The organism is Streptomyces sp. NPDC001851, from assembly GCF_040297165.1.
Taxonomy (GTDB): Bacteria; Actinomycetota; Actinomycetes; order Streptomycetales; family Streptomycetaceae; genus Streptomyces.
This window is the reverse complement of the sequence record NZ_JBEOYR010000040.1, coordinates 1-57,671: the sequence shown is the minus strand read 5'-3', so window position 1 is coordinate 57,671 and position 57,671 is coordinate 1. Positions and strand designations below refer to the sequence as shown.

At 68.8% G+C, this 57,671-nt stretch carries 50 protein-coding genes (1 of these 50 running past the window's edge); 25 read left to right on the top strand and 25 right to left on the bottom strand.

Annotated features, from left to right (window positions below; translation table 11 throughout):
* The 3 genes from ABT171_RS38335 to ABT171_RS38325 all read right to left on the bottom strand — a co-directional run.
* On the bottom strand, positions 1–178 hold the beginning of the coding sequence (locus ABT171_RS38335) for a hypothetical protein (RefSeq protein ID WP_234379096.1). It extends 368 nt beyond the left edge of the window; the window shows 178 of its 546 coding nt (coding positions 1–178); its start codon is at positions 176–178; its stop codon lies beyond the left edge, outside the window.
* A gap of 96 nt (positions 179–274) precedes the next feature.
* Positions 275–529 carry a putative antibiotic biosynthesis monooxygenase gene (locus ABT171_RS38330; protein WP_351251093.1) on the bottom strand — a complete coding sequence of 85 codons (255 nt, stop codon included), beginning with the start codon at positions 527–529 and terminating at the stop codon, positions 275–277.
* Positions 530–543: 14 nt separating this feature from the next.
* On the bottom strand, positions 544–1,998 hold the full coding sequence (locus ABT171_RS38325) for a carboxylesterase/lipase family protein (RefSeq protein WP_351251104.1): 1,455 nt from the start codon (positions 1,996–1,998) through the stop codon (positions 544–546).
* Positions 1,999–2,133: 135 nt separating this feature from the next.
* Here ABT171_RS38325 and ABT171_RS38320 point away from each other — a divergent pair, with 135 nt between their 5' ends.
* Positions 2,134–3,090, top strand: a complete 957-nt coding sequence (locus ABT171_RS38320; RefSeq protein WP_351251091.1) for an Lrp/AsnC ligand binding domain-containing protein — start codon at positions 2,134–2,136, stop codon at positions 3,088–3,090.
* Between the two features lie 30 nt (positions 3,091–3,120).
* On the opposite strand, the gene ABT171_RS42050 is transcribed toward ABT171_RS38320, so the two are convergent.
* From ABT171_RS42050 to ABT171_RS38270, 11 genes are all read right to left on the bottom strand, one after another.
* On the bottom strand, positions 3,121–3,705 hold the full coding sequence (locus tag ABT171_RS42050; RefSeq protein ID WP_503078595.1) for a hypothetical protein: 585 nt from the start codon (positions 3,703–3,705) through the stop codon (positions 3,121–3,123).
* 517 nt (positions 3,706–4,222) lie between these two features.
* Positions 4,223–5,401, bottom strand: coding sequence for a Gfo/Idh/MocA family oxidoreductase (locus tag ABT171_RS38315; RefSeq protein ID WP_233273165.1), 1,179 nt, complete (start codon positions 5,399–5,401; stop codon positions 4,223–4,225).
* Positions 5,402–5,633: 232 nt separating this feature from the next.
* Entirely contained in the window at positions 5,634–6,851 is a 1,218-nt protein-coding gene (locus ABT171_RS38310; RefSeq protein WP_351251089.1) for a cytochrome P450, read from the bottom strand.
* 35 nt (positions 6,852–6,886) lie between these two features.
* The gene (locus ABT171_RS38305) at positions 6,887–8,269 is read right to left on the bottom strand and encodes an NAD(P)/FAD-dependent oxidoreductase (RefSeq protein ID WP_351251087.1); all 1,383 of its coding nucleotides are present in this window, start codon (positions 8,267–8,269) and stop codon (positions 6,887–6,889) included.
* On the bottom strand, positions 8,253–8,468 hold the full coding sequence (locus tag ABT171_RS38300; protein ID WP_228623667.1) for a ferredoxin: 216 nt from the start codon (positions 8,466–8,468) through the stop codon (positions 8,253–8,255). Before ABT171_RS38300 ends, ABT171_RS38305 begins: the two co-directional genes overlap by 17 nt.
* 477 nt (positions 8,469–8,945) lie before the next feature.
* Positions 8,946–9,686, bottom strand: a complete 741-nt coding sequence (locus ABT171_RS38295; RefSeq protein ID WP_351251085.1) for an SDR family NAD(P)-dependent oxidoreductase — start codon at positions 9,684–9,686, stop codon at positions 8,946–8,948.
* A gap of 180 nt (positions 9,687–9,866) precedes the next feature.
* A complete protein-coding gene (locus tag ABT171_RS38290; protein ID WP_351251083.1) occupies positions 9,867–11,180 on the bottom strand; it encodes a carboxylesterase family protein in 1,314 nt (437 codons plus the stop codon).
* Positions 11,181–11,556: 376 nt separating this feature from the next.
* A complete protein-coding gene (locus ABT171_RS38285; protein ID WP_351216302.1) occupies positions 11,557–13,191 on the bottom strand; it encodes a vanadium-dependent haloperoxidase in 1,635 nt (544 codons plus the stop codon).
* Between the two features lie 286 nt (positions 13,192–13,477).
* Positions 13,478–13,900 (bottom strand): ATP-binding protein, encoded by a 423-nt coding sequence (locus tag ABT171_RS38280; protein ID WP_228623664.1) that lies wholly within the window; start codon positions 13,898–13,900, stop codon positions 13,478–13,480.
* A gap of 1,381 nt (positions 13,901–15,281) precedes the next feature.
* A complete protein-coding gene (locus ABT171_RS38275) occupies positions 15,282–16,073 on the bottom strand; it encodes an anti-sigma factor (protein WP_351216299.1) in 792 nt (263 codons plus the stop codon).
* 25 nt (positions 16,074–16,098) lie between these two features.
* A complete protein-coding gene (locus tag ABT171_RS38270; RefSeq protein WP_351216297.1) occupies positions 16,099–16,701 on the bottom strand; it encodes a sigma-70 family RNA polymerase sigma factor in 603 nt (200 codons plus the stop codon).
* 1,005 nt (positions 16,702–17,706) lie between these two features.
* Here ABT171_RS38270 and ABT171_RS38265 point away from each other — a divergent pair.
* The 5 genes from ABT171_RS38265 to ABT171_RS38245 all read left to right on the top strand — a co-directional run bounded on the left by ABT171_RS38265 (position 17,707) and on the right by ABT171_RS38245 (position 20,921).
* A complete protein-coding gene (locus ABT171_RS38265; RefSeq protein ID WP_067051812.1) occupies positions 17,707–18,003 on the top strand; it encodes a plastocyanin/azurin family copper-binding protein in 297 nt (98 codons plus the stop codon).
* Positions 18,000–19,001, top strand: a complete 1,002-nt coding sequence (locus ABT171_RS38260) for a metallophosphoesterase family protein (protein ID WP_351216295.1) — start codon at positions 18,000–18,002, stop codon at positions 18,999–19,001. Before ABT171_RS38265 ends, ABT171_RS38260 begins: the two co-directional genes overlap by 4 nt.
* Positions 18,998–19,453, top strand: coding sequence for a hypothetical protein (locus ABT171_RS38255; RefSeq protein WP_351216293.1), 456 nt, complete (start codon positions 18,998–19,000; stop codon positions 19,451–19,453). The genes ABT171_RS38260 and ABT171_RS38255 overlap by 4 nt, the downstream gene beginning before the upstream one ends.
* Before the next feature lie 139 nt (positions 19,454–19,592).
* Positions 19,593–19,835: an MDR/zinc-dependent alcohol dehydrogenase-like family protein gene (locus tag ABT171_RS38250; RefSeq protein ID WP_351216291.1), complete on the top strand. Its 243-nt coding sequence runs from the start codon at positions 19,593–19,595 to the stop codon at positions 19,833–19,835.
* A gap of 156 nt (positions 19,836–19,991) precedes the next feature.
* Positions 19,992–20,921 (top strand): NAD(P)H-binding protein, encoded by a 930-nt coding sequence (locus ABT171_RS38245; protein ID WP_351216289.1) that lies wholly within the window; start codon positions 19,992–19,994, stop codon positions 20,919–20,921.
* Positions 20,922–21,283: 362 nt separating this feature from the next.
* On the opposite strand, the gene ABT171_RS38240 is transcribed toward ABT171_RS38245, so the two are convergent.
* Complete coding sequence (locus ABT171_RS38240; RefSeq protein ID WP_351251081.1) at positions 21,284–22,318, bottom strand: Lrp/AsnC family transcriptional regulator; 1,035 nt, start codon at positions 22,316–22,318, stop codon at positions 21,284–21,286.
* Positions 22,319–22,425: 107 nt separating this feature from the next.
* Between ABT171_RS38240 and ABT171_RS38235 the strand changes: the two genes are divergently transcribed.
* The 4 genes from ABT171_RS38235 to ABT171_RS38220 all read left to right on the top strand — a co-directional run bounded on the left by ABT171_RS38235 (position 22,426) and on the right by ABT171_RS38220 (position 29,334).
* Complete coding sequence (locus ABT171_RS38235) at positions 22,426–23,586, top strand: alpha-hydroxy-acid oxidizing protein (RefSeq protein ID WP_351216285.1); 1,161 nt, start codon at positions 22,426–22,428, stop codon at positions 23,584–23,586.
* A gap of 289 nt (positions 23,587–23,875) precedes the next feature.
* The gene (gene mdlC / locus ABT171_RS38230) at positions 23,876–25,486 is read left to right on the top strand and encodes a benzoylformate decarboxylase (protein ID WP_067051820.1); all 1,611 of its coding nucleotides are present in this window, start codon (positions 23,876–23,878) and stop codon (positions 25,484–25,486) included.
* A gap of 52 nt (positions 25,487–25,538) precedes the next feature.
* Positions 25,539–26,300 (top strand): SDR family oxidoreductase, encoded by a 762-nt coding sequence (locus tag ABT171_RS38225; RefSeq protein WP_067051822.1) that lies wholly within the window; start codon positions 25,539–25,541, stop codon positions 26,298–26,300.
* A gap of 208 nt (positions 26,301–26,508) precedes the next feature.
* Positions 26,509–29,334, top strand: coding sequence for a helix-turn-helix transcriptional regulator (locus tag ABT171_RS38220; RefSeq protein ID WP_067051824.1), 2,826 nt, complete (start codon positions 26,509–26,511; stop codon positions 29,332–29,334).
* 226 nt (positions 29,335–29,560) lie between these two features.
* On the opposite strand, the gene ABT171_RS38215 is transcribed toward ABT171_RS38220, so the two are convergent.
* Entirely contained in the window at positions 29,561–30,142 is a 582-nt protein-coding gene (locus ABT171_RS38215; protein ID WP_079133630.1) for a UbiX family flavin prenyltransferase, read from the bottom strand.
* Between the two features lie 298 nt (positions 30,143–30,440).
* On the opposite strand from ABT171_RS38215, the gene mdlC (ABT171_RS38210) reads away from it, so the two are divergent.
* Both mdlC (ABT171_RS38210) and ABT171_RS38205 read left to right on the top strand, forming a co-directional pair.
* Positions 30,441–32,054, top strand: coding sequence for a benzoylformate decarboxylase (gene mdlC, locus ABT171_RS38210; RefSeq protein ID WP_351251079.1), 1,614 nt, complete (start codon positions 30,441–30,443; stop codon positions 32,052–32,054).
* 372 nt (positions 32,055–32,426) lie between these two features.
* A complete protein-coding gene (locus tag ABT171_RS38205) occupies positions 32,427–32,819 on the top strand; it encodes a tautomerase family protein (protein ID WP_351251077.1) in 393 nt (130 codons plus the stop codon).
* Positions 32,820–33,308: 489 nt separating this feature from the next.
* On the opposite strand, the gene ABT171_RS38200 is transcribed toward ABT171_RS38205, so the two are convergent.
* Complete coding sequence (locus ABT171_RS38200; protein WP_067051826.1) at positions 33,309–33,758, bottom strand: MarR family winged helix-turn-helix transcriptional regulator; 450 nt, start codon at positions 33,756–33,758, stop codon at positions 33,309–33,311.
* 115 nt (positions 33,759–33,873) lie between these two features.
* On the opposite strand from ABT171_RS38200, the gene ABT171_RS38195 reads away from it, so the two are divergent.
* The 3 genes from ABT171_RS38195 to ABT171_RS38185 all read left to right on the top strand — a co-directional run bounded on the left by ABT171_RS38195 (position 33,874) and on the right by ABT171_RS38185 (position 36,915).
* Positions 33,874–34,473 (top strand): non-oxidative hydroxyarylic acid decarboxylases subunit B, encoded by a 600-nt coding sequence (locus tag ABT171_RS38195; protein WP_351251075.1) that lies wholly within the window; start codon positions 33,874–33,876, stop codon positions 34,471–34,473.
* Positions 34,473–35,975: a UbiD family decarboxylase gene (locus ABT171_RS38190; protein WP_351251073.1), complete on the top strand. Its 1,503-nt coding sequence runs from the start codon at positions 34,473–34,475 to the stop codon at positions 35,973–35,975. Before ABT171_RS38195 ends, ABT171_RS38190 begins: the two co-directional genes overlap by 1 nt.
* Positions 35,976–36,282: 307 nt before the next feature.
* Positions 36,283–36,915: a UbiX family flavin prenyltransferase gene (locus ABT171_RS38185; RefSeq protein ID WP_351224914.1), complete on the top strand. Its 633-nt coding sequence runs from the start codon at positions 36,283–36,285 to the stop codon at positions 36,913–36,915.
* A gap of 42 nt (positions 36,916–36,957) precedes the next feature.
* On the opposite strand, the gene ABT171_RS38180 is transcribed toward ABT171_RS38185, so the two are convergent.
* Entirely contained in the window at positions 36,958–37,347 is a 390-nt protein-coding gene (locus ABT171_RS38180; RefSeq protein WP_351251102.1) for a hypothetical protein, read from the bottom strand.
* Here ABT171_RS38180 and ABT171_RS38175 point away from each other — a divergent pair.
* Positions 37,273–37,734, top strand: a complete 462-nt coding sequence (locus ABT171_RS38175) for a helix-turn-helix domain-containing protein (RefSeq protein WP_351251071.1) — start codon at positions 37,273–37,275, stop codon at positions 37,732–37,734. The two genes, ABT171_RS38180 and ABT171_RS38175, sit on opposite strands and share 75 nt — an antisense overlap.
* A 28-nt stretch (positions 37,735–37,762) precedes the next feature.
* Positions 37,763–38,032, top strand: a complete 270-nt coding sequence (locus tag ABT171_RS38170) for an MmyB family transcriptional regulator (RefSeq protein WP_351251069.1) — start codon at positions 37,763–37,765, stop codon at positions 38,030–38,032.
* Between the two features lie 33 nt (positions 38,033–38,065).
* Here the strand turns inward: ABT171_RS38170 and ABT171_RS38165 are convergent, their stop codons facing one another.
* From ABT171_RS38165 to ABT171_RS38140, 6 genes are all read right to left on the bottom strand, one after another.
* Complete coding sequence (locus ABT171_RS38165; RefSeq protein ID WP_503078594.1) at positions 38,066–38,443, bottom strand: hypothetical protein; 378 nt, start codon at positions 38,441–38,443, stop codon at positions 38,066–38,068.
* A 122-nt stretch (positions 38,444–38,565) separates the two neighbouring features.
* The gene (locus tag ABT171_RS38160) at positions 38,566–38,778 is read right to left on the bottom strand and encodes a hypothetical protein (protein ID WP_351251065.1); all 213 of its coding nucleotides are present in this window, start codon (positions 38,776–38,778) and stop codon (positions 38,566–38,568) included.
* A 43-nt stretch (positions 38,779–38,821) separates the two neighbouring features.
* Complete coding sequence (locus tag ABT171_RS38155; RefSeq protein WP_351251063.1) at positions 38,822–39,589, bottom strand: hypothetical protein; 768 nt, start codon at positions 39,587–39,589, stop codon at positions 38,822–38,824.
* Positions 39,590–39,592: 3 nt separating this feature from the next.
* The gene (locus ABT171_RS38150) at positions 39,593–41,683 is read right to left on the bottom strand and encodes a hypothetical protein (protein ID WP_351251061.1); all 2,091 of its coding nucleotides are present in this window, start codon (positions 41,681–41,683) and stop codon (positions 39,593–39,595) included.
* Complete coding sequence (locus ABT171_RS38145) at positions 41,680–42,111, bottom strand: hypothetical protein (RefSeq protein WP_351251059.1); 432 nt, start codon at positions 42,109–42,111, stop codon at positions 41,680–41,682. The genes ABT171_RS38150 and ABT171_RS38145 overlap by 4 nt, the downstream gene beginning before the upstream one ends.
* 369 nt (positions 42,112–42,480) lie before the next feature.
* On the bottom strand, positions 42,481–42,981 hold the full coding sequence (locus ABT171_RS38140; protein ID WP_351251057.1) for a hypothetical protein: 501 nt from the start codon (positions 42,979–42,981) through the stop codon (positions 42,481–42,483).
* 654 nt (positions 42,982–43,635) lie between these two features.
* On the opposite strand from ABT171_RS38140, the gene ABT171_RS38135 reads away from it, so the two are divergent.
* The 4 genes from ABT171_RS38135 (at position 43,636) to ABT171_RS38120 (ending at position 50,432) form a co-directional block, all read left to right on the top strand.
* A complete protein-coding gene (locus ABT171_RS38135) occupies positions 43,636–44,526 on the top strand; it encodes a TnsA-like heteromeric transposase endonuclease subunit (protein WP_351251055.1) in 891 nt (296 codons plus the stop codon).
* Positions 44,523–46,862 (top strand): transposase, encoded by a 2,340-nt coding sequence (locus ABT171_RS38130; RefSeq protein WP_351251053.1) that lies wholly within the window; start codon positions 44,523–44,525, stop codon positions 46,860–46,862. Before ABT171_RS38135 ends, ABT171_RS38130 begins: the two co-directional genes overlap by 4 nt.
* The gene (locus ABT171_RS38125) at positions 46,859–48,112 is read left to right on the top strand and encodes an AAA family ATPase (protein ID WP_351251051.1); all 1,254 of its coding nucleotides are present in this window, start codon (positions 46,859–46,861) and stop codon (positions 48,110–48,112) included. Before ABT171_RS38130 ends, ABT171_RS38125 begins: the two co-directional genes overlap by 4 nt.
* A gap of 385 nt (positions 48,113–48,497) precedes the next feature.
* Positions 48,498–50,432, top strand: a complete 1,935-nt coding sequence (locus ABT171_RS38120; protein ID WP_351251049.1) for a TniQ family protein — start codon at positions 48,498–48,500, stop codon at positions 50,430–50,432.
* A 650-nt stretch (positions 50,433–51,082) separates the two neighbouring features.
* On the opposite strand, the gene ABT171_RS38115 is transcribed toward ABT171_RS38120, so the two are convergent.
* Complete coding sequence (locus ABT171_RS38115; RefSeq protein WP_351251047.1) at positions 51,083–51,652, bottom strand: hypothetical protein; 570 nt, start codon at positions 51,650–51,652, stop codon at positions 51,083–51,085.
* A gap of 628 nt (positions 51,653–52,280) precedes the next feature.
* On the opposite strand from ABT171_RS38115, the gene ABT171_RS38110 reads away from it, so the two are divergent.
* The 4 genes from ABT171_RS38110 (at position 52,281) to ABT171_RS38095 (ending at position 57,322) form a co-directional block, all read left to right on the top strand.
* Positions 52,281–52,544, top strand: coding sequence for a helix-turn-helix transcriptional regulator (locus tag ABT171_RS38110; RefSeq protein WP_340629890.1), 264 nt, complete (start codon positions 52,281–52,283; stop codon positions 52,542–52,544).
* Positions 52,545–52,724: 180 nt separating this feature from the next.
* On the top strand, positions 52,725–53,576 hold the full coding sequence (locus ABT171_RS38105) for a DUF6083 domain-containing protein (protein WP_351251045.1): 852 nt from the start codon (positions 52,725–52,727) through the stop codon (positions 53,574–53,576).
* Between the two features lie 106 nt (positions 53,577–53,682).
* Positions 53,683–55,146 (top strand): UvrD-helicase domain-containing protein, encoded by a 1,464-nt coding sequence (locus tag ABT171_RS38100; protein ID WP_351251043.1) that lies wholly within the window; start codon positions 53,683–53,685, stop codon positions 55,144–55,146.
* Positions 55,147–55,375: 229 nt separating this feature from the next.
* On the top strand, positions 55,376–57,322 hold the full coding sequence (locus ABT171_RS38095; protein ID WP_351251041.1) for a TniQ family protein: 1,947 nt from the start codon (positions 55,376–55,378) through the stop codon (positions 57,320–57,322).
* The last annotated feature ends 349 nt before the right edge of the window (positions 57,323–57,671 follow it).

Sequence of the window (57,671 nt, the reverse complement as noted above, 5' to 3'; positions counted from 1 at the left end):
GGGACGAGTGCGGCCGTGCGACGGCGACGGCGCCGACCAACACGAAGTACACGATGGTGCTGGCCTCCAGGATCAGCGCGTCGAGGTCGACCCCGTGACGGCGGTCCTGGAGCAGGAGCAGCAGCCCCGAGGCGAACCCGCTGACCGCGCCCCAACGCCAGTCGACGAAGCCCAACATGTGACGCCCGTCACACATAGCCGCCTGGGTTCTTACCGCTGTGAAGACGCGATGGCCGGCGTCCCACGGGTGCGGGACACCGGCCATCGGCCGCGTTCAGTGGGCGGCGGCCGTGTGCAGGGCCTTGGCGTACAGGGTCTTCCAGAGCCTTCCGGCGCCCGGCATCACGAAGAAGACGAGGAGCGCGATGGAGGCCAGGGTGAAGGGGAATGGGCGTACCCACTGGTTCCAGTTCGCGAAACGGTCGCCGATGGTCAGGGAGTACAGCCGGTCCGAGGAGTAGATGGTGACCAGCAAGGTGAGGAACTCGGCCCAGTGAGGCATGGTCGGCGTGCGGAAGATGTGCTTCATGACGGTCTCCTCTCTCAGCCGAAGTGGCGGATGCGGGCTGCGGTCGCGGGCGCGTAGGGCAGCCAGTCGCTGGTCGTTCCAGTGGTGACGAATTCGGCGACGGCGGTTGCGAATTCGAGGCTCAGGGTGCGCTGGGCGTCGCCGGCGCCGGCGAGGACGGGGCTGCCGGGGTAGGCGTCGAAGGTGTTGAAGAGGAAGGGCAGTTCGGCGCAGTGGGTGGCGCCCAGGGCGTACGGGTCCTCGGCGGGGGCGTAGTCGAACTGGTAGACGTAGGTGGTGTTGCCGCCGGCCGCGTGATGGTCGGCGATCTCCAGCGAGCCGTCGCGGAAGAGGCCGTCGGTCTGCACCGAGGTGAAGATCTGCGCCGGTGTCGCCTGCGGGAGGCGGGCGGCGTGCTGCTGGTAGACGTCCTGGGCGGCCTGTCGGCCGACCTGGGCGGTGAGGACGTCCAGGGCGGTTTCGGTGGTGAGGTTCTGGATGCGGGGGTCGAAGGCGAAGAAGGCCGTCGCTTCGTCGCGGGTGGTGCCGATCAGCAGGGTCTTGCCCTCCAAAGCGCCGTCATTGAGCGCCTGTTGCCGGGTGCGGGGCATGCCGGGGGCACCGAGGACCGGGTACATCGGCGGAGCCGCGCTACCCGGAGCCGCGAGCTGGACGGAGAGCCGGCCGTAGGCGTCCAGCAGCTGCTCGGCCGGCAGGGCACGCAGGGCCTTCGCGGCATCAGTGCCGACTGGGATGTCCAGCAGGCGCAGGTAGGCGTCGGCGTTCTCGGCGGCCTGGTGCGGATCCTGTGGGTTCAGGCCGAAGGGGCCGCTCTGCAGCAGCACCCGGGTGATGGACCCGTTCGTCTCGGGGTCGAGCGCGAGCGACAGGGCCGAGTACGCTCCGGCGGACTGCCCGCCGACGGTGACCGTGCGCGGGTCGCCGCCGAAGGAGGCGATGTTGTTCTGCACCCAGCGCAGCACGGCGGCCTGGTCCTGGGGGCCGAGGTTGGCTGCGCCGATCTGCGGCAGGTAGAGGTAACCCAGCGGTCCCACCCGGTAGTTGGCGGTGACGACCACGATGTCGCCCAGCGCGGCGAGGCGGCCGCCGTCGTACCAGTCCCAGCCGCCGGAGCCGCTGGTGAAGCCGCCGCCGTGCCACCAGAGCAGGACGGGTCGGGCCGCACCGTCCGCCAGCGCCCGGCGTGGAGTGAAGACGTTGACGGTCAGGCTGCCGTCCTCGTTCCAGTCCGGCACGCGCTGCCCCTGCACCTTCTCCAGCCGGGAGGCCGCCTGCGGAACGGAGGGGCCGGCCTTGGCCGCGTCCCGCACGTCCGTCCAGCCCGGGTGCGGCTGCGGCGGCGCGAACCGCAGCTCGCCGACCGGCGACGCGGCGTAAGGGATTCCCCGGAAGGAGACCGCCTCGCCCTCCGCGACTCCCCTGACCTTGCCCCGGTCGGTGTCCACCACCGTGTGCTCGATGCCGGTCATCGTGCTCACCTGCTCTCTCGTCTCGGTTGCTCTGAGACGTTTCTAAGCCGAGGCGAGAATCTGAGCCAGAAATGACCATCTGGATCGAGGAAAAAGGACATAGGATCTCGGTCTGTGGAGAGAGTGCGCCATCTGTTGAATGAAACGGACAGTCGGATCGCCGCCGCGATGCTGGCCGCACCACGCGCCTCGTGGCGCACGGTCGGCCGGGTCCTGGGCATCTCGGAGCGCACTGTCGTACGCCGGGCTGCACCACTGTTCGGCGACGGGACGCTGCGGGCCACGGCCGTACGCAACCCTGTGCACTTCCCCGAGCTGATTCCGCTGGCCCTGCGCATCCGCTGCCGGCCCAACCGGATCAGCGCCATCGCCGCCACCCTCGCCCGCCGGCCCGACACCATCTGGGTCGACGTCCTCGGCGGCGGCGACGAGATCTGCACCATCCTGTTCCTGGACGGACCGGACGCCCGCAACAACCTGCTGCTGCGCGACCTGCCCGCCACCCCCGCGGTCCAGTCCTGGACCTCGCACGTCCTGCTCCGGGTCTTCCCGGCCGCCTTCGACTGGAGCGGCGGCCTGCTGACACAGACCGAACTGACCAGCCTGCGGCCCGACCTGTCCGCGGCACCTACCCGCCCCGTCCTACAGCCCCTCGACCACCAGCTGATCACCGCACTGATCGAGGACGGCCGCGCCCCCTACACCGACCTCGCGCGCCGCGCCAACACCACCGCCCTGACCGCTCGCCGCCGGGTAGAGGCACTGGTCAACGGCCAGGTACTCAGACTCGCGACCGAAGTCGATCTGGCCCGGCTGGGCGTCCGGACCGAGGCACTCCTGTGGATCACCGTCGCACCTGGCGGACTGGAGGAAACGGGCCAGCAGCTCAGCCGCCACCCACAGGTCCGCTTCGCTTCCGCCACCACCGGCTCGGCCAACCTCCTTGTGGCCGTCGCGGCAACCGACCTCGACGCGCTCTACCACTTCCTGAGCGAGACCATCGGCGCCCTAGAACACATCACCACCCTTGAGGTCACCCCCATCCTGACCGGTGTGAAGAGAACCGGCCTGGTCCGCCCGGGCAGCCTCTGAGCCGATCACAGGTTCCGGGTAGGCAGGACCTCACGTCCGTTCGGCTGCGGACAACGGACAAGAACAACCCCTGTCAAGGACGAAGCCGATCACCCCGCCCTCACTGATCAGCACCTGATCCAGATCATGCGGTGGCCGGGATGCCGAGGTCGGCAAGGAGGACGCGCGATCGCCGCACAGGCTGCCGGGTCGGACCAGACGGGTGGTATCGGCGCGGCGGGCGAGGTCTGTGTAGAGGCTCGTCCGTCTTCGACCGGCGCGGCGATCAGCTGCTGGTCGAGGGGCAGGACAGTGGAGCGCGTGGGAGCGGTGGGTGTGTCCGGACGGAGGACAGACAGCTCGGTTTCCGAGAGCAGGCCGCCGCTCCTGTCGAAGGCGGCCGGGAAGACCCGGAGCAGGACGTGCGGTGGCGGCGATGACGCTGATCCGGTTGGGCCGGCAGCGGATGCGCAGGGCAAGCGGAATCAGCTCGGGGAAGTGCACGGGGTTGCGTACGGCCGTGGCCCGCAGCGTCCCGTCGCCGAACAACGGTTCAGCCCGGCGTACGACGGTGCGCTCCGAGACGGCCAGGACGCGGCCGACCGTGCGCCACGAGGCACGCGGAGCGGCCAGCATCGCGGCGGCGATCCGACTGTCCGTTTCATCGAGGCGATGGCGCACTCTCTCCATGTTTGGAGATTCCATGTCCTTCATTCGCGTTCAGAAATGCTCTTGATGGCTCAGATGGAGGCTTCCGGGTAGAAAAGATGCAGAGCAACGGAAACGAAAGGTGAGCGCCGTGAGGGGATCGCCGAGATAAGTCCATGAGGGGCGGCGGGGTGATCTTGAAGCCCTGAGCGCCCGGAGTCATCTCCAGCACTGGCGCGGGAGTCGGTGCCATGTGGGGAGAGGAAGTCGCCGACCCAGTTGATGCTGGTAAGCAAGGCGTCGAGATGGTCGGCCATCCATGAACCGGCGGCGTGGAGAAGGTCGGATTCCTCTGAGCCGGTGAGCGTGATGACCTGGATATTGCCCTGGTATGGCCAGCTCTCGACGGGGCCGTGGTACGTCTGGTAGCCGCGGGGAACACCGGAACCGTGGCATTCTCGCGAGGGCAAAACGGTCGAGCTCCCGACCCGACTCACTTCGGGGCCTACGAGCCTTGCTCTGTGAGTGTGACCTTCCGGCCCGCGCGCGCCGCCTCTCGGATCCGCTCCAGCATGCGGTGTCGCCGGACGGCGTGCCGGAAGTCGGGAACGCCCTCCTCATCTGGCGCAAGGTTCCCGGTGATCTGGTCGCGCAGAAGCGCGTACTCGTGGGCGACGTTGCAGGCGGGCTCGGTGGATCGCTCGGTCCATTGCGTCAGCGACCGCTGATAGCGGGCGGGAACCGCTAGCTCGGCCAACGTGCCGTCCTCTCCCCGGGCTCCGCTGAGCCGCAGCCCCCCGTACCACCACTGAGCCTGGTCGGCCTTGACGACGAGATCGCCGTCCGTGCCGTTGATCTCCCAGTGAAACGCGGTGGCGCGTGAGGTCCCACCGCGGATGTGCATTGCGGCTACGGCCCCCGACTCCAGCACCCCGGTGACGGCGATCTGGTCCTCTGCAGTCTTGGCCGCGACCGCCCCGCTCGTGACGTGGGTGACCTCCGGGCGCAGGTTTTCGATGAGAGCCGACACCTCACGGAACTCCCCGAGCACCATGGTCAGCGCGTCGACCGAGTGCCCGAAGGGGATCGACAGCAGCGTGGCGCCGCTGGTGACGTCCAGCACGTACGCATAGTTGTCGTCGTAGGTGGCGCCGCCGATCCAGCCCGACCCGAGCATGCTGGTCGACAGCACCCGCCCCACGTAGCCGTCGGCGACCAGGTCCCGCAGATACCGCAGTGGCGGAGCCGACCGGGCCTGCAGGCCGACGGCCGTGAGCACACTCCTGCGATGCGCGAGGCCGGCCAACTCCTCGGCCTGCGCGAGGTCGGCACCGAGCGGCCACTCGCTGAACACCATCTTTCCCGCTTCCAGCGCGGGACGGATGAGCTCCAGGTGATGCGGAACCTTCACCGTCACCACCACGAGATCGACTTCCTCACTGCGGGCCAGCTCCTCCGCGCTGCCGTAGGCCAGCGGCACCGCATACTTCTCGCCGGCCGCACGCGCGGATTCGGCGCTGCTGGCGCTCAGCGCCCGCAACTCGTATCCATCGAGCCCGGCCAGTGCCGGCACATGGGCAGCGGCCGCCCACCCGCCGCTCGCGCTCAGACCCACGACACCGACGCGGATCGGCTCCCGATGAGGGGAAGTGGACGTCATGTGCGCCCCGGCGTTCGCGGTCATCTGCTCTCTCATCTCAAAGCGGCCCATAGCCATGGAGGACACGGTCTGAGCAACACGGTCAGTTACACGTCGATCGGCTTGCCGTTCGTTACAGCGGAACCTCACTCGGCGAGCTCGCTCCGCCGCGCCCTGCCCAGCGGCACGTCGGTGCCTCCGAACCGGCCGAGGAACAACCGAACGAACGACCGGCGCTGCTCTACTTCGCGTCCTGGGGCGAGGCGATTCATCGCGTCTACGGCGACGGGGCCAGCTCGATGGGAAGGTGCCGGGGGCCCCGCAACACGGCGCTGTTCCGGTAGGGAGGAGGGTCTTCGACCAGAGTTGCGGTGGTGAGATGGGGAAGGAGTGCTCCCAGGGCGATCTGGGCTTCGACCCGGGCGAGGGGTGCGCCGTAGCAGATGTGGACGCCGCTGCCGAATCCGAGGTGCTGGTTGTCCCGGCGGGTGGGGTCGAACCGGTCGGGATCGCGGAATCGCTTGGGGTCACGGTTGCCCGAGGCCAACACGAGTAGCACGGGTACGCCCTTGGGGATGGTCGTGCCGGCGACGTCGACGTGGGTGAGGGGAATACGCTCCAGCAAGTGGACGGGGGGCTCGTAGCGCAGCAGTTCCTCCACTGCGCCAGGAAGCAGGTCGGGTTCACGGCGCAGGCGCGCCAGCTGGTCGGGGTGGCGCAGCAGGGTGAGGACGCCGTTGGTGATCAGATTGACCGTGGTCTCGTGTCCAGCGACGAGCAGCAGCACGGCGGTGGCCGCCAGTTCCTCGCGGGTGAGCCCTCCGCTCGGGTCCGGGTCGTTGACGAACGCGGACAGCATGTCGTCACCCGGGCGGCCGCGGCGCTGCTCGGCGAGGTCCACCAGGTAGCGGCCCATCTGCGCCCGGGCCTGGTTGCCGGCCCGTTGGCTCGTGCCGAGGTCCTCACCGGGCCGGATGTCGCCGGAGTCGATGATGGCGTTGGACCACTCGCGGAAGGTCGGCTCGTCTTCGCGCGGTACACCAAGGAGTCGGCAGATGACGGAGACGGGCAGGGGATAGGCGAAGTCGTCGACGACGTCGACTCGCGTACGGCCCTGGAGCGACTCGATCAGTTCGTCGGTGATCCGGGTGATCTCGTCTCGCATCGCGTCGATCCTGCCCGGACTGTGCGGGGGACCGAACGGCCGTGTGGCCAGACTGCGCAGCCTGCGGTGTTCGGGGTCATCGAGCCGGATGAAAGGGCGGGGCTCTTCCTCATCCGCAGGCAGGCCGCTGTACGTGCCGGCGCGGTTGCGGCGGTCCGAGCTGAGCCGTGGGTTGTGGAACAGGGCGACAATGTCGTAGTACCCGCCAACCAGGTAGCTGCCGTCCGTCTGCCGCGCCACGCCCGCCTCGCGGAGTTCCGCGTACAGCGGGTACGGGTCGGGGCGGTTGGCGTAGTCGGTGATCCGCTCCAGCAGGGTGTCGACAGCCATCGACGGGCTCCTCGTGACAGGGAAGAACGGAAGGGTCAGCCGGCGGCCCGGACCACGGTCAGCCGGCGGTCCGGCAGGTGACCGGTCAGCGCGACGGTGGGGCCGTGGGACAGCCCCCTTGGATCCGGCACGTCGGAGGGAAGCGCGAATTCGGTCACCAGCGGATGGCCGTCGGCCGCGCCGGGCGCGGGCGGGAACGGGGCGGCGGCCTCGATCAGGCCCTGGTAGTACTCCAGCCACTTGGCCATGTTGACGGTGACGGCGGCAGTGATGCGGCCCCGGTAACCGTAGACCGCCACCAGACGGCGTTCACTGAGCGAGCCCTGGGCGATGACCACCTGGTCGGAGTAGGTAGGGACACCCACGGACTTGATGTTGACCCCGAACTGACTCGACCAGAAGACCGGAACCGCGAGGTGGGGACGCCGCGGCGGCCCGGAACTGATCATGTTGTGGGCCGCCACCTCGGCCTGCGCGACCGCGTTGCCCCAGTGCTCCAAGGAGAGCATCTGGTAGTCGAAGAGCGGATGGGGGAAGCGGGAGACGTCACCCGCCACGAACACGTCGTCGGTGACGATCCCGTACATGTCGAAGGCGCGGCACCCCGCGTCACAGGCGACCCCGTGCGGGCCCGCCGCCAGCCCGGAATCCGCCAGCCACTCGACGTTGCGGACCGCACCCATGGCGATGACGCACACGTCCGCGTCGATGTGGCTGCCGTCGGAGAGATCGGCTCCGGTGAACCGCCCGCCGTCGTTCCCGCACAGCGCGGTGACCGTCACTCCGCAGCGCAGGTCCACGCCGTGGGCCCGCTGCAGGCCGGCCGCGAACCTCGCCAGCGTGCCGCCGAGGGCGCCCACCAGCGGTGCGGTACCACGTTCTGCAACCGTGACCTCGATGCCCCGCTCCCGGCAGGCCGAGGCGATCTCCGAACCGGTGAAGCCAGCGCCGATGACCAGCACCCGGCGCGGCCCGGCGGCCAGCCGCTCGGCCAGGCACCCGGCGTCGTCACGCGTTCGCAGGGTGAAGACTCCGTCCAGGGCAGCCTGCTCCGGTCGGGGCCAGGGGCGCGCCCGGGTTCCGGTGGCGATCAGCAGCCGGTCGTAGGGCAGGGACTCACCGTCGGCCAACAGGACCTGACGGCCGACGGGGTCGAGCCCCGTGGCACGCACTCCGAGCCGCCAGTCGGCGTCCGGGTCGCGGCGCATCGGCAGCCCGGTAGTGTCCGCCGCCGACATGCCGAGCAAAACCTGCTTGGACAGCGGCGGTCTGTCGTAGGGCGGGTGGGGCTCGTCCCCGACCACGGTCAGCGAGCCGGTGAAGCCCCTCTCGCGCAGTGCCTCAGCGGCCCGCAACCCGGCCAGCGACGCGCCGACGATGACGATGGGGCCCTCCCGAAGGTCACCGGGCCCGGGCACCGGCGGTCACCGCCTCACCCACGAGGATCGCCTGGACCGGGCACGCTGCAGCGGCCTGGCGCACGCGCTCCAGCTGCTCGTCCGGGACTTCCTGGCGGTACAGCAGCGCTTCCTCGCCATGCAGCTCGAACATCTCCGGTGCGAGAAACACGCACTGCGCATACGCCTGGCAGCGGGTGAGGTCCACGACGAGCCGCATCCCAAGCCTCTCCCTCCATCGCCTTGAGCTCCCTGTCTCTTTCTAGGCTCGGAATGCGCCAGGCGCCCGCCCGGCTACTCCGTCGGGACCAGATCCAGCGGCAAGGGCGTTCGAGAACGCGCAGGTGGGCCGGAATGAGGCTGCGATCGGGCACCAGGAACGGAGGCGCTGCGAAAGGGATGAGTGTGGGGATCACCGGCGCCGACCCGACCGCAGGTACACGATCGCACAGGAGCTCTACCATCACGTCAGCCTCGCCCAGACGGGCCCTGACCGCATGCCGAAGAATGCAGACCGACAGTGGCCGGCATGGCCACCGGATGCTTTGGGAAGCGGTCATCCTCTCGCCTGCTGCTGCCGTAACTACACCGCGTCAACCGCTCACGCCAGGATCAGAAACAGCTTCTTTGCGGGTCGAGGCAGACATCGTGGGCATGGGCGTCGGGTTTGGCATATCCATCGCGGCCCAGCCCAAAGTCATCCGATCGCGAGCTGTCCGCCGCGTGCCTCGAGAACCGCGCCGGTGATGTAGCTGGCGCGGGACGAAACAAGGAACAGAACCGCTTCCGCGATTTCTTCAGGGTCTGCGACCCGCCCCAGTACGGTGGTTCGCCCGATCACCTGGAGGGTTTCACCTCCCATCTCCTCCGTCCCGGGGGTATGGACAGGGCCCGGAGCCACGGCGTTCACGCGGACGCCCTGGGCGCCGAACTCGTCAGCCCATACTCGTGTGAGAAGTTCGAGTGCAGCTTTGGAGGCCCCGTAAGCGCCCGATTCCCGCACCGGCGTGGTAGCCGCCGCTGTACTCACATTCACGATGACGCCACGCCCCCGCTCAGCCATTCCCGGAGCGAGAGCACCGACCAGGAGCATCGGCGCGCGTGAGTTGACGGCCATCTGAGCGTCGAACATCTCGGCGGTGGTGTCCGGCGTACTGGCGAACCGATAGATACCGGCGTTGTTGATCAGAACGTCCACCTCGCCTGCTTCAGCGGCAAGACGCAGGACATCTTCAGAGCTACTCAGATCCGCAGCAACGAACCGAGCCTTCCCGCCTGCGGCAGCGATCTCTTCGACGGTCTCCGCACCCCGCTGCTCGTCCCGCCCGTGGACGATGACCGAGGCCCCCGACGCTGCCAGGCGCAGGGCCACGGCCCGGCCGATGCCGGCGGTAGCGCCGGTGACAAGAGCGGTGGATCCGTCCAGTTCTGCAGCCATGCAAAGCTCCTCCAAGCCGAGAGGAACGACATGCTGTCGGTTGTTCCTCGTGTAACTGATGATCCTGATGGTTCATGCCATGGCGACGACGGACCCACGCCGGACAGATCGTTGATCATGGTCCAGCCCGGGGCCGTGGCCCACGCGGTCTTGGGAGGCCGGCGAGCTCGCCTTCGCTGATCACGTCCGCGGGCGACTGGAACGCGCCGTACTGCCGCCGGGGGGGTGGAGGCGCCACCCCCACTGTCCGGCGTGCCAATGCCCCGGCCCTGACGGTGACGCAGACTTCCGGGTACCCGGCCGGCGAGCGTGACGGCCCCGCTCGGGCGCCTGGCGCGGCTGCTCGACGTCCCGCCGGAACTCGCCCATAGCAGTCCGGCATACGGCTCTCGCGCGACGGCCATGGGCCCGGGCGGCGTGTGTGCGCACCAGGCACTCGGTGCGGCTGTGAGCCTCGCTGCACGTCCGCAGACGTCGGCGGTGCATCGGGCATGTGTCCCGTGACCGTGGGGCTTCAGCTTGCCAGTGGTAAGTGGAGGAGGAGTGCGCTGTGTGCTGCGGCCAGGGGGTGTCGGTGGTGGGGGCGCCGGTGTGGATGAAGCCGAGCCAGGCGGTGCACACACGGCGGCCGAGGGACTCGATGTCCTGCGGGCGGGCGCCGGCGAGCATCGGGGCGTCGGCCCAGTCGGCGTCGGCGCCGAAGAGGAAGCGCAGTTCGATGCGGTGGGCGGCGCCGAAGACGGAGTCGGGGGCGGCGGCGTCGAACCGGTAGGCCCATACGCGGGCGCCCGCCTCACTGAGCTGGACGGCCGGCTGACGGGAGGGACGGGCGAAGGCGAACTCCCTCGCGGCGTGTTCCACGCCGTCGGCGGCGAGCGCGGAGCCCGGGACGGGGCCTCGCGCACCCGGCGCGGCACCGGGTTCACGGCGTTGAAGGCGGCCATCTCCCGTTCGGTGATGCTGATGGTGATGCCGATGGTGACGTCCAGGCCGGGTACCCGGCGGGTGAGAACGTCGGTCCAAGCCGCGCCGTCCGGGAGCGGGCCGACGCCCCCGACCGGCACGAACGGTGGACGGAGTTGAGCCCGAGCCTGCCGGCGGCCTCTCGGGCGAACGGCGCTCTGGGCGCCCAGGGTGTCCGACACCGGGGCACCGTGCGGATTCGTGCCGAGCCGGGAGAGGAAACGCTCGGCGGCGCGCTTGGCGTAGTCGGCCTCGCCGAGGCTCAGCCCTGCCGAGGTGCTGTTCACGATGGCACCGTGGAACAGGCCCTCGCTCCCGGGCATGCCCAACAGGCACTGCACGCTGTGGGCGCTCGCGGGCCGGCCGGCCAGGGTGACATGGCCGGTGTGCCCCGCCGAACGAGGCGATGCCGTCCCGCACCCACCGCAGCGCCGCCAACTGGTCGGAGACGCCGAGGTTGCCCTCGGGGATCCCCGGGGAGCGCAGACAGCCGAAAGCGCCGAGCCGGTAGTCGACCGAGACGACGATCACGGCGTCCGACCGACTGGTCGGGCGATCCGATCGGCGGTTCGAACCTCCTGCAGACCCACAGGTGTTGAGGTACCCACGGGGACTCGAGCGAGGCCCCCGACTGCGGGTCCGCCGACAGTGACATGGGCGAGCCCGCGCTCAGCGACCTGGGCGACCGGGTGGGCCCGACCGCGACAGTCATTCAGTCAGTGCGTCGCGGTGACAGGAAGCCAGGACTTCCTGCGGGCAGACATCCTGCCTGCCGGCCAGCAGCTGCGGGCCCTCGGCACGGAGGATGGCCGCCCTCTGAGCGTGGCCCGAGCCAGTGGTACCCGATGCGACGGGACCACTGGCTTCTCGGCCCTACCATGTGCATGGTTGTAGCGTGCCGGTGCGGTCAGAGCCGACCTGCCACGAAGTCGGCCACCTGGGTGCCGAGTTGCTGGCCCGCGTGGTTGTCAAGGGAGGTGTGCTGGCCGGACCAGATCCGGCTGAGCCACGCTTCGGTGGCGGCGTCCTGGAAGCCGGTGAAGGTTCGAGTGACGCCCTTCGAGGTCACCGCGAAATGATGCCGCGCCCCGTAGAGTCCGGCGAGCGTCGTTGCCGCGGCCTGGCTGAGAGCGCCGTGAGCGCCCGGATAGGACGGATCCGGTGCGGTCGGCAGCAGAGGGGTCCAGCTGGGATCCCCGACGATGCTCGGGTTGTAGTGCGTACCGCCGAGCCGGATGGCCGTCACGGGCCGCCAGACGTGGTAGACATACTTGGCGTCGTACATCGCGATCGCGGTGTCGGCGAGGGACAGGTCGAGCCGGGCGAAGACCTTCACCGCCTTCTCCAGGTTCGCGTTCTGGGAGGTGACGAGGTTCTGCGTGATCTGGTTCCAGACGTTCCATACGGGTGCCGCCGCCCAGAACTTCGCGGCTGCCGTCTGACCGGGAGTGCGGATGGTGCTGGTCTTGCTCCCCAGGCTCTTGACCTCGTTCAAGGCGGTGGCGTACGCGGCGCTGCTCACGGCCGGCGGCGGTGCCGGGCGGAACTGCCGTCCGTCGTCCAGTACGAACGGCTTGACCGAGCCCCAGTCGGTGAACACCGGTGTCTGGAAATTGGGAGGGGTGGGCCGGTAGTCCCCGGCCTTGTCGCCGGGGCGGAACTGCGGCGGCTTGGCTGAGGATCCGTCATTGGACCGCAGGGTGATCAGCCTGCGGGCGACCTCCGCTCCCACACCAATACCCGCCTGCTTGCCCGGGCCGCCGGATATCGCGGACAATTGGCTGCTCAGCCGCTGGTTCAAGCCTGCGCGCCTGGCCGGGTAAAGGGCGACCAGCACATCGTGGGCCGCCTGGTCCGCTGCGGCGTCCGCACGAGCGCCTCTTGGCGCCGTCACCGAGAACACGTAGGCGGGGCCGGCCCGGGTGATCGATATCACCGCGTCGTACTCGGCAGCCTGCAGAAGCGCGAAGCTGCGCGTGGGTTGGACGGTGGACGGCTGCGCCTTCGGATTGCTGAGGATGGTGACGAGCTCGCGGTTCCACTCCACGACCGACATCCCTGCCCCCGTCGCGGCGGTGCGCAGGGCCGGCAAGTGAGCGGTGGTGGACCCGAAGGCCGGGCCGGCGAGTCCGGCTGCCAGCGCGGCTCCGGCAAGTATGGCGAGTGTCTTCTGCTTTCCACCCATGTTCTGTGGCTCCTTGTCGCTGGTGGCGGGTTGTGACAACTGGCGGTCATGCGCGTGGCTCATCTGTGTCGGCCACGCGAGCGTGATGGTGTCGGGGTGGTGCGGGCCGGCAGCCAGGTCGAGATGCCGGCGGTCGTGGAGGACGAGTTGCTCGGCGGGTTCCGCGGCAGCTGCGACGGGGCCGGGGTCGTCCAGGGCCCTCCGGTCCATGAGGGCCTTCCGGCGTAGCAGCCAGGCGCGTTCGGCTCCGGGGGCCAGCACTTGGTGCATCTCGCGGCGCAGATCTGGCGCATGCGTATATGCCTCGTGCGGGGGCGGGGCGTCGATGCCCTTGCCGCTGTTCGGGGTGACGTCCACGCTCACACCTCCGCCGGTACGCAGGGGCCGGCGCCGCAGCGTTGACACAGCACCGTGTCGTCGTGGGGGCCGCCGCGATCGAGTGCCGATGGGCGGGCAGCGGACCGCATGGGCACCTGGGCCGGGCCCGGGCAGCCGTCGATGGGACACGGCTTGTGGGTCGCGAAGGACCACTCGGCGGGGGTGTCGGGTGGCCTTTCGCCGCGGCCGCCCCCGGTGGTCCGTCGCTGTGCTGCGGCGCCGGCCCCGGCAGGGGGTCGCAGCTCGTGCGGAGCGTCCGGCCCGGTCATGGCGAGCACCTCAGGCAGGCGCGGACTTCGCGGCCGCTGCGTGTCTGGCGAATCTCGGTCGACTGGGCGAGGAACTGGACGATGCCGGTGCCACGGCCGTGTTCGTCGGAGGCGATGCCGGGGCGATGACGCTCCACGGCCGCGCCGGAGTCGGTGACCACGATGTGCAGAGTTTCGTGATCGAGGGCGAGCAGCAGGGTCATGCGCTCATGGCCGTACTGGGCAGCGTTGGCGGCGAGTTCGTCGACGATGAGAATGGCGGAGTCCCGCTCACCCGCGGGCACACTCCAGGTCTCCAGCAAATCGGCTGCGAAGTGACGAGCGGCGGAGACGTGCGCCTCCTGCGCCGGCAGGGTGAGCAGTGCATGGCGACGGCAGGGCCGGCCGAGCAGTGAAGTCGGGCTGGGGGAATCGGTCACGAACATGGTCTTCTGGCTCTTCTGTCGATGTGCGGAGACCGGAACGGGGTGACCGCAAGCAATTCGGGGGTGGTCGGTAGGCCGGATCCTGATCCTGCGTGGGCGCGCTCAATCAGTTCCACGGACGACACATGTCGGATGGTTCGAGCTATTTGCCTTTTTTGTTCCGATTCCTGCGCGTCATGTCAATGTCGGCGCCTGTCTGGGCTCAGCTGCCTCTGTCCAGAGCTGGCTGTTGCGCGGCCGGACTGGGCACCGGCAGTTCGGCCCCCTCGCCGGTGGTCTTCCGGACGACCCCGTGGAAGCGTCGCACCGTAGACCTGGGACGGACGTCCGTGCCTACATTTCGGCCGGATCGCGGTCCGCCGCGTGCAGAGGTGATGGATCCTCTTCTCCGGGTTGTACGGACTTCGGGAAAAGAAGAGTCGTGCGCGCCCCGTCGGCCCGCTCATGCATGAAGTCAGCTGCGGACTGGGCTGGTTCGACGGAGCGGGGGCGAGAGTGACCAGGGCCCGGAAACCGTCGGCGCGTCGCGGGAAGGGCCAGGGTGCCGCTTTTCACCTCCTCCGGCGGAAGCGGAGATGTATGCCGCCGCCCCCTTTCGCACAGCCGTGCCCGCCCGTGTACGCGGCCGGCACCCGCGGGGCCCGGCGCGGGATGGCCGACCGGCCCCCTGGGGAGGTCGCGTGAGGGAAGCAGGTCAGAGCCCCACGACCGAGCTGCAGAACTGCCCGGGTACCGACACAGCCGCCCGAGACATGTCGTGCAGGGGAAGCAGCCGCCGCAGCTGACCGGCCCCGCGATGTGTGGCACCACCGCGGACAGATCGATCGGATGGCTGCTTCAACCCACCCCTCGACCCTCGACCTGCTGGTCGCGTACCCGGACGGGCTTCACCTTGATCAACCTGGCCGGGGTGATCCTTCCCGGCTGGCGGCGGCCGACTCGACCATCAGCCGCCTCCGCGCGCTGGCTGCCGCTCAGCCCCTCGGTCATACAGGTGCCGGTGGCGGCCTCCGAAGCCGCCACACTCATCGGCCGCGAGCCTTGTCGGACGGTCCCGCCGATCCCGGAGCCACGCGGCGCGGCGGGATCGAGGGGCTACGGTGATCACGAGCGTGCCCGTCCAGCCGGTGTCACGGGCAGAAACCTCTTCCATGGCCATCAGCTGGACGTCCTGTGCGCGCCCCTCCAGCTCGGTCCACCGGTCTTGAGGCGGCCCGGTGCTTGTCGAATGATCGGGGTCCCTCGCCGCGGAGCGCCCGGCCTTTCGAAGGCGACGTCGTCTTGGCCTCTTGTGCCACCAATCCTCACGCCCTGCTGCTGCCGTCATGCCACTGGGCGACCGGCCGCCCAGTGACATGACCGCCATGGTCTGGCCTCACGCTCGGATGGTGACCAGCTTCTGACCGTTGCCCGCGAGGATCTCGAAGTGCTCGATGGCTCCCGGAGCCATGGCGACCGCTCCTGGGATCGTGGTGCCGGGAGGGTACTCGCCTGCCCGCCAGGTAGCGCCGTCCGTCCTGGCCCCGCCGGGCCCGACCGCCTGCAGCCGACAGGTGATTCCGGCGGGTGCCCCTCCTGCGGAGATCTGCAGGACACTGCCCCAGGCAGAGGGCGAGACCTTCACCGAGGCGGAGACGCCGGTGGCGGGATCGCTCCCGGAGAAGGTGCGCCAGACGGTCGGCGCGGTCGGCCCGGGCGGCCTCGCCTGACTGCCCACGGATCCGATGGCCGCCAGCCATGTGCCACCGGCCGCTGCCGCGATGAACGTCAGCGAGACCGCAGCGCCGGCCAGTTGCAGACGCCAAGACCTGCGGCGCCTGGCCGCAGCCTGCTGGAGCAGCCTCTCCAGCACACCCCCCTCTGGGGTCTTCGACACCGCGGGCGCGGCGGGCCGTTCGGGCAGCGGGGAGCCCTGCGCGCTTTCGGCTGCCCGTACCATCAGTCGGTCGGTCAAATCCGTTTCGGCCGCCAGCACCGTCTGGCCCGAGGCTTCGGCTTCGGTCACCGTCGCCAGCAGCGCAGGCAATCCCGCCAGCTGGGCGTGTTCGGCCCGGCATTCGGTGCATGCCGCGAGGTGGATGCGCACCTGTTCCATTTCCGCCGAGGGCAGCGTGCCCAAGACGTAACCTCCCAGCGTCAGCCGGAGGGCGTCGTGCTCCGCACTCATGGTCGCCGCCTCCTGCCCGCCACGGTCATGGCTCGATCCCCCGTTCCTGCAGCGCCAGCCGCAGGGCGTGCAGGGCGTAGTACGTCCGCGACTTCACTGTGCCCAGCGGGACGCCCAGCACCTGTGCGGCCTCCGCCATGGTCCGGCCCCGATAGTAGGTCTCCAGCAGGACGGCGCGGTGGTCCGGGGACAGTGACCGGACGGCTTCGGCAACCGCCCAGCTCTGCAGTGCCTGCTCGATCTCGTCCTTGCCCGGCTTCTGCTCGGCGGCTCGCTCCAGCACATCGCCGCCGGCCTCGGCCGGCCTGGACTGCCGGGCCCGGTGGGCGTCGATGACCAGGTGTCGAGCGACCGTACACAGCCATGCCCGGGCCGGACCGCGTGCGGGGTCGAACGCGGCGGGATGCTGCCACGCTCGCAGCAGTGTCTCCTGTACCACGTCCTCTGCCCATTGCCAGTCTCCTGAGGTCAGTCGCAGCACGTAGTGGAACAGGGCTCCTGAGTGCTCCGTGTACAGCGTGCGCAGCAGTTCCTCATCCGCGGTCGAAAGGGTCCCTCTATCAGAGACACGGTGCGCGGAGCGATCCGGATCGGTCCTTGAACCACGTTTTCGGGAACTCCAGGGCATACCACGATCATCAGGCATATGCGCCGCTTTGTCCTGCACGAACAGCTCGGCACGGGTCACGCACTGTGAGTGCTGCAGGTGGTACGCCCTTGCGGCGTTACGACCTCGCCATGGTCAAGCATGCGCGGGTCCGGACCGGCTGAACTGCAGCGATCCCATGAAGTCCCACAAAAGGTGCGTATCAATCGAACCGCTGCAGCCATGCCGTCCGTGGAGGCGAACAAGAACCGGCTTACGCGCAACTCCTCATCGCTTCCCCTGCGGCAAGGGGTGGAACAGGGGTGACCGAAATGCACCACGCGACGCACGCGCTCTCGCCCGGCCCGGCTCCCCCGCCCCCGTGCATCGAAGCCGGTGCCACTCTGCAGCCCCGACCGATGTCCAGCACACACCACGCCGATGGCGCTACGCACAGTGATCGGCGGCTGAGCGGCGACCGGGGCAGAACTCCATCCGGGCCAGTGTGCCCATCACCCGTATGGGCGACGCCGACCTGCCCCGAGTCGCTCGCGGCTGCCTGCTCGGGCGAACTGCCGCGTGTCGCCTTCATCCTCGTGGCGCGGCAGGGCGGATGCGCAGCGCGGAGCACCTCGAGGCGGGCAGCCGGCACGGGGGGCACTCAGGCTCGCTCGCCGGGTCCGTGAGGGACGCGTGCCCGTGAACGCGGCATCCACCACATCCCTGCGGTTGCGTGCGCCCGAGCCGGCGCAGTTCCCGTCTCCGCCTGATCAGTGAGGAACGCACACCATGTACGTGAACCTTCGCCCACCAACTCGGCGATCCCGTGCTGCGGCCGGGCTGGCCGTCGCCACCATCGCCACCGCCGGTGCGCTGGGGCTCCTCAGCTCATGCGGCCCGTCGTCGCATCCCTCGTCCTCCGGAGCCGGCGTCATCACGCCCGGTCCGGGTCAGCACCAGACCCCCGGGATGCCCGGTGCCACGGGGTCGGGGAAAGCGGCGGGCTCCGCTCCCGGCGCCTCCCCGATGCCCAGCATGAGCATGCCCATGAGTACCTCGAGCACGGGCGCGGCGGCCGCGCCGGTGACCGGGAATGCCGTCGCGATCAAGAACTTCGCATTCTCTCCGGCCACGTTGCAGGTCAAAGCGGGCACGACGGTGACCTGGACCAACCAGGACACCGACGCCCACACCGTCACCAGCGCCGCATCGGGTGGCCCCCTGCGCTCGGCCGCCCTGGCCACCCACGCCACCTACAGCTACACGTTCACCAAGCCCGGCACCTACGCCTACATCTGCACCATCCATCCGTTCATGACCGCCACCGTGGAGGTGACCCAATGACCGACTACTACGACCGTCACGACGGAGCACCGGCCGACGACGCCGGCCAGCATGAAACCGAACACGGTATGACCCGGCGTCAACTCATGCGTCACGCCGGATGGTTCGGCGGCGCGGTGGTGCTGACCGTGGCCAGCGGAGAGGTGATCAGCCACATCGCGGACTCCCGGGACACCAACGCCGGGGCTGCCGCCGGGGCCGTCGCAGCGGGAAGCGGCGCGCTGCGGTTCGTGCAGGTCTCCGACAGCCATATCGGGTTCCAGGGCCCGGCGAACACGGACGTTGCCGGCTCATTCACCGAAGCGATCAACCAGGTCAACTCACTCGGATTCAGACCGGACTTCGTCATGCACAGCGGCGACCTGACCCACCTGTCCACGGCCGGGCAGTTCAACCAGGTCAAGCAGATGATGACCGGAATGAAGACAGACCGCGTCTTCACCGTACCGGGCGAACACGACTCCATCGGCGATGCAGGCCGCGCCTACCGGCGGACCTTCGGCATGGGCACGCTCGGCGACGGCTGGTACAGCTTCGACACCCACGGTGTGCACTTCATCGCCCTGGTCAACACCCTGAGCCTGGAGAAACTCGGGCACCTCGGCAACGCGCAGATCGACTTCGTACGCAAAGACCTGGCGGGACTGCCATCGGACACCCCCATCGTGGTCTTCAGCCACATCCCGCTGTTCGCCATGTACCCGAAGTGGGGCTGGAGCACCGACGACGCCCTCAAAGTCATCGCCCTCCTGCGCCGCTTCTCCTCTGTCACCTGTCTCAACGGGCACGTCCACCAACTGTTCACCAAGACAGAGGGCAACATCACCTTCCACTCCGCCACCACCACCGCCTACCCCCTGCCCAAACCGGGCCGCGCCCCCGCCCCCACGCCCCAGGTCGTCCCTGCCCGGCAGCTCAAGGACGCACTCGGCATCCGCAGCGTCGGCTACCGCCAAGGCGACCGCGAACTGGCCATCAAGGACCGGAGGCTGGCATGAACACCCAAAGATTCCTCGTCCCTACCCTGCGGGCGGCGACCGCCGCAACCCTCGCCGCCGGCGGATACATCCACGCCCAGCTCTACATTGACGGGTACCGCTTCATCCACATCATCGGCCCCCTGTTCCTGCTCCAGGCCAGCGCATCCTTCGCCCTCGCTGCCCTGCTGCTGATCGGGACACCACCCCCGCTGCTGAGGGTCTCCGAGGCAGGCGTCGCGCTCGGCGCCCTCGGCGGCTTCACCGCTTCGCGCACCGTTGGCGTGTTCGGATTCACCGAGCGCGGTCTGCAACCGGCACCACAAGCCGTCCTCAGCCTCCTCGCTGAAACCGGCACGCTGCTGCTCCTCGCCATCTGGCAAGTGAGCGCGACCAGACAACGCCGCGCTGCCCGACCGCCCGTCAGTACACCCATCCGGAACCGATCCATCACCCGTACACCACCCAACTGAACCACCACCACGACGGGTCACGTCGGGACAGTAAATCGTTCGGCGAACTCCACGGCCTCGGCCTCATCAACGTCGTCCGCAGCGACCGAGGCGCCGCCAAGCTACGCAAGCGGTTCCCGAACGTTCGGAGCCGATCTCGGTGCACGCGTCGAAGCTGCTGCACAAATCGCTGACGCTGCAGGGCAAGAACATCGGCCGGTGGCTGTCCGAGGTCTCCGCCGAGAGGCGGGCATCCGACGTCGCCACCGCGAAGCTGATCGCGCTGACGTTCAAGGACCAGTTCAAAGTGGCCGCCACGTACGGCCTCGGCGCACTGACCGACGCCGTCGAACACGCAGTAGGGCCCGGCAAGGTCGGCACCGTCCTCGTACGCCCTTGGTAGCTGTTTCGGATGGGACACCCCGGGCCCACGGCGCGCATCTGCCGAGCGGTGACCGGCTCGCGTCCGTGTCACGGGCTACGCGACCCACTGCCACCGGGCGTATCGGCTCATCGAGCTCCGGTTGCGCCCCGGCGACGTGCACCGCACGCTGCTCGTATGGACCGCCCCCCGGAAGGCAGTTTGCTGCCCATACTGGTGACGGGCGCGGCGGGTAGCGTCGGCGCCGTCGGCCGAACCGTGGTCGAAATTCTCCGGCAACGGGACCTGCCCGTGCGGGCCATGGTGCGTCGCGACGACGAACGGGCGGAGGCGCTGCGTGCGACGGGTGCCGAGGTCGTCGTCGGAGACCTCACGCGTGCGGGCGATGTGGCTGACGCCCTCTCCGGTTGCGGGCGGATGTACTTCGGCATGGGCGTATCGGCGCAGTATCTGGAGGCTGCCATGACGGTGGCGGCCGTCGCGCGTGCGTACGGGCGCCTGGAAGCGCTCGTGAACATGTCGCAGCTGACCGTCTCCGAGATGGACCTCACCAGCACCTCAGAGTCTGTGCAGCAGCGGCACCACTGGCTGGTGGAGCAGGTCCTCGGCTGGTCAGGCCTGCCCGTCGTCCAGATCAGGCCCACCGTGTTCATGGAGAACCCGCTGTTCCGTGTCGGCTTCTCCTCGATCGCGAAGGACGGAAGCATCAGACTGCCCTTCGGCCAGGCGAAAACCTCCCCCGTGGCAGCCGGGGACGTCGCCGCGGTCGTGGCAGAGATCCTGGCCGATCCGGCCCCGCACACCGGCCGCGTCTATGAGCTGACCGGCCCCCGCTCGGAGGACATCTCCGCCATGGCGGAGGAGGTTTCCACAGCTCTGGGCCAGCCGGTCAGTTACACCGACGTCGGCCTGCAGGAATGGATCGACGACGACCTCAGACCGCTGGGGCTGCCGGACCACGTCTTCCAGCACATCTCCACCATGGCTCGCCTTCACGCGGAGAACCGATACGACCGCAGGGCGGACGGCGTCGAGCAGGTCATCGGACGGCCTCCGACCGGGGTCACTGAATACGTCCGTGAGAACCCCGGCCTGCTCAGTCCCTGAAGCCGAGTCCTCGCGGCGCGGGTCGCGTAGATGTCAGAGGACGCTTCCGCGAAGTCGTACAGATACTGGGCAGCTGGGGCGGTCACGACGGAGCCCTCGGCGCGTGGCCGCCACCGCTCCACGCCGCCATGGGCTTCGAGGGCATCCGAGACCAGGTCGCTCATTGTCTTCTGCTGTCCCAGTGAGCCGGGTGCCGTCCAATACCACCTCACGCACGTCCACTCGAAGCTCCGCATCTACTCCCGCAGCGAACTGGTTGGGTCAAATCCCTCGCCCTGTTGGCGCTTTCAGCGCGACATGCCCGTAGGCTCGCTGGGCCCTGACGAACGTGGAGGAGTCGGCGGCTCGGGGCACCGTGTGAGTCACCTCTCCGGCTCCGACCAGAAGTCGGGCGGGACGATACCGACGGAGCGGCCGTGGGGGTCCAGGAGGCGCCCCATCAGCTTGTCCTGGCGAAGGGCGATGACGCGGTCGACGATGTCGAGGCTCGGGTGGGCGGTGGCGAGCTGGGTCTCCAGGCGCAGGACGTCGCTGAGGGAGTGCAGGCTGGCCTGGAGGATGAGGTTGTGAGGGCCGCTGACGGCGGCGCAGTTACGGGTCTCGGGCAGACGGACGAGGGCGTGGCCGATCTCGGGGAGATCGGCGGGCGGGACTCTGGCCCAGAGGGTGGCCGCGACGGGCCAGCCACCGAGGGGGCGGGCGAAGTCGCAGCGGAACCGCAGCAGGCCGCGTCGGGTGAGCTGTTCGGTGCGGCGTTTTGCGGTGTTGAGGCTGACGCCGAGGTCGCTCGCCAGAGTCTGATAGGGCGCGCGGCCGTCGTGGGCGAGCCGGGTGATGAGGGCGCGGTCGAAGGGCGTGATCTCGCCCGGGGCGACAGGGGTCTGGGCCGGGGGCGGGCCGGTCAGCTGGGCACGCTGGGCGGGGTCCAGGGCGGCGATGCGCCACCGGCCGCCCTCGGTGAACATGTGGGTGACGATCCGGACTTCCACGGCGGTGATGCCGGGAAGGTGCGGGAGCAGGTCGAGGGTGTAGCGGGAGAGGGCCGGCAGGTCGCGGGTGGCGGCGATGGCGAGGATGTCGTGGCCGGCGGCCGCGCGCTCGATCGTGAGCATGTGGGGGTGGGCGCTCAGTGCCTGGGCGACCCCGGTGGTGGCGCCGGGAGCGCAGTCGATCACGACGAAGGCCACGCAGATCTGCTCGAACAGGCGTGGGCCGGGTGAGAATCCCACCCAGGCGGCGCCCTGCTCGGACAGGCGGCCGAAGCGGCGGGCGACGGTGACCGGGTCGACCTCCAGGGCACGCCCGAGCTCGGTCCATGAGGCCCGCGGCTGCAGCTGCAGGGCGTTGATCAGTGCCAGGTCGTCCTCTGTCAGCAGCGCTGGTGCATCATCCTGCATGGTCCCCTCCCGCGAGGCAGAATCCTGCGTTTGGCGGCTTTCACGCGTCACTCTCCCATTGTGGACTTCAGGGGCCCGCACCTGTCGAGCGTGAGGAGGGCCGGACCATGGCGTACGGCGACTATCAGGACGAGATCTACATGGACGGGCTGCGCGGGGTGGTGCCGCGCTTCCCGATGACCTACGACGAGCTGGAGCCGCTGGCTCAGGCCGCGATGCCCGCCTCCGTGCGCTCCTACGTCATGGCCGGAGCCGGCGACGAGCGCACCCAGCGGGCCAACGTCACCGCGTTCGAACGCTGGGGCCTCGTCCCGCGGATGATAGTGGGGGCCACGGACCGGGATCTGTCCGTCGACCTGTTCGGGATGCGCCTGCCCTCACCGCTGTTCATGGCCCCGGTCGGCGTGATCGGGCTGTGCGCGCAGGACGGCCACGGCGATCTCGCCACGGCCCGTGCCGCCGCCCGCACCGGCGTGCCGATGGTCGCCTCCACCCTGACCGTCGATCCACTGGAGGAGGTCGCCGCCGAGTTCGGCGCCACCCCGGGCTTCTTCCAGCTCTACACGCCCACCGACCGGGAGCTGGCCGAGAGCCTGGTGCACCGGGCCGAGAAGGCCGGCTTCAAGGGCATCGTGGTCACCCTGGACACCTGGATCACCGGCTGGCGCCCCCGCGACCTCGCCGTCAGCAACTTCCCCCAGCTGCGCGGGAACTGCCTGACCAACTACACCAGCGACCCCGTCTTCCGCGCCCGCCTCGCCCGCAGCCCGGAGGACGACCCGGCGGCCGCGGTCGCCGAATGGGTGCGGATCTTCGGCAACCCGCTCACCTGGGACGACCTGTCCTGGCTGCGCTCGATCACCGACCTGCCGCTGATCCTGAAGGGCATCTGCCACCCCGACGACGTCCGCCGCGCCAAGGACGGCGGCGTGGACGGCATCTACTGCTCCAACCACGGCGGCCGCCAGGCCAACGGCGGCCTGCCCGCCCTCGACGTCCTGCCCAGCGTGGTCCAGGCCGCCGACGGCACTCCCGTCCTGTTCGACTCCGGTGTCCGCACGGGAGCCGACATCATCAAGGCCATCGCCCTGGGCGCCTCCGCCGTCGGCATTGGCCGCCCCTACGCGTACGGCCTCGCCTACGGCGGCGAGGCCGGCGTCGTCCACGTCCTGAGGTCCCTGCTCGCCGAAGCAGACCTGATCATGGCTGTCGACGGCTATCCCACCCTCGCCGACCTCGCTCCCGAGGCCCTCCGCCGCCTCACCTGACAGCCGCCGACCAATCGCGGGACGGACGCATCGGCGGTACCTCGCTCACCGAGTGGTCGGCCATGGTCCACGTCCTCAGCGACCTGGGCCCAGCCCCCCATCAGGCTCGTCACCGGACGGTTTATATGTCATGACAAGTACCTATTTGTGCAGCAGGATCGGATTGGCGCACGCTTCCGGCACCCCACGACGCCGAAGACGGCACTCGGCACCGCATGGAATAGCGCGCACCCCTCCACCAGACCCGTCGCACCAGAAACCCAGCCCCAGCAAGGAGTCGATGGCAACCATGACTGAGAAGTCCACCGTCCGCAGCGTGACCTACGACCTGCTGCGAACCCTGAAACTCACCACGGTCTTCGGTAACCCCGGTTCCACCGAGCAGCCGTTCCTGCAGGAATTCCCCGAGGACTTCACCTACGTCCTGGCACTGCAGGAGGCTTCCGTCATCGCGATGGCCGACACCTTCGCCCAAGTCACCGGCCGACCCGCGCTGGTCAACCTGCACTCCTCGGCCGGGATGGGAAACGCGGTGGGCAACCTGGTGGCGGCCTACCACGGCAACACACCCCTGATCATCACCTCCGGCCAGCAGCACCGGGAGCTGGTGATCGGCGACCCGTATCTCGGCAACCGAGAGGCCGTCACGCTGCCCAAGCCGTGGGTGAAATGGTCGTACGAACCCGCTCGCGCCGAAGATGTACCCGAAGCCTTCATGCGGGCCTACGCGGAGGCGCTGCAGCCGCCGACGGGCCCGGTGTACCTGTCGATTCCGATGGACGACTGGAAGCGGCCCCTGTCCGGCTTCACCCGGGTGCGGACGGTCAGCGACCGCGTCGCCCCCGACACCGCTCGGCTGCGCATGTTCGCCGATCGCATCTCGGCCAGCCGTCGTCCCGCGCTGGTCTTCGGTCCGGAGGTGGACCGGGCCGGTGGCTGGGACGCGGCCGTCGCGCTGGCGGAGAAGCTGCGCGCGGCCGTCTACGGCGCCCCGCTGCTGGACCGGGCTTCCTTCCCCGAGGACCACCCCCTCTTCGGCGGCCCGCTCGGCATGTCGGTCAAGACCATCAGCGATCGGTTGACGGGCCACGACCTGGTGGTCGTGATCGGCGCGGAGGTGTTCCGCTACTACCCCTACGTGCCCGGGCCGTACCTGCCGGAGGGCACGGAGCTGCTGCAGATCACCGGCAACCCGGCGGTGGCCGCGGGGGCGCGCGTCGGCGACAGCCTCCTGGGCGATCCCAAGACGGCGATCGAGCTGCTCCTGGACATGGTCGCTGAGGGTTCGGCGCGGACCGCGCCGGAACCGATGCCGCGGCCCCGCGAGCTCCCCCAGGCGCCGAACACCCCGCTCACCCCGCCGGAGGTGTACGCCACCCTCAGCAGGGTCCGGCCGGCCGACGCGGTCATCGTCAACGAGTCGACCTCCACGATGGCGCAGCAGATCGAGTGGCTCCCCACCAACCGGACCGGATCGTTCTTCGCCACGGCCAGCGGAGGCATCGGCTGGGGCACCCCGGCCGCCGTGGGCGTCGCGCTCGGCGACTGGGACAGGGGCGCCGAACGGCCGGTGATCGGCCTGATCGGCGACGGCTCCTTCCAGTACTCCGTGCAGGCCATCTACACGGCCGCCCAGCACAACCTCCCGATCGTCTACGTCGTCATGCGCAACCAGGAGTACTCCATCCTCAAGTCGTTCGCCGTGCTGGAGGAGACCCCCGGGGTGCCCGGGCTCGACCTGCCCGGGCTCGACATCGCCTCCGTCGCCCGCGGCTTCGGATGCCGCGCGGTCGACGTGGATACCACCGAGGACCTGGAGCGCGAGTTCAAGTCGGCCCTGACCGCCGGCACCACCACCGTCATCGTCGTCGCCACGCAGCCCCAGAAGGCGATGTTGTAGGCCGCGCGGATCGGGCGGTCGAAGAAGGAACAGCGGAGAGAGGACAACAAACATGGACTTCGGACTGAAGGACCGGGTGTACATAGTCACCGGCGGCACCCGCGGGCTGGGCATGGCCGCCGCGCGCGAACTGGTGGCGGACGGCGCGCGGGTGGTCGTCAGCGGCCGCGACGAGAAGTCGGTCGCCGCCGCACAGGCGGACCTCGGCGGCCCAGGGCAGGCAGTCGGCGTCGTGGCCGACAACGCCGACGCCGACACTCCGGAGCGGCTGATCGCCGCGGCCCGTGACGCGTTCAAGCGCCTGGACGGAGTGCTCATCAGCGTCGGCGGGCCCCCGGCAGGCACCTCGGACACCATCGACGACGACCAGTGGCGCGCCTCCTTCGAGTCGGTCTTCCTCGGCGCGGTGCGGCTCTCCCGCGCCGTCGCCGCCGAGCTGGGCGAGGGAGGTGCCATCGGCTTCGTCCTCTCCAGCTCCGTGTACGAGCCCATTCCCGGCCTCGCGATCTCCAACGCCCTGCGGCCGGGCCTGGCCGGCTACGCGAAGAACCTCGCCAACGAGCTGGGCCCCCGAGGCATCCGCGTCGTCGGCCTCGTGCCCGCCCACATCGAGACCGACCGGGTACGCGAACTCGACGCACGGCACGGTGACGCCGACGCCGCCCGCGAAGGCGCCGCCGCCGGCGTCCCCCTGCGCCGCTACGGAACCCCGGACGAGTTCGGCCGCAGCGCCGCCTTCCTGCTCTCGCCCGCAGCGTCGTACCTCACGGGCGTGATGCTGTCGGTCGACGGCGGCGTACGCAAAGGCTTCTAGAGTCTCCGCGGTCAAGACCGCGAATCGAGCGGGTTCACGCTAGGGCGGTCGCCGGGGAAGCACCGAGACCGTATGGCCGCCCTTCGCCGCAAGCGCCGTACAGCGGTGAAAACAAGCACGCCATCGGCCTGAGCACACCCCGTAAGGTGGGCGGTACGCGCGCGGTCGGCGTTGTGCCGTGCTACGAGCGGAACCTATCCTCACCACTGTGGCGACTTCCGAGAGCCGGAGGTATCCCGCGCAGCCCGCCGGTTGCGACTTCGGCGGTCTCGTGGGGCGCGCGGACGAGCTGGTGCTGATCGACTCGCTGTTCGCCGATCAGGATCGCACCGGGTACGGCCCCGTCGGCCGCAGGTTGCTGCTGCGTGGTGACCCAGGGGTCGGGAAGACCGCGCTGCTCGACGTCGCCGCGGCCCGGGCGAGTGCCGCCGGCAGGCGTGTGCTGCGCGCCTGCGGCGCGCAGTTCGAGGCCGGGATCAGTTTCGCCATGATCCACCAGATGCTCTACCCACTGCGCGCGGACGCCGATCTCCTGCCCGGCCCGCAGCGCGATGTCCTCTGCCGGCTCTTCGACCTGACGCCGGCAGCTCTCCCGGACCCGCTGACCGCCGGCACAGCCGTACTCTCCCTGCTCGGCGCTGCCGCCGACGAATGCCCGCTGCTGCTGGTGGCCGATGACGCACCGTGGATCGACCCGGCCAGCGCCACGGTACTGGCCTTCGCCATGCGTCGGCTGGGCCAAGCCCCTGTGGCCCTGCTGGCCGCCGCCCGTACCGGGCTGAAAGGGCTTCTCCACCAGGTGGGGCTGCCGGAACGGACGGTGCCGCCCCTGGACGACCAGTCGGCGGCGGAGCTTGTGGAGGCCCGGTGGCCGGGCCTGGCGCCGACCGTGCGGCGCCGGCTGCTGGCCCAGGCCGCGGGTAACCCGCTGGCCCTCCAAGAGCTACCGACGACTCTGAACGACCGGCAGCGCTCCGGCGCACAGCCGGTGCCCAGCGTGCTGCCCCTGTCCGAGCGGCTGCTGGACACCTTCGCCCCCGAGCTCGACCAGCTGCCCGGCGCGACCAGAAAGGCACTCCTGCTCGCCGCACTGGCGGCCGACGACGACCTGGACACCATCAGGGTCACGACCCGATGCTCGCTGGACCTGGACGACCTGGCCCCGGCACAGCGGGCCCGGCTGGTCCACGCCGACACCGCCTCCGGACAGGTCACCTTCAGCCATCCGCTGACCCGCTCGGCGGTTGTGTACCTGGCCCCGCCGGGCGAGCGCCGGGCCGCGCACCGGGCACTCGCCGAGGCCCTGGCCTTCGACCCCGAGCGCCAGGCGTGCCATCTGGCCGCGGCCAGCACCGGACCCGACGAGACGGTGGCCCGGGCGCTGGACAAGGCGGCCATGCTCGCGCGGCACCGCGGCCGTGCCTCGACCGCGGTGGCCACCCTGGTGCGCGCGGCTGAACTCAGCCCGCACCCCGGAGACCGCTCCCGGCGCCTGGTCGAGGCCGCCCACCTCGCCACCATGGCCGGACAGCTCGACCAGGTCACCTGGCTGCTGGCGGACGCCGGGCAGACCCCGCAGAGCCCGGATGCGCTGGTTTTCGCCGCCACCGCCCACCTGCTCACGAACGACGAAGGCGACGTTTCCGCCGCGTACCGGCTGCTGACCCGGGCGCTCGACGCCGGCGAGGATGCCGGGCCGGAATCCTGGGACAGGTACGGCATCCTCTACGCGCTGCTGCTGGTCAGCCTCTACGCCCTGCGGCCGGAGCCGTGGGAGCTGCTCAGGAAGGCCATGGTCCGCTTCGAGCCCGAGCAGGTCGTCCCGTTCCAGCTGTGTTACGACGCGTACGTCGATCCCACCCGGGCCTCGGACGCCATCCGGGAGGGCCTGGCCCGCGCCTTCGCCGCGCTCCCGCGGGCCGCTGCGCCCTGGGAAGTGATTCCGCTGGCCTTCGCCGCGGTCGCGATGGACACCCTGTCCGACTACCGCTACGCGGTCCGCGGCATGATCGAGCGGGAACGCGACGGCGGCGCCATCGCCATGGTGGTGCCCGCGCTGATGCTGCTCTGCCAGGACTCCTACGTACACGGCCGGTGGGACGAGGCCGAGAACCTCGCGCAGCAGGGGCTGGAGTTGGCGACGGGCTATGGCTACTCGTTCTGGGAGCGGCAGATCCGGGCCGTGCTGGCCTCCGGTGCCGCGCTGCGCGGCGATGTGGACCTGGCCCGCGCCCGCAGCAAGGAGACCACCACCTGGGCGGCGCCCCGGGGCATGGGCGTCACCATGGGGTACGCCCGCTCGGCCGGCCATCTCGCGGCCATGGGCCAAGGCGACTTCGAGGAAGCCCACACCCAGGTGGCGCAGATCGACCCGCCCAGCGCCCCCAGCGCAGACATCCCCAACCGGTGGGTGGTGCTCGACCTGGTCGAGGCGGCGATGCGTACCGGCCGCCGCGAGGAGGCCCGCGCACACGTCGTCGCCGCCCAGCAGGCCGGGCTCCACCGCATCGGCACGCGCATCGCGATCATCACGGCCGGAGCCGCGGCCGTGGCCGCGGACGACGACAAGGCCGGCGCCCTGTTCGAGGCGGCCCTGGCCCTGCCCGAAGCCGCCCGCTATCCCTGGGAGCAGGCACGTATCCAGTTCGCCTACGGACAGTGGCTGCGCCGCACCCGGGACACCGCCCGCGCACGTATCCAGCTGCGTGCCGCCATGGAGACCTTCGACCGGATCGGCGCGCGAGCGATGGTGCAGCGCGCCCGCAACGAACTGCGCGCCACCGGCGTAGCCGCTGCGCGTTCCGACCCGGCGGCACCCGAACTGACCGCCCAGGAACGGCAGATCGCCGAACTGGCCGCCACCGGGCTCACCAATAAGGAGATCGGCGCCCGTCTGTTCCTGTCCCACCGCACGGTCGGCTCCCACCTGCACCGGATCTTCCCGAAACTCGGCATCACCACCCGCGCCGCGCTGCGCGCCGCACTGGAAGCCGGCGCCCACGAAGCCCATTCCGAGGGTCAATTCCAGTCGTAGACGCGCGCGGCCTACACCTCCGGTACGACGGCTTCGTCGGCCACGAGCCGGTCCGCGGGTCGGGTGTCGTGTTTGCAGGGCGGGGAGGCGGCGTCCACCCGCGGCGGCGGAAGCGGTGGCTTGGTGAGCCGCGCTCGTAGGCGAGGCCGTGGCGGGTGTCCCGAGCGCTTCGAGTTCACAAAGGTGGGTCCGGAGGTCGGTAATCGCGGACATCGGTGCTGGTTCCCTACAGCGCCGGCGAGTGGGACATGCCGTTCCAGCACTGTGCCGACGGCACGTGAATGTCCAACTGGTCCAGGACGCGGACGACGACATGGCTGACCGGATCCCCGATCGTCTCGGGACGGTAGTAGCAGGCCGGCATCGGCGGGACGATCCGAGCCCCCATACGCGTGAGCGCCAGCATGTTGTCCAGGTGACTCTCGCTGAGCGGGTCCCGTGCCACGAGTACCAATCGGCGCCCGGCCTTCAGCGTCACGTCGGCCGCACGGGAAATGAGCCCCTCGGCACAGCCGGTGCATATTCCGGCCAGCGTCTTCAGGCTGCACGGCGCGATGACCATGGCGTCTCCCCGGAACGACCCCGACGAGATCGGCGCGCCCTGGTCGTTCCACGCGTACGTCGCGTCCGCGAGGTCGATGACCTCGTGCGCCGACAATCCGGTCTCCCGTCGCACGGTCGACCTGGCCCACGGGGACAACACCAGATGGGTCTCCACATCCGGCTGCTGCCGCAGTCGGCGCAACAATTCGACACCGAACACGGCTCCGGTCACCCCCGTCATCCCCACGATCATTCTCCGTGGCATGGGTATCCACCGCCTCCGCACGCGATCACTTCGAGCGGAACTACCCACACATCGTGAAGGTCCTGAGTGCGAACGAGCCGCTCGAAACTGGCTGCGACCGATTCTCACCACGCGGCGGGGCCGTTCCGCATGCGTCAGATGACTGAACAATCCGGGAGCGGTCGGGCAGGGAGGCAACCGACTGACGTGCATGCAGTCAATCGACCGAAGACGAGGCCGTGAGCCGCGACGTAGTTTCGCGCTCAGTCGATGTTCTGAGTCTCGCCGTCGATGCTCCGCACAGCCGAAGGACGCCATCATGACCGAGAACTCCACTGTCCACAGCGTCACCTACGACCTGCTGCGCTCCCTGCAGCTCACCACGGTGTTCGGGAATCCCGGGTCGACCGAGCAGACCTTCCTGCAGGAGTTCCCCGAGGACTTCCAGTACGTCCTGGCCCTCCAGGAGGCGTCGGCCATCGCGATGGCCGACGCCTTCGCACAGGTCACGCGCCGCCCGGCGCTGGTCAACCTGCACTCCTCAGCGGGCCTGGGCAACGCGCTGGGCAACCTCGTCGCCGCCTACCGGGGGAACACCCCGCTCATCGTCACTTCGGGGCAGCAGCACCGGGAACTGCTGATCGGCGAGCCCTACCTGGGCAACCGCGAGGCCACCACGATGCCCCAGCCCTGGGTGAAGTGGTCGTACGAGCCCGCCCGGGCCCAGGACGTCCCCGAAGCCTTCCTGCGCGCCTACGCGATCGCGCTCCAGCCCCCGACGGGACCGGTCTACCTCTCCATCCCGATGGACGACTGGAACCAGCCCCTGGACGGCTTCACCCGGACACGCACCGTCAGCGAGCGGGTCGCCCCCGACACCGAGCGGCTGCGGCGCTTCGCCGACCGCATCTCCGCGAGCCGTAACCCCGCCCTGGTCTTCGGACCCGAGGTGGACCGCGCCCGCGGCTGGGACGCGGCGGTCGCCCTGGCCGAGAAACTGCGCGCGGCCGTCTACGGCGCCCCGCTGCTGGACCGCGCTTCCTTTCCCGAGGACCACCCCCTCTTCGGCGGCCCGCTCGGCATGTCGGTCAAGACCATCAGCGACCGGCTGACCGGACACGACCTCGTGATCGTGATCGGCGCCGAGGTCTTCCGCTACTACCCCTACGTGCCCGGGCCGTACCTGCCGGAGGGCACCGAACTGCTGCACATCACCGCCGACCCCGCCGTCGCCTCGTACGCACGCATGGGCGACAGCCTCCTCAGCGACACCAGGACAGCCATCGAACTGCTGGTGGACCTGGTCGAGGAAGGCACGGCGCGCACCGCACCCGCACCGATGCCGCGGCCCCGGCGGCTCCCGCGGACCCCCAGCAGCGGCCCGCTGTCCCCGCCTGAGGTCTACGCCGCACTGAGCAGGGTCAGGCCCGCCGACGCGGTCATCGTGAACGAGTCGACCTCCACGATGGCGCAGCAGATCGAGTGGCTCCCCACCATCCGGTCCGGATCGTTCTTCGCCACGGCCAGCGGAGGCATCGGTTGGGGCACTCCGGCGGCCGTCGGCGTTGCTCTGGGCGACCGCGCCAACGGGGTCAGCCGTCCGGTGATCGGGCTGATCGGCGACGGTTCCTTCCAGTACTCCCTGCAGGGGATCTGGACCGCGGCCCAGCACCAGCTGCCGGTCGTGTACGTGGTCATGCGGAACCGGGAGTACTCCATCCTCAAGTCCTTCGCGGTACTGGAGGAGACCCCGGGCGTGCCGGGCCTGGACCTGCCCGGCATCGACATCGCCTCCCTGGCCCGCGGCTACGGCTGCCGCACCGCCGAGGTCGAGACCGCGGAAGAGCTGGAGAAGGCGTTCAACGCGGCGCTGCACGCCGACACCACCACCGTCATCGTGGTCTCCACCCAGCCCCAGAAGGCCGCGCTGTAGCGCTGGTTCAGAGCACGCCAGGGCACCCCGTCGAACGACCGTCGCCGACCCACGAAGCAAGGGACAGCAGCCATGGACTTCGGACTGAAGGACCGGGTGTGCCGCGCGCGAACTGGGGGCGGACGGCGCAAGAGTGGTCGTCAGCGGCCAAGAGCGTGTACCGAGCGGGTGTCCATGCCGGGGCGTCCCGGGAGCGCCGAACTGGGCGGCCAGTACTCGCCCGTACCAGTCCGGCGTGCCGCGGCCGGAAGCCACCACTGGTGGGGCGGCCCGACGGGGAAGCAAGGGCTTCGCGGTCTGCGGGACTGCGGCGCCGGCTTCCTGAACCAAGTCGGCGGCGTTACGGATCACGTCGAGGAAAGGAGATTCGTCATGCCCGTCTACACCTGTACTGCTGCGCAGGGATCGCTGACCAGCGAGGTGAAGGCCCTGCTGGCAGCCGAGATCACCCGGATCCACTTGGATATCAACCATGTTTCACCGGCCTACGTCGACGTGGTCTTCTCCGAGCTGCCTGCAGACAGTGTCTTCGCGGGCGGGCAGCCGGCGACACCACTGATCGTCACTGGCTGGGTGCGACGGGGCCATCCGCAGAAGGAGGCGACGCGACTGGCTCTGGAGCTGTCCTCAGCGATCGCCGGCCTGGACGAGCGCCAAACCATGGTGGTGCTGCAGGACGGACCTGCCGGGTCCGCTGTGGAGGGCGGTCGTGTGCTGCCCGAACCAGGTGAGGAAGAGCAGTGGCTGCGCCGGGCCGGTGGCTGAAGGGCACGTGTGTCTTTCTGCTTGTCCATGCCGGGGGCCATCGACCAGCCCGCAGGACAGCGACTCACTGTCGAGCCAGGGCGGTTCGGCATCGGCATCGTCCAGTACCACTCGCTTCTGAACGGTGTGAGGGTGATCGCTTGATGGCGGCAGGGATCCCGTGCGGTCTCGGGATGCGCGCTCCATCGGCCGTGCGGCGCTGGACGGCGCGGACCGGTACCCGGCGCTGCCTCCTCGCATGGACAGATCGCGAGGCCCGTGCGCATCTCCCGGACGATAAGTGCGGCGGGCGCCGGACACTGATCCGCTGGCCACCGCTCACGGGGAAGCGGACCGCGTCACCCGCGGCCGGCGCGCCGGTAGTCTCGAGTCCGACCGAGCCGTGGGTCACGAACAGCTCGACAACAGGCGCCACGAAACCATCGGCTCCGCGCCCCGGCCCCGGAGACAGGGACGGCACGACGCGACGCCCCTTTCCTGACTCCCTCACTACGGCTGCTGGTCGCGGCCTGCGTCTCCGAGTTCCTTGAGCAGCAGGGTCAGGGTCGCGAGCCGCTCGGGTCCGAGCAGCTCCTCGATCCAGCGGCTTGTCTCCTGTGCCTGCTGGCGGCCCAGAGCCGCTCGTTCGTGCCCGGCAGGAGTCAGGGAGACCAGTTGCCGGCGGCGGTTGCCGGGATCCGTGCTCTTGGTGATCAGGCCGCGGGCCACGAGCCGGTCGAGAAGGGGAGTGAGTGTCGACCGGTCGACCGCGGCGAGGGCGCCCAGCGTCTTCTGGTCGAGGCTGCCGCGCTCGTCCAGGACGTGAAGCACCGCGAACTGCGGAGGCGTGAGGTCACCGCTGCGCAGCTGCCACGAGGCGTTCACCGCCTGCGAGGCGCGTCGCAGCTGGTGGGCCATGCCGTCTTCCAGCGTCCCGTCGTATCGCGCTCCGGTCGTCATAAGTACAGGCTACCTCCGTATACGGTCAGTCGGTACACGGACTGTTTGCAATCGGAAGTTTCGGCAGCTACATTGTTCCGTGTACGGACTTACCGTGTACGGAAGGTGCATCCCCATGTCCCGACGTGTGATCTTGGGAATGACCGGAGCGACCGGCGCCGTCTTCGCTGTCGAACTGCTTCGCCGACTGCGGGAGCAGCCGGATGTGGAGACTCATCTCGTTCTGTCCCAATGGGCCAGGGCGACCATCCATCTGGAGACCGACCTGTCGGTCCGCGAAGTCACCGACCTGGCCGACGTGACCTATACGTGGAACGACCAAGGGGCGGCAATCTCATCAGGTTCATTCCGCGTGGACGGAATGATTGTCGCGCCGTGCAGCATGAAGACACTCGCCGGAATCCGAACCGGATATGCCGACGGTCTCATCCCCCGAGCTGCCGACGTCACGCTGAAGGAGCGCCGCCCCTTGGTGCTCGTACCGAGGGAGACCCCGCTCAGCGAGATCCATCTCGAGAACATGCTGGCGCTCTCGCGCATGGGAGCGAGGATCGTGCCGCCGATGCCGGCCTTCTACAGCCGTCCGAAATCCATTGACGAGCTCGTTGAGCATGTCGTTGTCCGAGTCCTGGACCAACTCGATATCCAGGTGGCTTCGGCGCAGCGCTGGGACGGAATGCCGCGCCCCTCCGAACTGAAAGGCGTAACCAACTGATGTCTGAAATCAATGACTTCCGGTCCTACATCTCCGCGCTCGAAGAGCTGGGGGACATTCAACGGATCTCACGCGTGATCGATCCGAACCTGGAAGCGTCGGCCATCACCCGTCGGTCCACCGAGAACGGCAGGCCCGCCCCGTTCTTCGAGCACCTCAGCGGAGTCGACGAGGGGTTCCGCATGATCGGCGCCCCGGGTGCCCTGTCGAGCATTCCCGGGCATCCGCTGGCGCGGGTCTCCCTCTCTCTCGGTCTGCCGCACACGACGACCGCAGCCGAACTGGTCGAACACCTCAGGGAAGCAGGCACCAAGGAACTGCTCCCACCTCGGCGGGTGGCAGCCGACTCGGCGCCCTGCAAGCAGAACATCCTGACGGGTGACGAAGCCCGGCTCGACCGGTTCCCCATTCCACGCGTGCACCAGGACGACGGCGGCCCCTACGTCAACACCTGGGGCGTGATCATCGCCAGGACGCCGGACGGCCGATGGACAAACTGGTCCATCTCCCGAATCATGAAGATCGACGACCAGCACATGACCGGACTGGTGCTGCCGAGCCAGCACCTCGGCATGATCTGGCGCGAGTGGGAGGCCATCGGTGAGCCGATGCCCTACGCCCTCGTGCAGGGAGGCGACCCGGGCATTGCCGTCGTCGGCGGAATGACCGTCCCGACCGAGGTCGACGAGGGCGCGTATCTCGGAGCGGTGCTGGGCAAGCCGGTCGACGTCGTGAAGTGCGAGACGAACGATCTGGACGTGCCGGCCTCCGCCGAGGTCGTCATCGAGGGACACCTGTCCGCGACCCGCGACGCCGTGGAGGGTCCGTTCGCGGAGTTCCACGGCTGGGCACTGCCCGAGACGTCGCCGCAGCCGCTTTTCAGCATCGAGGCGATCACCTACCGGGACGACCCGATCTGGCCGCTGGCCGCCGCCGGCCGGCCTGTCGACGACTCGCACGTCGCACCGGCTGCCGGCATCTCCGCAGAGGTCGTCGCGGTCCTGCGGAAGGCGGGGCTGCCGATCACGACGGCATGGCTCCCGCTCGGTGCAGCCTGCTTCTGGACGGTGATCACCGTCCCGCAGAACTGGCGCGACTCGCTGCCGGGGATGGACACCGCGCGCTTCGTGCACCGCATCGGCGAGGTGCTGAACGGCACCCGGGTGGGGCGGCTCTCCCCCGTCGTCTACGTCCTCGACGACGACGTGGATCCGTCGAACGACTCGGATCTGCTCTGGGCACTGGCCACCAGGGTGCACCCGTCCCTCCGCCAGGAGCAGTGGCACGGACCGATCATGCCGTGGTACCCGTGCTTCACCGAGGAGGAACTGCACAACGGCTGGGGAGCCATCGTCGTGCACGACGCCCTGCTCCCGGCGGTGGGAAGCGGACGCGTACCGCCCGCAACGTTCGACGGCGTCTTCCCGGCAGATGTGCGCGCCAAGGTCCTCGCCGCCGAATCCGAGTCGGCAGGCGACACCGGCTCTGCCGCATCGCGCTGACGCCTGGGTGCCGCGGATCGCGGGAGGTATCCACCAGGTGGCCGTCTCCCGACCGGCATGCTCGGCCGTCGGCCTCGAGGAACCCTCCGCTCGGGGCCGGCGGCTGCCACCGCCCGGGTGAATGAGTCATCACGACAAGCCGCCGGCCGAGTGACCCATGGGATTTGGCGCTCACCTGGCGAGGTACCGATCAGCGTGCGTGTCGGACCGACGCGGACAGCGGTCCTCAACGACGGCCTCGAGACCTCCATTCGTCAGGCACGAGAAGGTGCGGTCGCCAGCCCGATGCGTCAGGAAGGGGACAGACGTGACCCAGCAGAATGTGACAGTTGCTGTCACGGGAGCAGGCGGCACCGGAGTGGCCAAAGCCTTGCTCGCCTCACTTCAGAGAGACGACCGGGTCGGCCACGTCAACCTTCTCGTGTCGGCCAACGGGCGCAAGCTGGTGGCTTTCGAATTCCAGACCGGCGAAGATCCGGACTCGGTGGTCCAGGCCCTGGAGGCCACGTCGACGAAAGTCCGCTTCCTCGATCCGGCCGACATGTCAGGACCGGTGACCAGCGGCAGCTACCCCACCGACGCCATGATCATCCTGCCGTGTGCCGCCGGCGTACTCGGACGCATCGCTCACGGCCAGACCGAGAGCCTCATCGAGCGAGCCGCGGACGTGATGCTGAAGCAACGGCGCAAACTCGTCCTCTGTCTCCGGGAAGCACCGCTGAACCTCATCCACCTGCGCAACATGGTCGCTGTCACGGAGGCGGGAGCCACCGTGTACCCGATGATCCCGACGTACTACAACGTGCCGGAGACACTCGCGCAACTGCGGGACGAGTTCGTCGAACGCGTCCTGCAGTTCCTGGGCCTGCCCGGCACCGATCGCTACCAGTGGGACGGCACCGACACCACAGCGCGACGCGAGCACACTCAGGCGCGCTAGCGGACCGTGGCCGGCAGCTTCGGGCGCGTTTGCCTCCCGTTGCTACTCACCAGCGGTCCTGGGTTCGCTGATACGGCGGGCGGCCTCAACGACCGCCGCGCGGTGCAGGGCCAGCCGCTGTGCCGACCAGGACTGGCCGGCCTCCCTGGGGTCGACGCCCTCGGCGGCCCAGAACCACGCCAGGGCGGCGGCGAGAACCATGGTCAGGAGATCGGCAGGCTCCATCTCCCGGGCGAGGTCACCACGCTGCTGCGCGTCGGCCACTTCGGCCACGCGGGAAGGATCTTCCCCCTTCCCGGTCTGGTCCCTGTGCGACCCTAGGAAACATGAGTCGTGACCTGCACCTGAACACGGCGGGTGGCTGGTCTGCGCCGTGAGGAGGTTGCTCTGCTGGCCTCCATCAGCACCGAGTACTACGCGCGGATCGAGCAGGGCCGCCTCCAGGCATCCACTCCAGTGCTCGCCGACCTCGCCCGGGTGCTCCGACTCGACACGGACCGGCGGACCTACCTTTTCGAACTCGCGGCCAAGAACAAGCTGCCGTCCGGCGATGCCCGGCAGAAGGTGGACCCACAGCTGCAGTACCTCCTCGACGACCTCGGCACGAGCCCCGCGGTCGTCTCTGGACGCCGTACCGATGTTCTGGCCTGGAACCGGCTGGCAGCCGCCCTGATCGCCGACTACACGAGCATCCCGGAGGACCGCCGGACCTTCATCCGGATGCTGTTCACCGACCCCGCTCTGCGAACCCTGTACATGGACTGGGAAGAAGTCGCCCACGTCGCCATCGCTCAGGTGCGCATGGAGAGCGCCCGTTAGTCCGGGTGACCCGAAGCTCACCGTCCCCGTGAACGAGCTCTCGGCACACGATGCGCAGTTCCCGCAGTGGTGGACCGAGCACCAGGTCGTCGGCAGGACCACCGGAACCAGGCGACTGCGTCATCCGGTCATCGGGGAAATCACCCTCGACTGGAACACTTTCACCTCCGCTACCGATCCCGACCAAAAGCTGATCGCCTGGACCGCCCCACCCGGCTCACCCGCCCGCGAGGCCTTGCGGCTGCTCGCTTCCTGGGCCGCGGGCCAGAACCTCAGGGCCTCCGGGAACGTCACTTGAGCTCGATCATTGCCGACTCCGGCTCGCTGCCGGTCACGTCGGCTCGGCGAGGGGCAGGGCGAAGCCCGCGCTCAGTGATGCAACCAGCTCTGGGAAAGCCTCCTCCCACACGGTGCGAAGATGCCGACTCACCAGCCGTCGCAGTACCGGCCACTGGGCGATGAGCAGGTCCTTGCTGAGGAAGCGGACCAGATCCTGCTGCTGTCCCTCGGCCAGTACGACGCGGTAGAGACTCATCCGGGCCCGGGCGGACTCCAGGGAGTAGCTGTTGCTGCCAGACCAGACCACGTGCAGAGGCAACTCGGCAGTGCCCTGCTGAGGTCCGGTCAGGTCTTCCAGCTGATCGGGCAGCCGACTGCGGTAGCGAGCCTGCAGCACCTGTGCGGCGGACAACGACTCGTAGGTGGGAATGGCATCTTGCCGGTGATCGTTCCCGTCAGGACCAACGTCGGTCATGGAGGCCATGATGCCGAACCTGCCGCGCACGGGTAGCCGGCCGTCGTCGCTCGTCCATCGCACGACATGCCCCGGGTTCACCGCTGTTGCCGGGCGGTGGGGTCGTCGATCTCGCTCTCCGCTGCGAGGTGGCCGCGCTGCTGGTACGGCATCTCGTCCGGGTGCTGTTCGAGCCTGGCGCGTCGCCACGCCGCGTCGAAGGAGAGGTTGCCCTGGCTGGCCCGTGCCAGCCGCAACGCGCGCCAGCTCGTCCAGGGCGAGAGCAGCCATCGCCATCCTGACGTGCTCACCGGACCACCACACCCGCGCGGCCGGGGCGGATAGCCGCCGCGCTCATGACGCGCCCTCCGGCTCTGCCGCGGCGTGCCCGTTGACCAAGGCTTGTGCCTTCGCGGCGTGGTGCGGCCGTTGGGCGCTGTCCATGCCCGCGGCCAGGAGGGTGTACAGCATGCGTTTTTGGGTGTGGTCAGGGAAGCTGGCGAGGAATTCACGCAACACCTCGACGGCCTCGTGCTCGACGCTGCGTTCGTTCTCAGGGCGATGCCGGGCGAACACTTCGGCGATCGTGTCCACCTTCTCGGCGAAATCCGGGAGTTGAGTCCAGTCGGCGTTGTCGCGCTCGATCCAACGCGCCAACAGGGCTGCCGGAACAGCCAGTTCAGAGGCGAGGGCGTGCGTCTTCTGCTGCCGCAGGATGTCGGTCACGGCTTGCCGGCGCTGAGCGGCCAGCAGCGCGGCCACTGCGGCCCGGTCGTCCGGCAGCAGGTCGAGTGTGAGCGCGGCCGTGAACTCGACGGGAGGGTCCGTGGGCAGTTGACGCCGTCGGGCGAGGTGCTGACCGCAGACGTCCCGCGCCGTGGCGAGGTCGGCTGGGTCGCACTTCTTCGAAACCTCGTTCGCAGTCTCCCTGAGGGTGGTGCGCACTGCCCCTGCGATCTCCTCGACGGGGCTGGGGTAGGGCGGTTCAGTGAGCACCGTGGCCGTGATCCGTGCGGTGAAGCCGATCCCGGGATGGGCGCTGCGCAGCCGGACCTCGAAGCGGGTCAGGCTGCGCCGCACTGCTTTGCGCGCACGCCGACGCGACCATCGTGTGGAGGCCATCGGTCAGGACTCCGCCGGGGCGTGCTCGTGTGTTTCGATCAGGGACGACAGCGTTGGGGGCAGCCGGAGTTCCTTGCGTAGTTCGATGACTGCCTCGCTGTCGGCGACTCCGGGTTCGCCGAAGATGAGGGCAGAGACCGGTGAGGCGAGGAGGTGGCCCAGCATGATCTGATTGAGGAGGTCCGTCAGGAGCTCGGCCGGCATGTCTGCTGCCTTCCGCGCTTCGGCCCAGGCGGTCAGCACTTGCCGGCATTCGGCCTCGACCCGCGCATCGGCCACGGCCGCGTTCCAGCCGTCCAGGAGCGCTTGCTTGATCTCCTCCTTCTGCTCGGCTGCCGCTAGCATGACCCGTAGAACGTAGGGGTCGACCCGTGGATCCAGCAGCGACAGGAAGGCCCGGTGCCCCGCCAGGTGCTTCCTTTCCGTGGCCCATTTGATGACTGTGCTCCACACCCGGGGCAGCTGTCCGTCGCGTGCAGCGATGTCCCGCAAGGCCGCCTGCGCTGTCTGTACGGCCTCGTCAGTCTCGGGCCGGTCGAGGATGTGCCGCAGGCGGACAAGGGCCTGACGCGGGTAGTGCTCGGCGAACTCGCCCCGGCAGACCAGCGCGACCACGGTCGCAACTGCCTCGGATTCGTCCTGGGCTGAGTCCAACAGCAGGGCACGGACCTGGACTCCCAGCGTGTCCGCTTCGGCGGCGACGGTCAGGACACGGGCGATCAACTCGCGGTGTTCGGCGCTGTCAGCGCCCTTGTCGATCCAGGCGTGGATCTGCCTGACGACGCGGATGTCGTTCTCCGCGACAGCCAGTTCGACCAGGAGATCGCCGATCGCGGCCAGCCGGTCGGCCCCCGGCCCCTTGGGCGCGGTGATGGTGTCCAGCCACTGCAACAAGTGGGGGTGGATGTCAGCCCGCTGCTGCCACAGGTGTAGTAGGACGGCACGGGCGTATCCGGATTTGTGATCGAGAGAGACTGTCCGTCCGCTGACCTGAGCCCCCATCTCCGTCAGCCGGGCGGTCAGATCGGGCCCGGTCAGGATGGTGCGGACGTCAGTCTCCGGCTCTTCGCCCAACAGTGCTCGGGCGCTGTTCTGGATGGTGAGCGCGTCCTTGCCGTTGAGAAACAGTGAGGAGATGAGCAGGGCGCGGTCGTCGGGCTTGTCCTCGGTCTTCTTGAAGACGTTCTTTACATCGGTTCGCCACTCCCGGAAGGAGCTCAGGGCATTCTTGATGCCGTCTGTGGAGTCCTCCGCGCAGGCGAGCTCGGCGGCCAGTCGGGCGGCATCGTCGGGATGGCTGCTGTCGGTCAGCAGATGCCCGGCCTCGCCGGCCGAGCCTTCCGCTGCCGGCGCGGTGTCGAGCCAGCGGATTCTGTCCGGCAGGCGGTGCAGGTACTCCAGGTGTGACCTGGCCACGCGGTGCGGGGATGGCCGGGCCGTTGCGCGGACGACGACGCCGGCGACGGCTCCTGACACGCTCTCGGGCCACCCGTGTTCGTCAGCGACCACGACGAGGAAGGAACCCGAGAACTTCAACTGCTCGGCATAAGCCACCAGTTGTTGGGCGACGAGGCCGGGCTTGTGCCAGAAACTGATCTCTGCGGCCACGTCCAGCAGGTAGCAGCGTCCCGGATCGTCGGGCATCTCGGCGATGTCCGGGAACCCGGGCCTTTCCCAGTCGGGCGCGATCGCCTGGAGCTTCAGCGCTTTGCCCCGGGAGCGCTCCTCTGCCTGCGAGACCTCCCACAACGCCTTGATGCCGGCAGCGCGTTTGCCGTATCCGGGAGGGCCGGCGATGACGGCCAGCCGAGGCCCGCCCCCGGTAAGCCGTTCAAGGGCGTCGGATGCCGTTCGCACCCTTTCGTCTCGCACGCTCAGTTCCACCCACGCCCGGCGTACGGCGTCGAGTTCGCTCTGCGGGATGTCGGTGACCGGCAGTGGCGGTTTGCTCGTCATCGTGACAGACCCCGCGGCCACGATGATCTTCGAGTTCTGGGTGTCGCGGATTTCCACCTGTTGGCCGGGCGTCGACGGGTCGGCAGGCGGAGGCGGTGGCGGCGAAGGGACGGACCCCGGAAAGGTCTCCTCGCTCACCGGCTCTGCTCCGGAGCGCGGTAGTGGAAGCCCCCCGAGGCGTTGATGTCGCCGCCGGAGACGACGACCATGCTCTCGGTGATGTGGTGCACGCTCGTCCGCGCCCCGGCACCGTCGTCCGCTCCCTTGACCTGGTCAATCAGGTCCTGCAGCTCCTGGACTGCGTCGGGATTCTTCCTCAGGAACACCACCAACTGCATCTCTAGCTCACTTCGCAGTTGTTGTTCCACCGACCCGCGTTCACCGGCCGCGCTGCCGAGGAGTTGCTGCCGTGCCGAGTCGATCAGCTGCAGTTCCTGCTCGGCGCTCTCCTCACCGCCCCGCCGGAAGAGCCGGGCAAGCGCGTCCCGTACGGATTCCCACGTGCTCTTGGCCATCTCGGTGACCAGGGCCGCAGCCCCCACACCCGCGACGTCCACGATGCTCACGCATCCCCCCAGGGTCATATCCCCTGCTCGGCGAGGCGCGCAGGGGTCGGCGGCATATTCGACACATCAGGGTGGATGTCTGCCCAGAGGTCGGCAATCGAAAGTATTTGCCACATAGCTGAACGCGTAATTCTCAACTGGTCGGAATTGGTCAGCCCTCGCGGGCAAGATGAGGCGCATGCGAAGCCAGGCGACGAAAACCCAGGCAAAACGGTCAGTCGTTGGGCGAGTTACGAGGTTAATTGGCCAACGCATTGCTTAGGGTGATTGTCCTGAAGTGTGTGCAGCGTGCAGATGCGAGCACTGGGAGTCCGGTAAACGCATGGTGACGGAGTGTCGTACTGAGCAGTTCTGCCATCTTTGTGCGGGTCAGACGAGCAGGCCCCTCTCGTTGAGCGTGTTCACCGAGTCCTGGTGGGCCTTGAGCGCCGATGGTGCAGCTCGGGAGTTCTCCTGCAGGGCCTGATAGAAGCGCTCCCGATCCGTCCGCTTCCACTCCGGCGGCACCTCGAAGTAGGTGAGCGGGCCGTCCAGAGGTGCGTGCAATCCGGCGAGTACGTTGCTGAGTTCGTGAACGGCGGTCTTGAAGTTGTCCGTGGCAGACGCCAAGTCGGGGTCGCGGAAACGCAGCGTTTCGCCCTCCGGGCTATCCAGTGCTTCGTGGATCGCTTCGGTGACGGCCACGGGGATGCGATGGAAGAGGCCGCCGCCTCGAAGATGCTTGATCCAGGGCGCGTCCAGAGGGATCACCTGCAGCAGACGGGCCGCGGTGGTCTGATCGGCAACGGCAATTGACAACGGTCCCGGCGCCCACCAGTGGACGACCAGCCCAGTGCCAGCAGCCGCTGCAACTCGGAAGGCTTCAGCCACGTGGTGTCGTCCCCAGACCGGAGGGGTACGGCCACACCTTCGCGCCCCTTGGAGTCCGTCGCAGGCACCACGAACAGTTTGTTCGTCGAGGTCTGCGGCGGTATGTACAGCACAAGAACTCCGCTGTCCTCCTGGCAGTCAACTCACTCGATGTGGAGGTCGCACACGGAGCCGGTCAGGGCCGGGAACCCGTACGCGAAGAGCCGAAGCGTCAGGTTGTTGGCCTCCGCGGCTGTCAAGCCTGCTGAGCAGCTCAACGCCGTGGCTCGTGGTCCAGGGAGATAGCGAAGGTAGAAGTGCGGGATAGGCCCCCTCCCATCTCACGAAGTCCGCACAGCTCCGCAACACGGTCGGGAGACAGTCCCAGACGGAATGCCACGCGAAGGAGCGAACCCGGCAGGGACTCTCCGGGGGACTGATCCAGAACACGTGGCAAGGGGCGCTTTGCCGTCATCTCCTCCCAATCCACCTTGGCCGTCAACGGCCACCTCCTCGTGGGGGGGGAGTCCATCAGCCGTCGTGCAGGCCGCGTTGGTGTCATCGATGCGGAATCACTCGTGCGTGTGAAGGGCGCTGATGTGGTCGAGCCATGGACGCTGCTCACCGTAGCGTCGTGATTGATCTTGGCGGCCGTGTTCGATCTGCTGAGGAGCAGTGGACGTGCATACGAAGGATTGTGGGGCGAGTTCCGTCCTCCGGGTACCGGAAGCACCACAGAGGGATACGTGGTCCGACTCCTGTCGCCTGGAGGATCTGGCGCTCCTGCATCGGGGATTCACCGAGTACGCGCACCAGCTGGACCTAGACGAACGATGGGCCCGGCGCTGGACGACGAGGTGGAAGTTCGGGCAGGACGCCGCCGCCGCGTACTCGGTGCGCGACCTCAACGAGGTCGACGTCCCACGCACCGTGCCGGTGCGTCGGTTCACTTGGCGGACCGACCAGTACCACCGGCCCGGGCTCGAGTACATGGTGTCCACGCGTCGGCATCACGGTTACGAGAGTTTCGAGGAGGAGTGTCTGCTCCTGGTCGCCGACTTCGCGGCCGGGCTGCGTGAGGCGCTTTCGCAGCCGTTCCGGCTGCGCTTCCACGCGGGCGGCAAGCGGGTGGATCACACGCCGGACTACCTGCTGCTGACCGATACCGGTCCATTCGTGATCGATGTGCGGCCGGCCGGTCAGATTCACCCCGAGGACGAGCTGAAGTTCGCCGCGACGTTCGAAGCCGCATTGGCCGCCGGGTGGCGCTACGGCGTGGTGACCGGCTGGCGTCGGCACGTATGGGAAACGGTGGACGCGTTCTCCGCCGAGCGGCGGCCGTTGACCAATGTGCTCGACATGCACGGCCAGCTGCGCGCAGCTGCCTCCCAAGGACCGCTGCCGCTAGGTGACTTGGTCGAGCGGTGCTCCATCCCCGCAGTGGCCCGGGCCCATGCCCTGCACTTGCTGTGGCGTAGAGAGCTGGGTGCGGACCTTTCCGCACCGTACGGGGACGCGAGCCTGATCCGGCTCGCACCCGTAGAGCCTCGCGGGGTGCGGTCGTGAGTACTGAGACGGCATCGACATGGGCGCTGGAGCCTGGCACCGAGCTGATCATCGATGGTGAGGCGTGGCGGGTCGAGACGTGTCTGCCGCATCTGGGTCGCGTGACACTGATCGGGGACGAGGGCGCGCCGTGGAAGGTGCAGCTGAGCGAGCTGATCCACCGCCCCGGTTGCCGGCCGTCCACCCGGACCCGCAAGGATCTCCCGGCCGCCAGCCGGGGCCGCCAGCCGAAGTCGATGGCAGACCTCCTGCCGGTTCAACAAGAGCACGTGTTGCGGCGGTTGGAGCACATCCGGGAGGTCGAGACCGGCTACCGCAGCGGCGATCCGGACGCTGCGCTGCCGCACGAGCCTCTCCCACAGTACGACCCGGCGACCACAACGCTGACGCAGCGCCGAAAGGCAAAGGAGGCCGAGCTGCGCAAGGCGAAGGCCATGGATCCTGCGCTGGCGAAGTCGCTGGCCCTGCACAAGGTGAGCACGCGGACACTGGTGCGCTGGGACACGGCACGGCGCAAGCTCGGGCCGATCGGTCTCTCGGACGACCGGTGGCTGCGGGAGGCGACCGGGCACCGGATCACCCCGGAGGTGCGCGAGGCGCTGTTCGCCGTACGTGATGAGAGCCTGCGGCGGGCGAAGCTGACAGCGCGGGACCGCGAGCGCCTGATCCATCAGTATGTACGGGAGACCTTCGGAGAGAAGACCAACGTCCCCAGCTACGACGTGCTGCGCCGGGTGTGGCGGGACTGGTTCGGCTCCAACGGCGGGCGGCAGCGCTACGCACGCTCGGCGGCCATGGCGCAGAAGTACGCGACGGGCCGACACGTGGTGGTGCACCGGCCCGGGCAGGTGGTGGCCCTGGACACCACCGTGCTGCCGGTCAAGGTCCTGGAAGACGTGTTCGGCGATCCCGTCTCCGTGCATCTCACGCTGGCACTCGACGTGTACACGCATTCGATCGTGGCGTTCCGGCTCAGCCTGGTCTCCGATTCCTCGATCGACGTGGCGATGGTGCTGCGGGACATGACGATGCCGCTCCCCATGCGCCCGGACTGGGGTGAGGACATGCAGTGGGCCTATCCCGGCATTCCGGGCACGGTGGTGGCCGACTTCGCCGGGTACGAGGTGGCCGGGCTGCCGTTCTTCGCCCCGGAGACCGTCACCACCGACCACGGCTCCGTCTACCGCAACCACCACCTGGTCGAGGTCCAGCGGGTCCTTGGCGCGAACATCAAACCGAGCCGGGTGCTACGCCCCACCGACAAGAAGGCCGTGGAGCGCGCCTTCGGCGCCATCCGATCCCTGCTGTTCGCTCCCCTGCTCGGCTACCAGGGCGTGGACACCGCCGACCGCGGCGTCGACCCGGAGGCCGACGCCTGCCTGACCGTGGCGGAGATGGAGCACCTCATCGCCACCTGGATCGTGCGGATCTGGCAGAACCGTCGCTTCGACTCCTACGCACCGAGCTGGGACCCGGGCGGCGACCACAGTCCCAACAGCCTGTTCGCTGCCTCTATGACGCAAGGCGGCTTCGCCTTGCGGATCCCCTCGCCCGAGCTGTACTACCAGCTCCTTCCCAGCCACCGGGTCATGATCCACGGCAAGCGCGGCGTGAAGATCAAGAACCTGTGGTACGACGGCGAGGCCCTGGACCCGTACCGCGGGGAACTCTCCCGGCGCGGCGGCAAAGACAAGAACCGCTACGTCATCCGCCGGGACCCGCGCGATCCGTGCTTCGTATTCTTCCAGGACCCCCGCACGCACGACTGGCACACCCTGCGCTGGGTGGGCCTGCCCGAGGAAGGGCAGTTCCCCGCTTTCAGCGACGCCCGCGTCCGCGAGGCCATGCGCGAGCTGCGCAAGCGCGGGCTGGCGCCGAAGTCGGACAAGGAACTCCTGCCGGTCCTCCTCGAAGTGATCGGCGGGAAGATCCCCGTCGAGCAGTGGCCGACGCAACTGACGAAGAAGCAGCGCACCGAGCACGCCCGCGAAGTGACTCAGGCCGCGGCCGCCGCGGCCGACCGCCCCGCCGACGCCACCGCGGCACAGTCGACGCCCGCCGCCGTGCCCGCGGCGCGCACCGGCTCGGACGACGGCAAGGTCGTCCCGCTGCGCTGGCGCGAACGCGCCGAGCAGGGACATGACGCGGTCACCAACGAACGACGACGACGCCGTGAAGCCGCCGTCCCCGAACGCCCAACCCCGCCACCACAGGATCTGTCCGAGCGGCTGCGCGCCACCAGCCTGCTGGCCCTGCCCGACGACGACTTCGACGACGACACAGACGAGCCCCGTGCGGCGGCAGCAGCCGCTGCCGAGGAAGAGGTCAGCCCGTGAATCCCCCGTACAACGGTCCGTCATTCCTCCCCGGCCCGCCGATCGACCGCACCACCTGGGAGGGCTGGCGGCGCTGGTGCGCGACCCGCAGGGCGTTCATCCCCGCGCCCGTGCTGACGGCCGCAGAGTTCGCCCTCAAGTCGTCGCGCCAGCAACGCGTTTACAACCTGCACCGGCTCGCCACACACAGCAGTCTGCCCATCGACGTGACTCCGATGAGCGAGCGCGTCGCCCACGCTGTTCTGGCCCGCGTCGAGGACGGCGCGTTCAGCCACAAGGCCTGCACGCGCGGCGGCATCATGGTCAACGGCGACGGCGCCCAGGGCAAGACCGAGACCGTGTGCGAGGCCCTGGCCGTCTTCGAAGAGACGTGGATGGCCCTGAACAACTACATGAACCCGGATGCCATGCCCGGCACCCGCGACCTGGTCGCCCCCGTCGCCTACGTACGCTGCCCGGTCAAGGCCACACCCATCTCCACCTGCCAGCGCATCCTCGACTTCTACGGCGAGGACTACAAGGGCATGCGCCTGGAGGACCTGGTCCGCACCGTCAAGACCGCCATCGTCGAGCACGCCACCAGGGCACTCGTCATCGACGACATCACCCGCCTCAAACTCCACCGGGAAGCCGACCAGGACGTCCTCGACCTGATCCGCGAAATGATGAGCATGCCCGTCACGCTCATTCTCGTCGGCGTCGGCATCCCCACCTCCGGCCTGCTGCGCGAGGGCCGTCGCGACCCCAAGACCATGGAATGGATCTACCAGCCGATCAAGGACCGCGGCCGCAGCCCGAACGATCACGCCGCCAGCCAGCACGAGCGACGCTTCCAGATCGTCGACCTCGACCCGTTCCGCTATACCGCCGGACCCGAGATGGCCGCCTGGATGGATCACCTGGCCCGCTTGGAAGGGCACTTGCGGCTGCTGAACGACACCAAGGGAATGCTGACCGGAAACGACATGCCCGAGTACCTGTTCAACCGCACCGGTGGCGTGGTCGGCGTACTGGAGAAGCTCATCCAGCACGGCTGCCGACGGGCCATCGAGGACAAGAGCGAGCGGCTGACGAAAGAGCTGTTCAACCAGTTCACCGTCACCCCCGGCGACATGCCCGACCTGGACGCGGAGTCCGGCGAGCAGCCCAAGATCCCGCCGCACAAGCCAACCCCAGGGAAGAAGAAGCCGAAGGGCCGCAACACCGTCTTCGACGATGACGGCCCCGCCGCGGCCGGCGAGACCGGTTGACGGAGGTGACACCCCGGCCGCTGACCCGCAGCCTCGCGCCCCTACCCGAGGAGCCGCTCCCCGGCTACCTCCTCCACCTCGCCTACCGCCTGAACCGCTCACCAGGCGGGATCTCGGAACCATGCGGGATCAACAGCGGTGGACAGCAGCGCATCCCGGCTGTCACCGTGCACCGCGCCGCCAGCACGGCGCCTGCCCGGATCACCTGCACCGCCGGACCAATCACCCGCCGCCGGAGAACCTCGTATTCGGTACTGTCCCAACGACTGGAGTGCTATTCGGACTTGATGGCACGAGCCCGTGATGAGGGCCGGGATGCCGATATTCCCGTCACGTGTGAAACTCGTGTCGAGCCATGCATCACGCACCGGTTGGCCGCGGCTCGATGACCGTCCGCCCGCTTGCCCGCGCCCTCAGTCCGCTCCCCGAGGAATCACTGCCCGGCCTGCTCCTGCGGCTGGCCTACCGCATGGAGCGCTCTCCCGCCAGGGCTGCACGCCTGTGCGGACTGATCCATCCTCAAAATCGGCTCCCAGGCGAGTACCTGATCTCCCTGCCCGCCGATCGGATCGGGCCATTCACCGCGGCCGCCCGCTTGAACGTGGAAGAGGCCAACGCACTGACGCTGTCGTCCTTTGCCGCCGTCTACCCGCCCCTGGCGTCCGTTCGGATCGACGGCAGCCGCAACACCGCGGCCGCGCGGAAGTCGTGGGCTGCCAGCATTTCCAGCCGATACTGCGCCGCCTGTCTTTCAGGGAACGGAAGTCCGGTCCAGACTCTCTATGGCGGTCCCTGGAAACTGCGCTGGCATCTTCCCATCTCATACGCCTGCGTCACGCACCGCACCTTGCTCTCCCATACGTGCCCGCGCTGTGGGGGTACGCCGAATCGGCCGACGAATACAGAGCGCCAAGGGCTGATCACGTACCGCACCACGAGCGGGCTGCACCCGGCCCAATGCCGGCGTCTTGTGCCTGATGTGAACGGCACTCCGGCGGCTCCCTGCGCTGCCCGCCTGGACCACGACCGCCAGGCCGCGCGCGTGCCTGAAGCCGATCTGTCCATTCTTCTTGCCCTGCAGCACCGCATTGATCAGCGTCTGACGTGTGGTCAATCTACCGCCGATGCAGGTCAGTCGGCCTTGGATCGCTACTTCTTTCCCGATCTCATCGTCGCTGTACATCTGATCCGGCTCAGCTGGCCAGACGCTGCGCGATACGCTTCCTCGACGTCGCTGGCTGACCTGATCGACCGCCACGTTTCCTCCGCTGCCGCTCGCCGCCACACCCCTGGGCCCGACGGACGCATGCCCATCGCCTGGCATGCCCCCGAGGACCCAGCCGAGTGCGCGGCGGTGCTCGTTGCCGCCGACAGCCTCCTCGGTCACGAGGAACGCGAAGACGCCGGGATGACCGATCGCATCCGGCCGCTCGCTGCGTCCGCGTTCAGCCGTAATCCGGCCACCATCGGCGCCTCTTTGCGACGCATGGACGTCTCCCCTGCGATGGCACGTGCCCTGCTATGCCATACCCAGGGGTTCTACCGTGCCGGTGGCCACCGGCACGCGCGGCAGAGCCTTCCCTCACGCCAGAGCCGCTTCCGAATCGAGCATGTGCCTGCTCTCCTGCCGCAGGAGTGGCTCTCCGCCCACTTCGACGACCTGTTGTCCCACTGGGCGCACCACACCGACTGGAAGGTGCGGCACCTGCGGCGCGTTTCAGCGCTCAAGCTCGCAGAGATGAGTGGCGGTGGCACCTGGCCCGATTGCGCGAAGACTCTCCGCATCCCGTGGAACACGGCGCAGCAGTCCCTCAAAGTCATCCGGCAGGAGTTGAATTCACGGGATCTGTGGTCGGACTTTGAGCGGTCCGTCGAAAGTGTGGCCAGCCAATTGGACTGGGACACGGATCGTGTTCACTACGGGCGACGCCGACAGCTTCTTTCGTCCTGGCAGGTTCCGGCCGGTGACTGGGCCGAACTGTGCCGCGATCTCGAGTTCGGCCAGGGTGTCACCTCCCCCACCCGTGACACCGCGACCGTGCTGATCTGGACTCATGTCAGCCAGGGCGACCACCTCCACAGCCCCGTGCTCGGCGCCCTGAGGGAATCGGGCTGCAGCACCCAGCGCCTGGTCGCGTCGATCAACCAGCTCCGCACCCCAGCAGCCCGCAAGGGCGGCAAACGCGAGCTCCTGCGCCGTCTCGAAACGTACTCCGACCTCCTCGCCACCGCCTGCGACCGACAGGTTGCCTCGCTACAGACTGGCATCCTCGAATTCGAGGTAACTGCTGCACAGCTGCGCGAGGTCAAGTCCCGGTAGGAACGGGGCACGTACGCCGGGGTTCGGTGGCAGGTCATCCGTCGACACGACGGGACGAACGGCGATCACGTCCTCGCCCGGTCTCGTGTCCCGCTTGTCGCGTCCGGTGCCGGCGGAGCGCTGGAGTAGATCAGGTCTCCGAGTTCGTCTGGGCTGCAGCGGCTCGATCAAGCGATCGGGGCTGACGCCGAGCCCCTCGGCCAGTGCCGGAATCGTGACCGTGGCGCTGCAGGCAACGCTCTGCTCTGGTCTGCGCCAGGCAGAGCGGCTCACCGCTCAGTACGGTGCGGACCTCGGCACGGTGCTGACGCGGGCCGAAGCCACCCAGGCCGATCACCTCCTGTGCCCGCGTCTGGCCACCTGGCGCGGCGCGGTCAAGCAGCCAAGGACGCCCAGGACACTGACAGAAGGGCTCTCCCCGTTCTTCACTCCCGGCAACCAGCGGGGAGGCCGCCACGTACTCCGCACCGGATCGCACGCTACGCCGTACGACTCGGTGCCGCGTGCGACTCTGCCGGCCTCTCCTTCCCGTGGAGCTCGGGCATCGTCAACAAGAGATGGCAAGATGTCGGGGTCTGGACATGCATCCGCCGCTCTGCACCCCACCTGACCGGACCCGCAACCTCCGCCCTCTGTTGACGCGCCGGCGGTCAGCCAACGACGCCGCCCCGGCCAGCGCCCACTCCCGAAGCCCAGTAGATCTCATCGGTTGCCGTGTCGAGCCCCCAGTGGCCGAGCGCTCCCGCCATGGCGAGCCGGTCGAGCAGCGTGGCCACGGCCACGGAGGAGAGACCTGCCGTCCGGGTCAAGTGAACGGCTTCGATGCTGCCCTTGCCCTGATCGTCGGTATGCGCGGCAACCTGCAGTGCCACCAGGCGAGCGACGGCTCGCTGCCGCCGGACCGTCGGACGACAGATCTGGCGCAGAGCCCAGTCGGCCGCCTGGGCACGAGCCTGACGGCCGGGAACCTGTGTGAGCACGGTGGGGTCGAGAAGGTCGAAACGGCGGGCACCCTGCGCCGAGGACGCGGGGCGCAGCCAGGCTGCCTGTTCCAACTCGTCCCAGATGACGGGAAGATGCCCCAGCCGCATGCTTCTCGCGATGCCGCCCGAGAGCAGAACGCGCCCGCCGGAGTCGGCGCGGAGAGCGCATTGCACCGCAACCAAGCGGGCTGCGGCGCTCGTGCACGCCGGAAGGGCAGCGGCCAGGTACGCGAGCATCTCCCGCACCCGAATGGCCGACGACGGTCCGGGGTGCGGCGCGGCTCCTTGCGCTCCGCCGTGGCCAGCGCCTTCCCCGGGTGCGGCCACCACTGTGACGGCGTCGGGCACCACGGCCGCGCGAGGCGTCGCGTGCGCGCAGGCGGTGCAGACGTCAGCCAGCCGCCAGTTGCGCCCCGCCCTGTCGCGAGACAGCACCAGCCTGATGGGGCCGGCGCAGCCGCGGTGCCGGGGATGCCAGCGGCACTCCCGCTGTCGGCACTGACAGGTGCGCAGGTGCCCGGCGAGTTCATCGCCGCGCGCATGGGCAGCGAGATGCCGCAGGGCAGCGGACTGAGCAGCGGCCGCCTGCGGCGGGGCGCTCCGGGGCCCACAGCGCGGGCACATGAGCTGCGGACCACCCACACTCGACCGCAACTCCACGGTCCACACCCGAGGGACCACAGCGTGCAGGGAGACCCTCATCGCTCCCGCTTTCCTCCTGTCCAGGGCTCGGCTTTGCAAGGCAGGGGAAACTGGGGCGCACCACGACATCAACTCGGCGCCCCGGCGAACATCACCCCTTCCCTAGCAAATAGTGCAGAACTCTGCACTGACGGGGCATGGGTCTGCACCATCGGATGGTGGGGTGACGATCTTCCCTCCCGACCCCAACCTCGACGCCTTGCGCATCCAGCTCGTGCGGATGAGGAGCGAGCGCGGGTGGACCTTCGACGAGCTGGCTGATCGCAGCGGCCTCGCACGGCGCACCCTCATCGACCTCGAGCACGGCCGCACCACAGGAAAGATCACCACGTGGCACGCCCTTGCTCACGCCTTCGGCCTCCCCATCGACCAGCTGCTGGAGCCACTCTGCGACGGGCACGAACCACCTGACGCCGCCGAGTCCTGACTGGCTTCCTCGCGCGAGGAAGCCCACCCCAAACCCATCCCGCGATTCACCCGAACGGCAATCCATCCTCGAACATCCGCACCTCGCTTCGTACACCTGTCGCGGCAGGTGGGGCCATTCGCATGACTTACGGCGGCCTCTACGCTGGATCGCAGCGCGCCACCTGGCACGTTGCTCGCCATGCAACCGCACCACTTCGCCCGCCGCTGGGACGGCAGCCCCGTCACCATGCCCCCTCGCCGCCGCCTGCGCGTCGATGCCTCCAGCCCCAGCCGCCTCCTGCGCCGGGGACAGAGCAGTAGGTGCCGGGAGTGCGGCAACCTCGTCGACTGGCATCCGCGGGCCGATCACCGGCCGATCGGCCTGCATCCCCACGAGCTGCCTACCTGCCCCGTCCCCACCGCCTGCCGCTGGCATCTGAGCTGCGGCGTCGCCTACCGCGGCGCCGACTCCACGTGGTGCCGCGTCCCGCACGCCGCCGTCTGCCCGGGGCGCACTCCGGATACCGACCTCGCCCCCGCTCTTACGGAATTTCGTCGCCGCCTGGCCGTGCTCACCCGGCGACGGATCGACGCGGGGCTCTTCACCCCGCCGCCCCCGGTCGCAGGCCTGACCACGGTGCAGCCGGACAAGCGCCCGGTGCTGCCGATCGTGGAAATCCTCCACATCCGCTATCTCGCTGAGCGGCCCCTCGATGCGCTGCGGTGCGTGTCCCAGACCCGCCGGGGTCACCGCTGCCCCCACCCGGTCCTGGACCCGGCTGCCCCGAGCGGCGTCTGGACCTTGACCACCGTCTTGTCGACCATCGGTCAACTCGTTGTGCCTGCAGAGCACTTGGTCCTGTACAGCCTGAGCCGTGCACCGTACGCGGAGCAGCTGCGGTGGCGAGCGCAGCGATGCCCCGCCCATATGGTCGCGAGCACCGCCCCCGACCTCACGCTGGCCGGATGGCAGGTCTTCGACCCGCTCCTCCACCATGCCCACATCCACACCCACCTGCCGGATACGGCACCCGCCTCACCGGAAACCTGAAGCCGCATCAACCAATCCGCCCCTTCGCGCGACCGCCGACTGCGCCCTCCCTCCTGCTGTCCCCCGGCCGACATGCGATGCCCCACTCAGTACGAGGACACCCTTCTTGAACCCCACTGACGAGCAAGCCGCTGCCGCCGACGCCTTCCATGCCGGCAACCACCTGGCGCTGCAGGCCGGCGCGGGCACCGGCAAGACCACCACACTCGCGCTGCTCGCGCGCTCCACCCAGCGTCGCGGCCGCTACCTCGCCTACAACCGCGCCATCGCCGACGACGCCCGCACCCGCTTCCCCGCGACCGTCACCTGCAAAACCGCCCACGCTCTCGCCTACGCCGCCGTTGGCCACCGCTATACGCGCCGCCTGAACTCCCCACGCCGCCCCGCCTGGCGAACCGGGTGCGACCTCGGCCTGACCGACTCCCTCCGCATCGGCGATCGCGACATCTCCCAACGCACCCTCTCCAACGCTGCCCTGCGCACCGTCACTCGCTTCTGCCACACCGCCGAGCGCACCATCGGTCACCACCATGTGCCCCGGCTCCGCGGCCTGGACGACCCCGACCACCATGCCGAACTCTCCGAGTTCCTCGTCCCGTTCGCCCGCAAGGCGTGGCGGGATCTTCAGTACATCGACGAAGGCGTCGTCCGCTTCGACCATGACCACTACCTCAAGATCTGGGCCCTCACCCAGCCACGAATCGAAGCCGATTTCCTCCTCCTCGACGAGGCCCAGGACACGAACCCCGTCGTCGAGCAGGTATTCCTGGCACAACGCGACCACGCTCAGCTGGTCATGGTCGGCGACTCCGCCCAGGCCATCTACCACTGGCGCGGCGCCAGGGACATCATGACCGGCTTCGACGGCGCCCGCCTCACCCTCACCAAGTCCTTCCGCTTCGGCCCCCGCCTGGCCACCGAAGCCAACCGGTGGCTCGCGCTCGCCGACGCTCCCCTGCGCCTGACCGGCACCGACACCATCGCCACCGAGCTCGGCCCCGTCATCCGCCCGGACGCGGTGCTGTGCCGCACGAATGTCGGCGCCATGGCCCAGGTAATGCAGCTGATGTCAGCCGGTCTTCGAGTGGCCCTCGCGGGAGGCGGCCAGGGGCTTCAGGCCCTGGCCTTGGCCGCGCGCGACCTCAAACAGGGCCGCCGAGCCCACCACCCCGAACTCCTGCTCTTCAGCACCTGGCACGACCTGCAGGACTACGCCGCGTACGACCCCAACGGCCGGGACCTGCAGCCCTTCGTCGACCTCGTGGACACCCACGGCCCCGAGGCCATCCTGTCGGCCGTCGCCCGCCTCGTGCCCGAGAGCACCGCGCAGGTGACGGTGTCGACCGCGCACAAAGCCAAAGGGAGGGAATGGGCCTCGGTCAGGATCGCCGGCGACTTCGAACCCACAGCTCCCGACGATCCCGGCGACGAGCAGTCGGACACACGCCAGATCGACGAGAGCGAGGCACGCCTGGCCTATGTCGCCGTGACCCGCACACGCCAACGCCTCGAACTCGGAGGGCTGTCGTGGATCAACCAGACAAATCCAACCGCTCCACGTGAAGACTGACATCCGCCGTCGATGCCTGCCCGATCGTCGGACGCTCTGGTGCTCTGAGTTCCTCCGAAGCGAGTGAATTCAGAGCGCGGAGATCCCGCTCCCGCCGCCTATCGCTTACGCTCCGCTTGGGCCTGCACCAACTGCTACTGCACTCGCGACCACCGTTCTCCACTCCCGGTACCAACGAGGCCACCCGGACGCTCACTCCGGTCGGCCGAGCAACCACCGGAGCATCTCTATGGGTTTCCGCCCCTTGGCACGGAGCCTGGCCCCGTTGCCGGAAGAATCTCTGCCTGGCTTCCTGCTACGGCTCTCCAGCCGACTCGAGATGCCGCCCAGTTGGCTCGCGGTCCGATGCGGCCTCACTGAGCACTCGGTGCACAACGCCCGCATTCCAACCCTGCTTCTGCAGGAGCTCCCAGGCACCGTGGCCGAGAACTTCGCCCTGGCCACGGGGCTCGACCTCGCCGAAGTCAAAGCGCTGACATTGAGACGGTTCGAGTCTCACTATTCGCCTCTGCGAACCGCGTACCGTACCCCGCACCGTACGACCACCATGCTCAGCACCCGCTGGGCCATGGAGTTCTCACCGCGCTACTGCCCCCCATGTCTACGCGGCAACGGTAGCGCGATCCAACAGGCATGGGGCGGCCCGTGGAAACTCCAGTGGCATCTGCCCGTAGCCTTCGTCTGCCCCCAGCACCACCGTCTGCTGGAATCGGTCTGTCCTGGCTGCCGACGGCAGCTCAACACCTCCAGCTCGGGACGCTTCAACCTGATCACCAGCCCCGGCACGCGTCTGCACGCATTGCAATGCCGTAATCGCATCGAGGACGCGGCATCCAGGGCCTGCGGAAATCTCCGCTGCGGTACTCGCCTCGACTATGCCTCAGACCCGCCGCCTGGCCTGACCGCTTCCGATCTCGACCGGCTGCTCGCCCTCCAGCAACGCATCGACCGACGTCTCTTCGGAGACCAACAAGAACCGGACGGCACCTCGTACTTCGAGGACCTGATCCTGGCCGCACACCTGATCACTCTCAGCTGGCCGACCGCTGCAGACCTCATCCCCTCTCCCTACCTGCAGACACGCCTCGACGAGCACGCCGCACCGATCGCTGAACTGATCCAGGCTGGCCAAGCCATGGGGATACCCTCCCGCCGCACCGGTGCCCGTGCAGCCCCTGCGGACACCTCGCAACGAGCAGCACTGCTGCTGGCGGCCGACACTTTGCTCGGCGAGCGGGACCAGACATCCCTCCGCGAACAGATCCGGCCGTTGGTCCAAACCGTCCGGTCCCGTGCCCCGATGTACTACGGCCAGATCGCCCGGTCACTCAATATCTCCCCTCGCTTCGCCCAAGCCCTGGCGACGAAGAGCTATGGCACCCACGGGCACCGCAGTCTGCGGACACCGCCCCGGAAGCACCGGTACTCGGTTGAGGAGGTCCCGGCCTACCTGCCGAAGGTCTGGTTCGACACATACTTCGACGGCTTCCTCGACCACATGCCAGAAGATCAACGCCCCAGGATGCGCGCGCTACGCCGAGCCGCCTCTCTCCAGCTGGTGAAACTCGCCACCGGACTCTCTTGGCATCGATGCGCCGAGCCTCTCGGCCTCACTCCGAAGATGGCTGCCAAGCTCCTGGCCAACCTCGCCAAGCGCTTCGAACCTGTAAAGCTATGGCCTGAGTTCGACCGCCGAGTCGACCAGATCGCAGATCACCTCGATGTCAGCGACGAACGGATCAACTATGCGAACCGCCGTCAGGGCCTGGCCGAGTGGCGCATGCCGAGTGAAGAGTGGCACCTCCTGACCGGCGGGATACCGCGCCTTCGAAGGCTTCACGAGCAGGTCGGCCCTGACGTCGGAACCGCCCTCGCATGGGGCGAAGCCACTCAGGGCGAACCCTCCTACAGCCCCATCGTCCGTGAATCCGAGCGCAAAGACAGGGACGTCACCTCTCTCACCAAGGAAATCTTCCTTCTTCAAAGAGACGACATGGGCGGCGCCCGACTCCATCTCCGTAGGCGACTCGACGCCTACGCGGCACAGCTGGCGAGCGCCTGCGACCGTGAGACCGACCGCCAGGTCAGTATCGACGACATCCTCTCCGAGGCAGACCTCGATGCGAAGACCGGCAGGCCGCACACTGAACGACGACGCAGCGGTAATTCAGACTGAAACTGTCGATCATCGTCCGCCGCGAGAACACACGTCCCGAGCCCTCGCGGTGCCCCCTGTCCACGAATCCGGTGTCAACTGCAGCACATGATTTCGCCGATGCCTGAACCTCTGCGCGACTCAACTCGGGACTTCCTGCGACCAGAACCTGGCCCTCCACGTCTCCGTGCGCACGATCAAACGAGCAGAAATCGCGTAAGGAAAGTACTCCCAAACCTCTGCAACTCAGAGAAAGTAGCAGGTCAGCTACCTGACACAGTCGGCGCGCCAGACCCGCTACCCACTGGCCCGCGACTTCAGACCGGTGCCAACTATCCCGCTTTTGTGCCAACTAAAAAGCCTCGTCACA

Coding starts and splice junctions, on each gene's coding strand:
- ABT171_RS38330 (WP_351251093.1), bottom strand. CDS start 529: ATGAAGCACATCTTCCGCACGCCGACCATGCCTCACTGGGCCGAGTTC.
- ABT171_RS38325 (WP_351251104.1), bottom strand. CDS start 1,998: ATGACCGGCATCGAGCACACGGTGGTGGACACCGACCGGGGCAAGGTC.
- ABT171_RS42050 (WP_503078595.1), bottom strand. CDS start 3,705: ATGCTGGCCGCTCCGCGTGCCTCGTGGCGCACGGTCGGCCGCGTCCTG.
- ABT171_RS38315 (WP_233273165.1), bottom strand. CDS start 5,401: ATGACCGCGAACGCCGGGGCGCACATGACGTCCACTTCCCCTCATCGG.
- ABT171_RS38310 (WP_351251089.1), bottom strand. CDS start 6,851: ATGGCTGTCGACACCCTGCTGGAGCGGATCACCGACTACGCCAACCGC.
- ABT171_RS38300 (WP_228623667.1), bottom strand. CDS start 8,468: ATGCGGCTCGTCGTGGACCTCACCCGCTGCCAGGCGTATGCGCAGTGC.
- ABT171_RS38295 (WP_351251085.1), bottom strand. CDS start 9,686: ATGGCTGCAGAACTGGACGGATCCACCGCTCTTGTCACCGGCGCTACC.
- ABT171_RS38275 (WP_351216299.1), bottom strand. CDS start 16,073: ATGAGTGCGGAGCACGACGCCCTCCGGCTGACGCTGGGAGGTTACGTC.
- ABT171_RS38270 (WP_351216297.1), bottom strand. CDS start 16,701: ATGCCCTGGAGTTCCCGAAAACGTGGTTCAAGGACCGATCCGGATCGC.
- ABT171_RS38265 (WP_067051812.1), top strand. CDS start 17,707: ATGAGTACCTCGAGCACGGGCGCGGCGGCCGCGCCGGTGACCGGGAAT.
- ABT171_RS38260 (WP_351216295.1), top strand. CDS start 18,000: ATGACCGACTACTACGACCGTCACGACGGAGCACCGGCCGACGACGCC.
- ABT171_RS38255 (WP_351216293.1), top strand. CDS start 18,998: ATGAACACCCAAAGATTCCTCGTCCCTACCCTGCGGGCGGCGACCGCC.
- ABT171_RS38245 (WP_351216289.1), top strand. CDS start 19,992: ATGGACCGCCCCCCGGAAGGCAGTTTGCTGCCCATACTGGTGACGGGC.
- ABT171_RS38240 (WP_351251081.1), bottom strand. CDS start 22,318: ATGCAGGATGATGCACCAGCGCTGCTGACAGAGGACGACCTGGCACTG.
- ABT171_RS38235 (WP_351216285.1), top strand. CDS start 22,426: ATGGCGTACGGCGACTATCAGGACGAGATCTACATGGACGGGCTGCGC.
- mdlC (WP_067051820.1), top strand. CDS start 23,876: ATGACTGAGAAGTCCACCGTCCGCAGCGTGACCTACGACCTGCTGCGA.
- ABT171_RS38225 (WP_067051822.1), top strand. CDS start 25,539: ATGGACTTCGGACTGAAGGACCGGGTGTACATAGTCACCGGCGGCACC.
- ABT171_RS38215 (WP_079133630.1), bottom strand. CDS start 30,142: ATGCCACGGAGAATGATCGTGGGGATGACGGGGGTGACCGGAGCCGTG.
- mdlC (WP_351251079.1), top strand. CDS start 30,441: ATGACCGAGAACTCCACTGTCCACAGCGTCACCTACGACCTGCTGCGC.
- ABT171_RS38205 (WP_351251077.1), top strand. CDS start 32,427: ATGCCCGTCTACACCTGTACTGCTGCGCAGGGATCGCTGACCAGCGAG.
- ABT171_RS38200 (WP_067051826.1), bottom strand. CDS start 33,758: ATGACGACCGGAGCGCGATACGACGGGACGCTGGAAGACGGCATGGCC.
- ABT171_RS38195 (WP_351251075.1), top strand. CDS start 33,874: ATGTCCCGACGTGTGATCTTGGGAATGACCGGAGCGACCGGCGCCGTC.
- ABT171_RS38190 (WP_351251073.1), top strand. CDS start 34,473: ATGTCTGAAATCAATGACTTCCGGTCCTACATCTCCGCGCTCGAAGAG.
- ABT171_RS38155 (WP_351251063.1), bottom strand. CDS start 39,589: ATGGCCTCCACACGATGGTCGCGTCGGCGTGCGCGCAAAGCAGTGCGG.
- ABT171_RS38120 (WP_351251049.1), top strand. CDS start 48,498: ATGACCGTCCGCCCGCTTGCCCGCGCCCTCAGTCCGCTCCCCGAGGAA.
- ABT171_RS38115 (WP_351251047.1), bottom strand. CDS start 51,652: ATGCTCGCGTACCTGGCCGCTGCCCTTCCGGCGTGCACGAGCGCCGCA.
- ABT171_RS38105 (WP_351251045.1), top strand. CDS start 52,725: ATGCAACCGCACCACTTCGCCCGCCGCTGGGACGGCAGCCCCGTCACC.
- ABT171_RS38095 (WP_351251041.1), top strand. CDS start 55,376: ATGGGTTTCCGCCCCTTGGCACGGAGCCTGGCCCCGTTGCCGGAAGAA.